Annotated in this window: 76 protein-coding genes and 4 pseudogenes (2 of these 80 only partly in view); 77 read left to right on the plus strand and 3 right to left on the minus strand. The window is 36.3% G+C overall.

Translation table 11 applies throughout. The features are described from left to right. On the minus strand, positions 1–283 hold the 5' portion of the coding sequence (locus Q0Y84_RS00330) for a hypothetical protein (RefSeq protein ID WP_297949618.1). The gene continues 71 nt to the left of window position 1, outside the view; the window shows 283 of its 354 coding nt (coding positions 1–283); its start codon is at positions 281–283; the stop codon falls past the left edge of the window. Positions 284–336: 53 nt separating this feature from the next. On the opposite strand from Q0Y84_RS00330, the gene Q0Y84_RS00335 reads away from it, so the two are divergent. From Q0Y84_RS00335 to Q0Y84_RS00410, 16 genes are all read left to right on the plus strand, one after another. Further along, on the plus strand, positions 337–636 hold the full coding sequence (locus Q0Y84_RS00335) for a hypothetical protein (RefSeq protein WP_297949620.1): 300 nt from the start codon (positions 337–339) through the stop codon (positions 634–636). After that, entirely contained in the window at positions 626–781 is a 156-nt protein-coding gene (locus tag Q0Y84_RS00340) for a hypothetical protein (RefSeq protein WP_297949622.1), read from the plus strand. Before Q0Y84_RS00335 ends, Q0Y84_RS00340 begins: the two co-directional genes overlap by 11 nt. Before the next feature lie 10 nt (positions 782–791). Further along, positions 792–920: a hypothetical protein gene (locus Q0Y84_RS00345; RefSeq protein ID WP_297949624.1), complete on the plus strand. Its 129-nt coding sequence runs from the start codon at positions 792–794 to the stop codon at positions 918–920. Between the two features lie 366 nt (positions 921–1286). Further along, entirely contained in the window at positions 1287–1778 is a 492-nt protein-coding gene (locus tag Q0Y84_RS00350; protein WP_297949626.1) for a siphovirus Gp157 family protein, read from the plus strand. Next, the gene (locus tag Q0Y84_RS00355; RefSeq protein ID WP_297949628.1) at positions 1778–2161 is read left to right on the plus strand and encodes a hypothetical protein; all 384 of its coding nucleotides are present in this window, start codon (positions 1778–1780) and stop codon (positions 2159–2161) included. Before Q0Y84_RS00350 ends, Q0Y84_RS00355 begins: the two co-directional genes overlap by 1 nt. Next, positions 2158–2382, plus strand: a complete 225-nt coding sequence (locus Q0Y84_RS00360) for a hypothetical protein (RefSeq protein WP_297949629.1) — start codon at positions 2158–2160, stop codon at positions 2380–2382. The genes Q0Y84_RS00355 and Q0Y84_RS00360 overlap by 4 nt, the downstream gene beginning before the upstream one ends. A 2-nt stretch (positions 2383–2384) precedes the next feature. After that, complete coding sequence (locus Q0Y84_RS00365) at positions 2385–2534, plus strand: hypothetical protein (protein WP_297949631.1); 150 nt, start codon at positions 2385–2387, stop codon at positions 2532–2534. Then, the gene (locus Q0Y84_RS00370; protein ID WP_297949633.1) at positions 2503–3771 is read left to right on the plus strand and encodes a DEAD/DEAH box helicase; all 1269 of its coding nucleotides are present in this window, start codon (positions 2503–2505) and stop codon (positions 3769–3771) included. The genes Q0Y84_RS00365 and Q0Y84_RS00370 overlap by 32 nt, the downstream gene beginning before the upstream one ends. Beyond that, positions 3771–4106, plus strand: a complete 336-nt coding sequence (locus Q0Y84_RS00375) for a hypothetical protein (protein WP_297949635.1) — start codon at positions 3771–3773, stop codon at positions 4104–4106. Before Q0Y84_RS00370 ends, Q0Y84_RS00375 begins: the two co-directional genes overlap by 1 nt. Then, the gene (locus Q0Y84_RS00380; protein ID WP_297949637.1) at positions 4103–4303 is read left to right on the plus strand and encodes a sporulation protein Cse60; all 201 of its coding nucleotides are present in this window, start codon (positions 4103–4105) and stop codon (positions 4301–4303) included. Before Q0Y84_RS00375 ends, Q0Y84_RS00380 begins: the two co-directional genes overlap by 4 nt. Then, positions 4300–5022 (plus strand): AAA family ATPase, encoded by a 723-nt coding sequence (locus tag Q0Y84_RS00385; protein ID WP_297949639.1) that lies wholly within the window; start codon positions 4300–4302, stop codon positions 5020–5022. The genes Q0Y84_RS00380 and Q0Y84_RS00385 overlap by 4 nt, the downstream gene beginning before the upstream one ends. A 2-nt stretch (positions 5023–5024) precedes the next feature. Next, on the plus strand, positions 5025–5615 hold the full coding sequence (locus Q0Y84_RS00390) for a DUF669 domain-containing protein (protein ID WP_297949642.1): 591 nt from the start codon (positions 5025–5027) through the stop codon (positions 5613–5615). Between the two features lie 17 nt (positions 5616–5632). Further along, positions 5633–5935 carry a hypothetical protein gene (locus Q0Y84_RS00395; RefSeq protein WP_297949644.1) on the plus strand — a complete coding sequence of 101 codons (303 nt, stop codon included), beginning with the start codon at positions 5633–5635 and terminating at the stop codon, positions 5933–5935. A 2-nt stretch (positions 5936–5937) separates the two neighbouring features. Next, complete coding sequence (locus Q0Y84_RS00400; RefSeq protein ID WP_297949646.1) at positions 5938–6738, plus strand: bifunctional DNA primase/polymerase; 801 nt, start codon at positions 5938–5940, stop codon at positions 6736–6738. After that, the gene (locus Q0Y84_RS00405; RefSeq protein WP_297949649.1) at positions 6731–8044 is read left to right on the plus strand and encodes a virulence-associated E family protein; all 1314 of its coding nucleotides are present in this window, start codon (positions 6731–6733) and stop codon (positions 8042–8044) included. The genes Q0Y84_RS00400 and Q0Y84_RS00405 overlap by 8 nt, the downstream gene beginning before the upstream one ends. 242 nt (positions 8045–8286) lie before the next feature. Then, the gene (locus Q0Y84_RS00410; RefSeq protein WP_297949651.1) at positions 8287–8502 is read left to right on the plus strand and encodes a hypothetical protein; all 216 of its coding nucleotides are present in this window, start codon (positions 8287–8289) and stop codon (positions 8500–8502) included. A gap of 153 nt (positions 8503–8655) precedes the next feature. Here the strand turns inward: Q0Y84_RS00410 and Q0Y84_RS00415 are convergent, their stop codons facing one another. Next, positions 8656–9111, minus strand: a complete 456-nt coding sequence (locus Q0Y84_RS00415) for a hypothetical protein (protein WP_297949653.1) — start codon at positions 9109–9111, stop codon at positions 8656–8658. A 60-nt stretch (positions 9112–9171) separates the two neighbouring features. On the opposite strand from Q0Y84_RS00415, the gene Q0Y84_RS00420 reads away from it, so the two are divergent. The 31 genes and pseudogenes from Q0Y84_RS00420 to Q0Y84_RS00570 all read left to right on the plus strand — a co-directional run bounded on the left by Q0Y84_RS00420 (position 9172) and on the right by Q0Y84_RS00570 (position 34097). Further along, positions 9172–9450, plus strand: a complete 279-nt coding sequence (locus Q0Y84_RS00420; RefSeq protein WP_297949655.1) for a nucleotide modification associated domain-containing protein — start codon at positions 9172–9174, stop codon at positions 9448–9450. After that, positions 9437–9724, plus strand: coding sequence for a hypothetical protein (locus Q0Y84_RS00425; protein ID WP_297949657.1), 288 nt, complete (start codon positions 9437–9439; stop codon positions 9722–9724). Before Q0Y84_RS00420 ends, Q0Y84_RS00425 begins: the two co-directional genes overlap by 14 nt. Further along, positions 9721–9936, plus strand: coding sequence for a hypothetical protein (locus Q0Y84_RS00430; protein ID WP_297949659.1), 216 nt, complete (start codon positions 9721–9723; stop codon positions 9934–9936). The genes Q0Y84_RS00425 and Q0Y84_RS00430 overlap by 4 nt, the downstream gene beginning before the upstream one ends. A 349-nt stretch (positions 9937–10285) precedes the next feature. Then, a complete protein-coding gene (locus tag Q0Y84_RS00435) occupies positions 10286–10477 on the plus strand; it encodes a hypothetical protein (RefSeq protein ID WP_297949661.1) in 192 nt (63 codons plus the stop codon). Continuing rightward, positions 10478–10819 carry a VRR-NUC domain-containing protein gene (locus tag Q0Y84_RS00440; protein ID WP_297949663.1) on the plus strand — a complete coding sequence of 114 codons (342 nt, stop codon included), beginning with the start codon at positions 10478–10480 and terminating at the stop codon, positions 10817–10819. It abuts the gene before it with no gap. Next, on the plus strand, positions 10812–11345 hold the full coding sequence (locus Q0Y84_RS00445) for a hypothetical protein (RefSeq protein ID WP_297949665.1): 534 nt from the start codon (positions 10812–10814) through the stop codon (positions 11343–11345). The genes Q0Y84_RS00440 and Q0Y84_RS00445 overlap by 8 nt, the downstream gene beginning before the upstream one ends. A 117-nt stretch (positions 11346–11462) precedes the next feature. After that, complete coding sequence (locus tag Q0Y84_RS00450; protein ID WP_297949667.1) at positions 11463–11903, plus strand: ArpU family phage packaging/lysis transcriptional regulator; 441 nt, start codon at positions 11463–11465, stop codon at positions 11901–11903. A gap of 910 nt (positions 11904–12813) precedes the next feature. Further along, on the plus strand, positions 12814–13422 hold the full coding sequence (locus Q0Y84_RS00455; protein ID WP_297949669.1) for a DUF4145 domain-containing protein: 609 nt from the start codon (positions 12814–12816) through the stop codon (positions 13420–13422). Positions 13423–13483: 61 nt separating this feature from the next. After that, complete coding sequence (locus Q0Y84_RS00460) at positions 13484–13981, plus strand: phBC6A51 family helix-turn-helix protein (RefSeq protein WP_297949671.1); 498 nt, start codon at positions 13484–13486, stop codon at positions 13979–13981. Further along, positions 13968–15197 (plus strand): annotated as a pseudogene (locus Q0Y84_RS00465) (PBSX family phage terminase large subunit). Before Q0Y84_RS00460 ends, Q0Y84_RS00465 begins: the two are co-directional and overlap by 14 nt. Then, positions 15188–16657 (plus strand): phage portal protein, encoded by a 1470-nt coding sequence (locus Q0Y84_RS00470; RefSeq protein ID WP_297949673.1) that lies wholly within the window; start codon positions 15188–15190, stop codon positions 16655–16657. Before Q0Y84_RS00465 ends, Q0Y84_RS00470 begins: the two are co-directional and overlap by 10 nt. A 2-nt stretch (positions 16658–16659) precedes the next feature. Further along, the gene (locus Q0Y84_RS00475; protein WP_297949675.1) at positions 16660–18375 is read left to right on the plus strand and encodes a minor capsid protein; all 1716 of its coding nucleotides are present in this window, start codon (positions 16660–16662) and stop codon (positions 18373–18375) included. After that, positions 18357–18548, plus strand: a complete 192-nt coding sequence (locus tag Q0Y84_RS00480; RefSeq protein ID WP_297949677.1) for a hypothetical protein — start codon at positions 18357–18359, stop codon at positions 18546–18548. The genes Q0Y84_RS00475 and Q0Y84_RS00480 overlap by 19 nt, the downstream gene beginning before the upstream one ends. 333 nt (positions 18549–18881) lie before the next feature. Beyond that, positions 18882–19481 carry a phage scaffolding protein gene (locus tag Q0Y84_RS00485; RefSeq protein ID WP_297949679.1) on the plus strand — a complete coding sequence of 200 codons (600 nt, stop codon included), beginning with the start codon at positions 18882–18884 and terminating at the stop codon, positions 19479–19481. A 16-nt stretch (positions 19482–19497) separates the two neighbouring features. Beyond that, positions 19498–20541, plus strand: a complete 1044-nt coding sequence (locus tag Q0Y84_RS00490; protein WP_297949681.1) for a hypothetical protein — start codon at positions 19498–19500, stop codon at positions 20539–20541. Positions 20542–20556: 15 nt separating this feature from the next. Then, the gene (locus tag Q0Y84_RS00495; protein WP_297949683.1) at positions 20557–20949 is read left to right on the plus strand and encodes a hypothetical protein; all 393 of its coding nucleotides are present in this window, start codon (positions 20557–20559) and stop codon (positions 20947–20949) included. Then, a complete protein-coding gene (locus tag Q0Y84_RS00500; RefSeq protein ID WP_297949685.1) occupies positions 20946–21308 on the plus strand; it encodes a hypothetical protein in 363 nt (120 codons plus the stop codon). Before Q0Y84_RS00495 ends, Q0Y84_RS00500 begins: the two co-directional genes overlap by 4 nt. Beyond that, complete coding sequence (locus Q0Y84_RS00505) at positions 21305–21703, plus strand: HK97 gp10 family phage protein (RefSeq protein WP_297949687.1); 399 nt, start codon at positions 21305–21307, stop codon at positions 21701–21703. The genes Q0Y84_RS00500 and Q0Y84_RS00505 overlap by 4 nt, the downstream gene beginning before the upstream one ends. Next, a complete protein-coding gene (locus tag Q0Y84_RS00510) occupies positions 21703–22119 on the plus strand; it encodes a DUF6838 family protein (protein ID WP_297949689.1) in 417 nt (138 codons plus the stop codon). The genes Q0Y84_RS00505 and Q0Y84_RS00510 overlap by 1 nt, the downstream gene beginning before the upstream one ends. Then, entirely contained in the window at positions 22100–22273 is a 174-nt protein-coding gene (locus Q0Y84_RS00515) for a hypothetical protein (RefSeq protein WP_297949691.1), read from the plus strand. The genes Q0Y84_RS00510 and Q0Y84_RS00515 overlap by 20 nt, the downstream gene beginning before the upstream one ends. Further along, a complete protein-coding gene (locus tag Q0Y84_RS00520) occupies positions 22274–23629 on the plus strand; it encodes a phage tail sheath family protein (RefSeq protein ID WP_297949693.1) in 1356 nt (451 codons plus the stop codon). 16 nt (positions 23630–23645) lie between these two features. After that, positions 23646–24146 carry a phage tail tube protein gene (locus tag Q0Y84_RS00525; protein ID WP_297949695.1) on the plus strand — a complete coding sequence of 167 codons (501 nt, stop codon included), beginning with the start codon at positions 23646–23648 and terminating at the stop codon, positions 24144–24146. 24 nt (positions 24147–24170) lie between these two features. Beyond that, entirely contained in the window at positions 24171–24587 is a 417-nt protein-coding gene (locus Q0Y84_RS00530) for a hypothetical protein (protein WP_297949697.1), read from the plus strand. A 251-nt stretch (positions 24588–24838) separates the two neighbouring features. Further along, positions 24839–27997: a tape measure protein gene (locus Q0Y84_RS00535; protein WP_297949699.1), complete on the plus strand. Its 3159-nt coding sequence runs from the start codon at positions 24839–24841 to the stop codon at positions 27995–27997. Position 27998: 1 nt separating this feature from the next. Beyond that, entirely contained in the window at positions 27999–28688 is a 690-nt protein-coding gene (locus Q0Y84_RS00540) for a hypothetical protein (RefSeq protein ID WP_297949701.1), read from the plus strand. Further along, positions 28685–29773 (plus strand): hypothetical protein, encoded by a 1089-nt coding sequence (locus tag Q0Y84_RS00545; protein WP_297949702.1) that lies wholly within the window; start codon positions 28685–28687, stop codon positions 29771–29773. Before Q0Y84_RS00540 ends, Q0Y84_RS00545 begins: the two co-directional genes overlap by 4 nt. Then, positions 29746–30147, plus strand: a complete 402-nt coding sequence (locus Q0Y84_RS00550; protein WP_297949704.1) for a DUF2577 domain-containing protein — start codon at positions 29746–29748, stop codon at positions 30145–30147. The genes Q0Y84_RS00545 and Q0Y84_RS00550 overlap by 28 nt, the downstream gene beginning before the upstream one ends. Beyond that, positions 30137–30580: a DUF2634 domain-containing protein gene (locus Q0Y84_RS00555; protein ID WP_297949706.1), complete on the plus strand. Its 444-nt coding sequence runs from the start codon at positions 30137–30139 to the stop codon at positions 30578–30580. Before Q0Y84_RS00550 ends, Q0Y84_RS00555 begins: the two co-directional genes overlap by 11 nt. After that, positions 30570–31718, plus strand: coding sequence for a baseplate J/gp47 family protein (locus tag Q0Y84_RS00560; protein ID WP_297949708.1), 1149 nt, complete (start codon positions 30570–30572; stop codon positions 31716–31718). The genes Q0Y84_RS00555 and Q0Y84_RS00560 overlap by 11 nt, the downstream gene beginning before the upstream one ends. Further along, positions 31711–32370 carry a putative phage tail protein gene (locus Q0Y84_RS00565; RefSeq protein ID WP_297949710.1) on the plus strand — a complete coding sequence of 220 codons (660 nt, stop codon included), beginning with the start codon at positions 31711–31713 and terminating at the stop codon, positions 32368–32370. The genes Q0Y84_RS00560 and Q0Y84_RS00565 overlap by 8 nt, the downstream gene beginning before the upstream one ends. Then, entirely contained in the window at positions 32370–34097 is a 1728-nt protein-coding gene (locus Q0Y84_RS00570; RefSeq protein WP_297949712.1) for a hypothetical protein, read from the plus strand. Before Q0Y84_RS00565 ends, Q0Y84_RS00570 begins: the two co-directional genes overlap by 1 nt. 184 nt (positions 34098–34281) lie before the next feature. Here Q0Y84_RS00570 and Q0Y84_RS00575 read toward each other — a convergent pair whose 3' ends face one another. Then, positions 34282–34383 carry a type I toxin-antitoxin system Fst family toxin gene (locus tag Q0Y84_RS00575; RefSeq protein WP_297949714.1) on the minus strand — a complete coding sequence of 34 codons (102 nt, stop codon included), beginning with the start codon at positions 34381–34383 and terminating at the stop codon, positions 34282–34284. Between the two features lie 101 nt (positions 34384–34484). Between Q0Y84_RS00575 and Q0Y84_RS00580 the strand changes: the two genes are divergently transcribed. From Q0Y84_RS00580 to Q0Y84_RS12295, 30 genes and pseudogenes are all read left to right on the plus strand, one after another. Next, positions 34485–34946: a hypothetical protein gene (locus Q0Y84_RS00580; protein ID WP_297949716.1), complete on the plus strand. Its 462-nt coding sequence runs from the start codon at positions 34485–34487 to the stop codon at positions 34944–34946. Beyond that, positions 34900–35271, plus strand: coding sequence for a hypothetical protein (locus Q0Y84_RS00585; protein WP_297949717.1), 372 nt, complete (start codon positions 34900–34902; stop codon positions 35269–35271). Before Q0Y84_RS00580 ends, Q0Y84_RS00585 begins: the two co-directional genes overlap by 47 nt. Beyond that, on the plus strand, positions 35265–35687 hold the full coding sequence (locus Q0Y84_RS00590; RefSeq protein ID WP_297949719.1) for a hypothetical protein: 423 nt from the start codon (positions 35265–35267) through the stop codon (positions 35685–35687). Before Q0Y84_RS00585 ends, Q0Y84_RS00590 begins: the two co-directional genes overlap by 7 nt. An 85-nt stretch (positions 35688–35772) precedes the next feature. Beyond that, the gene (locus Q0Y84_RS00595; RefSeq protein WP_297949721.1) at positions 35773–36267 is read left to right on the plus strand and encodes a hypothetical protein; all 495 of its coding nucleotides are present in this window, start codon (positions 35773–35775) and stop codon (positions 36265–36267) included. Then, on the plus strand, positions 36267–36467 hold the full coding sequence (locus Q0Y84_RS00600) for an XkdX family protein (RefSeq protein ID WP_297949723.1): 201 nt from the start codon (positions 36267–36269) through the stop codon (positions 36465–36467). Before Q0Y84_RS00595 ends, Q0Y84_RS00600 begins: the two co-directional genes overlap by 1 nt. Continuing rightward, a complete protein-coding gene (locus Q0Y84_RS00605; RefSeq protein ID WP_297949725.1) occupies positions 36439–36903 on the plus strand; it encodes a hypothetical protein in 465 nt (154 codons plus the stop codon). Before Q0Y84_RS00600 ends, Q0Y84_RS00605 begins: the two co-directional genes overlap by 29 nt. 66 nt (positions 36904–36969) lie before the next feature. Further along, entirely contained in the window at positions 36970–37155 is a 186-nt protein-coding gene (locus Q0Y84_RS00610; protein WP_297949727.1) for a hypothetical protein, read from the plus strand. After that, positions 37148–37513 carry a phage holin gene (locus Q0Y84_RS00615; RefSeq protein WP_297949728.1) on the plus strand — a complete coding sequence of 122 codons (366 nt, stop codon included), beginning with the start codon at positions 37148–37150 and terminating at the stop codon, positions 37511–37513. Before Q0Y84_RS00610 ends, Q0Y84_RS00615 begins: the two co-directional genes overlap by 8 nt. Continuing rightward, positions 37497–38339: a GH25 family lysozyme gene (locus tag Q0Y84_RS00620; protein ID WP_297949730.1), complete on the plus strand. Its 843-nt coding sequence runs from the start codon at positions 37497–37499 to the stop codon at positions 38337–38339. The genes Q0Y84_RS00615 and Q0Y84_RS00620 overlap by 17 nt, the downstream gene beginning before the upstream one ends. A 209-nt stretch (positions 38340–38548) precedes the next feature. Next, positions 38549–38842 carry a hypothetical protein gene (locus tag Q0Y84_RS00625; RefSeq protein ID WP_297949731.1) on the plus strand — a complete coding sequence of 98 codons (294 nt, stop codon included), beginning with the start codon at positions 38549–38551 and terminating at the stop codon, positions 38840–38842. A 216-nt stretch (positions 38843–39058) separates the two neighbouring features. Next, complete coding sequence (locus Q0Y84_RS00630) at positions 39059–40294, plus strand: GH25 family lysozyme (RefSeq protein ID WP_297949733.1); 1236 nt, start codon at positions 39059–39061, stop codon at positions 40292–40294. A gap of 155 nt (positions 40295–40449) precedes the next feature. Continuing rightward, the gene (locus Q0Y84_RS00635) at positions 40450–41328 is read left to right on the plus strand and encodes an alpha/beta fold hydrolase (protein ID WP_297949926.1); all 879 of its coding nucleotides are present in this window, start codon (positions 40450–40452) and stop codon (positions 41326–41328) included. Further along, positions 41325–43115: pseudogene (locus tag Q0Y84_RS00640) on the plus strand (DUF2207 domain-containing protein). Before Q0Y84_RS00635 ends, Q0Y84_RS00640 begins: the two are co-directional and overlap by 4 nt. A 162-nt stretch (positions 43116–43277) precedes the next feature. After that, a pseudogene (locus Q0Y84_RS00645) lies at positions 43278–44180 on the plus strand (endonuclease). Positions 44181–44232: 52 nt separating this feature from the next. After that, positions 44233–44412: a 2-hydroxymuconate tautomerase gene (locus Q0Y84_RS00650; protein WP_297949735.1), complete on the plus strand. Its 180-nt coding sequence runs from the start codon at positions 44233–44235 to the stop codon at positions 44410–44412. 8 nt (positions 44413–44420) lie between these two features. Continuing rightward, positions 44421–44813: a hypothetical protein gene (locus Q0Y84_RS00655; protein ID WP_297949737.1), complete on the plus strand. Its 393-nt coding sequence runs from the start codon at positions 44421–44423 to the stop codon at positions 44811–44813. A gap of 221 nt (positions 44814–45034) precedes the next feature. Beyond that, complete coding sequence (locus Q0Y84_RS00660; RefSeq protein ID WP_297949739.1) at positions 45035–45331, plus strand: PD-(D/E)XK nuclease family transposase; 297 nt, start codon at positions 45035–45037, stop codon at positions 45329–45331. Positions 45332–45439: 108 nt separating this feature from the next. After that, a complete protein-coding gene (locus tag Q0Y84_RS00665) occupies positions 45440–45748 on the plus strand; it encodes a hypothetical protein (RefSeq protein WP_297949741.1) in 309 nt (102 codons plus the stop codon). Between the two features lie 297 nt (positions 45749–46045). Further along, positions 46046–48604 carry a YSIRK-type signal peptide-containing protein gene (locus Q0Y84_RS00670; protein ID WP_297949743.1) on the plus strand — a complete coding sequence of 853 codons (2559 nt, stop codon included), beginning with the start codon at positions 46046–46048 and terminating at the stop codon, positions 48602–48604. Positions 48605–49023: 419 nt separating this feature from the next. Beyond that, entirely contained in the window at positions 49024–49137 is a 114-nt protein-coding gene (locus tag Q0Y84_RS00675; protein WP_297949928.1) for a YSIRK-type signal peptide-containing protein, read from the plus strand. After that, entirely contained in the window at positions 49104–49814 is a 711-nt protein-coding gene (locus Q0Y84_RS00680; RefSeq protein WP_297949745.1) for a pectate lyase-like adhesive domain-containing protein, read from the plus strand. The genes Q0Y84_RS00675 and Q0Y84_RS00680 overlap by 34 nt, the downstream gene beginning before the upstream one ends. After that, on the plus strand, positions 49777–50307 hold the full coding sequence (locus Q0Y84_RS00685) for a hypothetical protein (RefSeq protein ID WP_297949748.1): 531 nt from the start codon (positions 49777–49779) through the stop codon (positions 50305–50307). The genes Q0Y84_RS00680 and Q0Y84_RS00685 overlap by 38 nt, the downstream gene beginning before the upstream one ends. Then, entirely contained in the window at positions 50223–51251 is a 1029-nt protein-coding gene (locus tag Q0Y84_RS00690) for a hypothetical protein (protein ID WP_297949749.1), read from the plus strand. Before Q0Y84_RS00685 ends, Q0Y84_RS00690 begins: the two co-directional genes overlap by 85 nt. After that, entirely contained in the window at positions 51241–51558 is a 318-nt protein-coding gene (locus tag Q0Y84_RS00695; RefSeq protein WP_297949751.1) for a hypothetical protein, read from the plus strand. Before Q0Y84_RS00690 ends, Q0Y84_RS00695 begins: the two co-directional genes overlap by 11 nt. Then, on the plus strand, positions 51522–51749 hold the full coding sequence (locus Q0Y84_RS00700) for a hypothetical protein (protein ID WP_297949753.1): 228 nt from the start codon (positions 51522–51524) through the stop codon (positions 51747–51749). The genes Q0Y84_RS00695 and Q0Y84_RS00700 overlap by 37 nt, the downstream gene beginning before the upstream one ends. Beyond that, complete coding sequence (locus tag Q0Y84_RS00705; protein WP_297949755.1) at positions 51742–51960, plus strand: Rib/alpha-like domain-containing protein; 219 nt, start codon at positions 51742–51744, stop codon at positions 51958–51960. The genes Q0Y84_RS00700 and Q0Y84_RS00705 overlap by 8 nt, the downstream gene beginning before the upstream one ends. 95 nt (positions 51961–52055) lie before the next feature. After that, positions 52056–52433: a Rib/alpha-like domain-containing protein gene (locus Q0Y84_RS00710; RefSeq protein WP_297949757.1), complete on the plus strand. Its 378-nt coding sequence runs from the start codon at positions 52056–52058 to the stop codon at positions 52431–52433. After that, positions 52414–53349, plus strand: a complete 936-nt coding sequence (locus tag Q0Y84_RS00715; protein ID WP_297949759.1) for a Rib/alpha-like domain-containing protein — start codon at positions 52414–52416, stop codon at positions 53347–53349. Before Q0Y84_RS00710 ends, Q0Y84_RS00715 begins: the two co-directional genes overlap by 20 nt. Before the next feature lie 177 nt (positions 53350–53526). After that, a complete protein-coding gene (locus Q0Y84_RS00720) occupies positions 53527–53688 on the plus strand; it encodes a hypothetical protein (RefSeq protein WP_297949760.1) in 162 nt (53 codons plus the stop codon). A gap of 374 nt (positions 53689–54062) precedes the next feature. Then, a pseudogene (locus tag Q0Y84_RS12295) lies at positions 54063–54147 on the plus strand (hypothetical protein); its annotated part runs 107 nt beyond the window's last position; the annotation flags it as partial.

Raw genomic sequence — 54147 nt, forward strand, 5'->3', positions numbered from 1 at the left:
CAATTATAGGCACTAGAACACTTCTAAGAAGAAATTTTCTAAATTGTTCATGTCGTTCTTGAAAATAATGCTCACCTTCCGGTGATAGAGAATAATTAAAATCAACCATATTAGTTATGTGATTCTTAACTTTATTTACTGGATAAATTTGAACTAATCCTTTATCTACAAGATCTTTGATCAAATAAGGGTCTTTAGTAATTATAGGATCATTATGATTTATCGACTTATATTTGGCTAACTTCTTTAAAAGAACGCGTTCAGCGCGTATGGTTTCAATCATATTAATGCCTTCTTTCTCAAAATTCATTTTATCAAATGTTAGGAGTGATCAACATGCAACTAGCAATTGAAGATTCCTCATTAGAACAAGTAGTTGATCTAATTATGAAGAAACGTGGTTATGTTCCAGAAAATCAAATAGTAGGAAAAACAATCAGTATTGATGAATTTGCTAAGAAATATGCTAAGCCACACGGTTCAGCATGGGTAAAAAGAAATATTCTTTACCCATTTAAGCCGGATTGGTGTAGCAATATTCATCCAGGCAGAGGCGGTAAGATGACAATCTTTGAATATCCAGCTGCTATTTGGATGAATGAACATAGAAAGGAAATTGATTGGAATGCAAAATAAGAATTTTTATCGTGAATTTAATAAGCCAATTCGAAAGAATAACCTAGACGATAAAACTTTAAAAGTGTTTATCGGAGTAATGATCTTAGCAGCAAGTTTGCTAAGCTACGGCTTCTGGGGCGCGATCATTGAATGGCTTAGTTAGGAGAGAATAAATGGAACAGTCAGTAAAAGTAAGAATTGATTCATCTGATTTAGATGTACTTTATAACGAACTTACTAAATGTACACAAGCTGCTAAAGAATTAGAACAGATTTTAGAAAACATGAATAAAAAAGACTAAGTGCTAATGCACTCAGTCTCAAATTTAAAGTTTGACGTTTATAGTTGAATGACAATTTGGACAAATATTTTTACCAATTTTAACTTTGATATCTTTACCACAGTTATCACATTTGTAATCAAAATCGGTTGTTTCTAATTGCCCTAGAATGTCAGCCATAACGTCTTTATGGAGATCAACTATATTAATCACCTCCCCGTTTAAGGGATAACTTAATTTTAGCAAAAAAGGACTAATAAACATGAAGCTAAGTAAAGAAACACAAGAAAAGTTGTGGGCAATCACGCCAATGGTTACCACAATTTATGACTTAATTAAAAAGAGATCTAACCGCGCTAACGATTAGACCATAGTAAGGTAAATATCATGAATGTATTTGAACTAAATTCCGCCGTGGCAAAAATCAAGGAAAAAGCAGAATCAGGTGAAATTGAACCTGAAACTTTAGCCGACACATTAGAGTCTCTTGAAGATGCTAGAAATGAAAAGCTTGATTCTGTAGCCAATTGGATTAATGAAGATGAATCTAAAATTGATTGGTTAGATAAAAAGATTAAGCAATTGACTAAGCTAAAAAAACATTATCAAACACAGAGTGCCAATTTAAGCAAGTTCTTAAAAATTGCTATTGAAAGTAGTGGTCATGAATCTATCCAAACCAATAAGTTTAATTTTAAATTGGGGCGGCTATCTTATCGAACGGTTGTACCAGATGTGAATAAAATTCCGATCGATTATGTTACATATCCAGATCCTAAACCACAAGCCAACAAAAAGAAAATCAAAGAAGACCTTCAAAAAGGTAAAGATGTACCAGGTGCATATCTTGAAAGATCTAGAAAGGTAGTTATTGAATAATGTTTACAGTTTCAATTGATATTACAGAAGCTATGAAGGGCTTTAGCAAGTTTGCAGAACAAGGCGATATGACTCACGCAATGGATGAAATCATGATTATTTGTAAAAAAACAACAATGCCACCACGGGACGTGCTTAAGCAAATTAAGTTTGCTGCTAAGAAAAATGGTATTGATACTGATTACAAAATGGCTAGTCGAATTTTAGGCAAGCTTGAGCAAGAACACGATCGCTACTTACGTAAATCTGAAGTTATCGAAAATGCTGTAGAAGACATCAAAATTGGACTTAATGAAATCAGCCATTCTGGTAATCCAGTTTGGATTAAGAATTTTATTAAAGCCATCAAGCTAGATTTAAAAGAAATTGAAGATGTTTTATGAGAATTAACATAAAGGCATTGCCTAAAGAAAAGCTATTACACCTATTTGATGTAGCTGCTAGGAGTAAAAATGAAGTTTTAGCAGGTCGAGTAGTCAATGAATTAGCCGACAGAAATCATATCAGCATTGAAGACCAGATTAGAAAACTGGGACAAAAGGCAAGCGATGAAAAGAATTTAGCCAGTTTTCAAATGGCAAGTAAGTTATGGGAGGTGGTTTAGAGATGTTCGAACTACGACCATATCAAAATGACTTAATTACCAAAATCGTTGACTCAATGCGAAATCATCATCGAGTTATCGTTGTTCAGTCTCCTCCCTCGAACTGGCAAAACCATAGTCATGGCAGAAATTGCCAGAAGAACAACAACTAATAATAATCGTGTGATGTTCCTGATTCATCGTAAGGAAGTCTTACAGCAGGCTGTAAAAACTTTTGATAAACAGGGGGTAAATCCAGATTTATTAACTGCCGGTATGGTTCAAACATTAACACGTAGAGTAGATAAACTACCAATACCTAGCGTGATTCTAGTCGATGAAGCTCACCACGCTTTAGCTAAAAGCTATCAAAGAATTTTAAATAAATTCCCTAAAGCTATAGTTTTGCTTTTCACAGCCACTCCGCACCGAACAGGGCGAGTGCAGCTAGATCAGATTGCAGACGATATTATTTTAGGTCAATCGATTCATAAACTGACCGAGCAGGGATTTTTAGCACCGTTTAGGTACTTTCAACCGCCTGGCGATTTTGACAGCAAGCTATTAAAACGCGGCAGCACTGGAGATTTTACTAACGAATCCATGCAGGAAGCCATGTCTACCAAAATTTTTGGGCATATCGTTAAGCAATACAAAAGAATTGTTAACGGGATGCAAGCTGTCGTTTATACCTATTCAATTGATTCAGCTATTAAGATAGCCGCTGAATTTAATTCTGAAGGAATTTCTGCGGTTGAGGTAGATGGTACAACGCCGAAAGAAAAACGCACTGTAGCTGTCCGAAAATTTCGAGATCAAGAAATTAAGATACTGGTTAACGTAAATTTATTCACTGAAGGAGTAGATTTGCCAAATGTGGACTGTGTTATTATGGCACGCCCCACAGCATCACTTGCATTGTACTTACAGTTTTCTATGAGATGTTTAAATCCGCGTGAAGGCAAAACAGCCATCATTATTGATCATGCTAATAACTTTAAGTCGTTTGGTTATCCTGATGATGACCGCGACTGGAAACAAGCGATTAAATCAGGAAAACAGAAAAGTAAGACTTTACTGAAAGATCCTGGTATGTCAATCGTTACTTGTGATTACTGTTTTGCGGTAGTGAAAGCTAGTGAAGTTAAAGATGGCAAGTGTCCTATCTGTGGCAAGCCCATTAAAGTACATGAAGCGAAACCATTCAGCGATGTTGATTTAGTTGAAGCAACTAAAGCTAGGAAGCAGTTAGTTAAAAAGATATTACACGACACTGTTTATCAAAACGTGATTAATAAAAAGGTTAATGAATTGCACACCATGGCTGAACTTCAAGCTTATGCAAAAATACATGGATATAAGCCAGGTTGGGCATGGCATATGGCTAAGAAGAGAGGGTTGATTAAATAATGAAAGTAAAAGAATTTGAAAAGCAGATAAATCAATTAACTACTTTAAATGATCTTAGATTTAGGGTAGAAGAAAAAAACAAAACTGAAACTACGGCAGACTTAGATGATAGTGGTTTCTTGAAATTACAAAATGTCTATCAAGGAGAAATTATTGTTTATATTTGTGTCAAAGATTCAGAGGAAGTGCTATTAAAGATAGTTCCACCAAACGATAAAGTTAAGCAATGGTACTTAGATAATGAAAGTTCTAATTGTCTATTTGATGTAACTTCATTACCTATCTACATTAACATTCTTAAATTAGCACTCAAATTTTTGGAGGATAAAAAATGAAAGTAAAAATTCTATCTCGTATGGGTGAAGATGACCCTGAAGTGTTTGAAAATCAAATTAATAAATTTATTAAAGATAAAGAAGTAATAGACATTAAATATCAAACCGCCCTCGCTATTGCAGCAAGTGATCAAATAGGATCAACAGGGGAATTTGATGAAAATGTATTAATTATGTACGAGGAGAATAAAAAATGATTACATTTCCTGAAGATAAACCAAGAAAACCAAAAAAAGAACCACATTACTTTTTTATCTATGGTTTGCCAATGAGCGGAAAAACTTTCTTTGCAAGTTATTTTCCACATGCATTAGACCTTAATACAGATAACAATGCTAAACAAAGCAGGGTACCGTTTATGTCACTAGTGACAGATGAAAACGACAAACCGGTTAAAGATGTGATTGGCAGAATGGACGAAATTCTTAAAAGAATACCACAAACCTCTTTTAAAACAATCATTATCGACACGATCGAAGATGTGGTAGATGCTTTTACAAAACAAGTTACTGAAGAAGCTGGTGAAAAATATATCACTGATGGAAAACTTGCATATGGCAAAGGAACAGGAATGGTTAAAAAGCTAATAAGTGACTTAGTTCTTGAATTAAAAGCAATGCAAGTAAATGTGATTTGGATTAGCAGAGAAATTGAACAAAGTGACATCGCTAATGGGACTACTAAAATTGTGCCTGCTTTGAAACCACAATATTACAACATTATAGCCGGTAACTGTGATCTAGTTATTAGAACTCAAAAGTTAGGTCCGAACACCTATTACAGAAGCGCTGAAGAAAAACGGAGTAATTATACTCCAGAAGATATAACCGATTCGACAATTAGGCAGTTACTTGAATCTTGCCACGGTATGTTCCCACCACAAACTAAGAATGAAGAAAAGAAGGAGACTAAATAATTATGAGTATGACAGACATTTTAAAGAATTTAAACAACGGTGATTTTGACCCAAACAAGGGAAAGGTTGAAGAAAACAACGCTATTCCTGATGGAACTTATAACGTTTCAATGAGTTCAGTAACTCATGGAGTTTGGAAAAATTCAAATACAGACTATATCCGTTTTGATATGACTATTCTTGATGGTAAAGAAGCTGGTCGAATTGAATTTATCACTCCAACACTTGCGCAAAAAACATCTAAGGGTAAACCTATGCCTGATTTTGTTTTAAGCCGCTCAATTCAAACAATTAAGATTATTGGAGCGATGGTTGGTTATGCTGTGCCAGATGATCCATTCATTACTGCAATGACTAATGAAACTGAAGCATATGAAGAACTAAAAAATGGTTTTCTTCCTTACGTTGGTAAGACTCTTCAATTGACGATTAAGAGCAGTCCTAACAAGAAAGATCCAGATAGACCATACCGTAATTATGATTTTGCTAAGTTAGAACAACCTAAGATTGCTGCGGTTGATGCTAAAGATGATCCATTTGCGGCTGCTAAGGATCCTGAAGAAATTACTGATAAAGATTTACCATTCGATTAAAGAAAAGAGTGTTAACTATGAACATCAAATATCTAAAAACAGAAGTTTTAGCCGTTTTAGGCTCTAAAGTTTACCCATTATATGTAACAGCAGATGTTGATGAAATTACTGATGACTTGCAATTTTCTCATAGAGAAGACTTCTTAACTTTTGAAACTGCAATTAAGAAAAGCCATGGTCAAGGTCTCTGGTATCCAGGCTGTGGTGAAGAACCGTTTTGGAGTAACTGGACTGTTAAAAAGAATGCTATTAAGTCATATGTGAGCTTACCAGAGCCTAAGGTAAGCGTTGATTATGGCTATGATCCAGAGAGGTTTTAAAAATGCATCCAAATTTAGTAAATTACGCGCTTAACTATGCTAGTCACGGTTTTTCAGTAATTCCGATTGGCACAGATAAGCGCCCGTTAATCAAGTTTGCGGATAAGCCGCCCTTGACGGGCGATGAAATCAAAAGAATATGGCAAAAATATCCGACAGCTAACATCGCTTTGAAAACAGATAAATTCTTTGTGATTGATGTAGACCGACATGAAGGTGATGGCATGGAGTCAATCAAGGCTTTAAATCACGATGAATGGTTTAAAGATACACTTATGGAGCGCACCGCACATGATGGTTTTCACTTTTTCTTTACTAAGCCTAAAAATGTTGCAGTTCAACAAAATATTGGTTTCTTACCTAATGTGGACTTGAAAGCCCACGAAAATAATTATGTTGTTGTTGCTCCATCTGTACTAGGTGATAAATCTTATCAATGGCTTAACAGCGAGCCAATGAAAGAACCGCCTAAAAAATTACTTGAATTAATTCTTGAAAAGCAAAAAGAAACCATACCTGTTGATGATGATTTAAAGGGTGCTTACATTGCTAAAGATAAAACAGCTACAGCACAATTATTTGAAAAAATTATTAATGGTTTAGGTGAAACCGGTGGAAGAAATAATGCTTTAGCTAGCTTTATGGGTGGCTTATTATTCCGTGGTGTTGATCCTAACAAAGCTTATCAATTAGCTGTTATTGCAAATAACAATACTAAAGACAAGTTAAGCGATGATGAAGTTTATAAGACATGCGAAAGCATGTTAGACAAAGAATTGAGGCGAAGAAATATAGATGACTAAAATGAAAACTTTGCCAGCTGAAAAAGTTGATAAGGTGAATAAAGACAACAAAAAGCCAAAACTAAATTTTGATTTAACTGATAAAGATACAATCAAAACTACTAGTACCAAAAATGTTGCATTAATTTTACAGCATGATCCAAATTTAAAGGGAATCCTTAAATTTAATCGTTTTACTGATGAAATTGATGTGGTTAAGCCAGTAACTTTAGATTTGACTAAGCAAGGTATTCCTAAAATTGTGTTAAAAAAGGGCCAGCTTAATGATGGCATCGTAAATGATATTGTGCTTTATGTTTCGGTTAGCCCTGAATACAAAACGACATTTAAGCCGAACTTAGTTAGTCAAGTAATCGATTCTGTAGCACGGGCTAATTCATATAATCCGGTGATTGATTATTTTGAAAAATGTTTAGCTAAATGGGACAAGAAACCACGGCTTGATGATTTTTTACAAAAATATCTTGGTGCTGATGAGTCTGAAGCTACTAAACTGACTGTAAGGTTATGGTTTATGGGGGCCGTGGCTAAGGGCTACAATCCGCTAACTAAATTTGATTATGTTCTTGATCTTGTTGGTGGTCAGGGGATTGGTAAAACAACACTTTTACGAGAAATTGCCCCTTGTGGTTTTTATACAGACCAGTTTAATTCATTCACTGATAAAGATGATAAGGCAGAACTAAAAAATGCTTTGATTGTTAATGATGATGAAATGACTGCTTCAAACCGCTCAAGCTTTGAAGTAGTTAAAAAATTCATTACTGAACAAGTTTTTAGATACCGTCCTTCATATGGTAAGTACATCATGACTTTTAATAAAGGTTTTGTGATGGCTCGTACTACTAATGAAGTACAGCACTTAAAGGACAAGTCTGGTGACAGACGATTTCTTTCAATCAAGTGCGATGAAAAACGTCAAAGAGTGCATCCTGTTGAAGGATTGAAGCAAGAAGAAATTGATCAAGTTTGGGGTGAAGCTGTTTATCTTTGGAAACACACTAAAGATCCGTTCAAGCTTTCACCTAAACAAGAAGCTATCTTAGCAGACAACCGGCAACAATTTTTAGCAACCTCTGAAGTTGAAGATGAAATTAAAGTTTTACTTGATGGACAATTCAAAGATAGAAAATTCATTTCTAATCAAGAAATGCGACAAGCTTTATTAATTGGACTTGGTAGAGAAGTCAAAAGCAAAGACATCAAGACTATGCGTTATGTAATGAGTCATATGGGTTTTGAAGTTGGTGCTAGTGGTTATGATCCAATTTCTAAGAAATCTTCAAGAGGATTCAAAAAAATGTGATGTTTGTGATGAAAGTGTGATGCCCTTCAGCCTTACTCTCTCTAAGAGTTATATAAAATACATCACATATCACAGTAATAAATAAAATAAGTAAATAACTATTAATAATATATATAGTACCCGTGTATTATTAATAGTTTACAAAAGAGTGTGATGAGTGTGAGAAATGTTGAAGATGTTGCTATATCAACGTTTATTAACATCACGGTGACATCACATTCATCACAGTATGGAGGTAAAAAATGAATTTCGAAATTAAATTAATTGATGGCAGTAGCTATATAACATTTTTATCTAAGGAAGATATCCAAAAAGATCAAAGTGCTATTGAAACATTTTTTAGTATTTATAGTAGAGTTAATGGCATTTATTTTTTAACAACGGGAGGTTATGAAATGTTCGTTCCATTTACTAGCATTGCTTCAATACGATGCTTAGAAAAGTATAAGGAGTATTAGTTTGTAATGAAACGCAGAATTAGAAAGAAAAAATTATGAAAGTAATTTGTTTCTTAATTGTACTGATTTCAGCACTAATATTTTTGAAAATTAACGCAAATAAAAAGTTATTACCACAATGTTTTTATACAACTTGGGTAATAACAATTCTAATTATTTTAGCCTGTTTTTATTGGCTTGTTCTAACCAAATAGGTGCCTTGCGAGTAATTTTATCTGCTAATTCTCGTACTTGATCAACATCATTACCAGAAAAACCAGCGTTACTATCATTAACAATTTTAATAGCATCAATAACTATCTTTTGATCAGATGGATTCAATAATACTAGCAGTTTGGCTCCGGCTTTAGCAGTACTTTTCTTATCATTTTCATTCAAGGTAATAGCCGCAGCATTTATTGAATAAATAAAATCACTAATGATATCAATTTGCTTTTCATATTGTTGAGTTAATTCAGATTCTTGCATTTGTTTAGATTTAAATTCTAAATCTTGCTTTTGCTTTCTTAATGCAAAATTATTATTTAACCAAGCTGTTAAAACGGGCGAAGCTAATGCACAAATGGCAATAATAGCTGAAATTAATGCAGTAATAGTTGAAATATTCATTTAGAATCACCTCCTAATTTACGAGATGATTCTAGTTTAACAAACAGAAAGGATAATTAAATGGGCAATAATTTTAAAACATATACCGATAAACTAGCAGATATCTTGCAAGCTAAAAATCAAGCTTACGGTGATTCTTTCACTAAATCCTTAGATGAAGATGGTTTGCTAGTCTTAAAAATTCGATTAGGTGATAAATTTAATCGAATTAGTTCACTAATTAAACGTGATGAACTTAAAGAAAATGATGAAAGCTTAGAAGATACGCTGTTAGATTTAGCAGGATACAGCATTTTAGGATTGAAATATCTTAAGGAGCATGAAAATGAAGGTAATTGATAATAGAAAATATATTGAAAATGATACATATAAAATCGGAGATGTTCTGCTTTGCAAAAATAGAAATTCAACAGGATTTAGTTTGTATATGCTTTCACATGCAACTAGTCTCAATTATGTAGTTCCTGTGATTCTCCATAATCCAAATAATAATGCTATTTGGAGTTCTAGGACCTTTGATTCAGTTGAATCAGCAGTGAATGCTTTGAAATCAATTTATACAACAGTTACTAAAGTTAATGCACATATTGTGATCGATGATTGGGAGGCATGAAAATAAATAACGAACAAGCAAGATGTCCATACTGCAGGGGCGTTAAAAGAATTCGTAATGATTTAGTTCATTACACTAAAAGAAGAATTATACAGATTAAGCATGGTAATCAGTTGTATGCTAAATTTATTTACCCTAATAGAGAAGATGAAGTAATGGCATATATAAGGTTTTGTCCTATGTGTGGTCGTAATTTAATGGAGGAAAAATAATGCACGGTAAAATCATTTAATTTAAAGCAGAAATCGATAATTTCAAGGTTAAGAATGGCTTAGTAACTGTAAATTTAACAGCAGATACTAAGGATATTGTTTTAGATCAGTTAAGTGAAGTATCTTCAGGTCCTGTAATGGTAAACCTTGAAGCTAGTCAAACCGAACTAATTTCGGAGAATCAAAATGCTGATCATTAGTTGGTGGTTTATCGTTTTGATCGTGAATTGTTTGTTTTACGATTTAATCAAAAACGCTAAAGAAGATATGACACAAAGTTGGCTAAGTGTAGGCTTAACAATAATCGATTTTACTTTAATTCTAGTTTTATTTTTGAAAGGTATTTAACATGAAATTACTTAGATATGAAGACCCTGAAACTTTAATTCATACTTATGGATTAGCTAACAATAAATTCTTTGAAGGCAAAGATTCAAAATATATTTTTGTTGTAAAAGAAAATGCTACTATTACTGATCTCTTGTATAAGAAACATGATATTGAACATTTAGGGATGCAATTCGATCGAGTGGTGATGTAAATGGTTATATCGGAGCATGAAATTCAGAAGCAGATTATGGTGGCTCTATCTCAACATAAGTGTTCTGTATTTCGTACGAATGTTGGTAAAGTTCAAACAATTGATCATCGCTGGTTTGACACGGGCTTGCCTCAAGGATTCCCTGATTTAATGGGTTATCGCTGGGTTGATAATCAATTCTTTTGCATTGAGGTTAAATCAAAAACAGGTAAACCGCGTCCTGATCAAATTAGATTTCATGAATTTCTTCAATCACATAACGTAATTCATGGTATTGCACGATCTGTTCAGGATGCACTAATGATAGTTGATGGTGGATTAGTAGGTTATGGTTATGAATAAATATCAAGAAATATTAACCTTATTAAATAATATCGAATCTAGATACGGCTCTATTGTAAATTGCCCTGAAGATGATCCAGATTATTTAAGGATTCGTGAGTTTTATCCTTCAACAGGTCATGGCAGCAGTATTGATGATTTTGAATATCGAATCTATAAGCTTGCACATGAAGGTTACACGGCTAGTGAAATAGTAAGGCTAGTTAATGGTAATGATGGTGATATTTATAATTTCATCAAGCGACATAGAGTGAGATTAAAAAAAGTTTTTAAGTATCAGATTACTACTCCAAGCGGTGAAAAATATTACGTAACTAATTTGGTTCAATTTATTAAATCTTATTTTAAATATCCGCCTTATCAAAGTAATAGACTACAGTATCTTAAAACGCACGGATTTAAGGTCTCTCAAGGCAAGTATCACTGGAAATTTATCCGCAATGGTTCTTATTACTTGCCACCTTACTTAGATAAACCAGCTGTTAAAAATGGCATAAATTCTTACATTTATGAGGAGGATTGTTAATGGAATTGTTAGTAGATGCATTTACTTATGATCGATTTGTCGAATACTGTAAAGATAAAGGCGTTCCGGTATCAATTGCCGCAACTGAAGCACTAAGAAAATTTATGGAGTGATTATGTGGAGTTAGTACCTAAAGTTGATGCTGTTCAAACCTATAAAAACGTGAGTAACTTCTTTAAAGATGATTTAGAAAAAATAGTTCTTATGGGTGGTAGTCGAATGGTTGATTTATCGTCACCTAGTTTTGAAGAAAATTATGGCTCAAGTGAAGCTAATAGCATTGAAACTAAGTTAATCAATGGTTTAGATGCACAGAACGTTGTTAAATCTGTTCATGATGCCTTATATCATGGCGTAGATCCTGTTTCTCAAAGAATATTAATAGGCCTATACATTAAGCGTCAAAGATGGGTTGACATTCAGCCGCTAGTTTACAGAGAACATACATCGTTTGCTACTTACAGAAAAAGAGCATTACTTACTTTTGCCTATTCTTTTGAAGGATGGCAGATAAAAAATCATTGTGACAAAGTTATAAGATTACTAGCGTACACTTGACGGAACTTGAACGAACGTACAGTGTACGGATTAAGTACGTACTCTGTACGGAGTGAAATCACGTTAATATAGTATTGTCGAAAAATTAAGAAATACTTCTTAAGACAAAACAACAGGCTGATCTCGTGTGAGAATTTTAAACTTATTCGTTTTTTCTTTTGACATCTGATCTGCAGTACACGCAGGCGGGTTGAAGTCCCGCATCAGCCGTAGTGACGTTAGCAAGCGTCGTTAAATAAATTGCACCTTCGTTTAAATTTATAGGAGCACATGAAAACCTAAACGGTAAAATGACACGTCCGACTTAAAGTTACGGTGGTGCTGGTGAAAGTCCAGCCTTGTGCATAGCTTGCGACGACCCTCCCGCTGAGCGGTTAATGAGGCGAGCGAGCGCGTAAACATTGCGAACCATCTGCCGGATGGTTCTCCTAATCGGTCTTATATCAATTGTTTATTTTCATAATATAAACTGCCTTGGTTGTGTTCGTGGTATACACGTGAGTTCGAATCTCACACCGATTATAGTAGGATACAGCTAGCCAATGGTGAGCTAGGCATATGGTAGTCACTGTGTGAGAATTAAATGCCCAATGTTTCTCTTATCGGTTCGATTCCGATGTGTCCTATCTGGCTGCTAGTACTAGAGTTTCTTTAAACTCCTTCGCGCTAGTTAGCAAGTGGAAACATACAGCGTCAATGCGGCGTGTTTGATGCTTCTGCAAAATTCTTAATACGGATTAAGGAACCTAGTAGTTTAATTAGAAAAAACGGTAGCAACTAAGCTAGTAATGATGGTGCAAGTCCATCCTGGGTTTTACTGTCAATTATGGCAGGATAATTTTATTCATCTCAATTAAGTCTGGTAGTTTTTGCCAGGCTTTTTTATAATTGGTTTTGAGGTGAATAGAATATGAATACATTTAAAGAAGAATTTGAAAATAAAAAACTTTCATGGGAAGAAAACGATATGGTTGATGTTGATTACACATGTGGCTACTGTGGAGCATATGTTTCTAGTGATAAAGGAATGCCGTTAATTTATACTGATTTTCGTGGTGATCAAACGATATATAGAGGTGCAGGCGTTTATATTTGTACTAATTGCCGCATGCCTACTTTTATGTATAAAAATATCCAAGTTCCAGGTAACAGATATGGTTCACCAGTTAAAGATGTTCCTGTAAATGTAAATGACGTTTATGAAGAAGCTAGAAGCTGTTATGCCGCTAATGCTTATACTGGAACGGTTTTATTGTGTAGAAAATTATTGATGCATGTTGCTGTTGACTTAGGGGCAAATGAAAATCTTCGATTTATTGATTATGTTAATTACTTGAATGAGCATCATTTTGTGAGTGTAAAAAGTGATGAATGGATTGATCAAATTCGGAGATATGGTAATGAAGCAACACATGAGATTGAAGTTAATACTATGCAAGATGCACAAATGATTTTGAAGTTCTGTGAAATGCTTTTAAAGATGAATTATGAATATCCTTCAATAGCAAATAATGATTAATTAATTAAGTCGGTTTAACCGGCTTTTTATTTTACTCAAAATAAGGTGGTGGTGAGATGGTGTGAAGAAAGTTCATAAAAGTTCAGATTTAGGGACTTTTTTAAAATTAACTAAGAAGCGTCAAAAAGCTATTGTGATGCTATATGAGGACAAAGAAACTATTGGTGAAATTGCCCAAAAACTGAACATTACTGATAGAGCTATTTATAAGTGGAAAAAAGATCCTGCCTTTATTCAAGCTCAAAATGAATATGCTATTCACGTGCTTAATTCCGCTTTGCCAGATTCGATTAGAGAATTGATGAAATTAGTTCAAAACAGTAAATCAGACATGGTTAAACTTCAGGCTATTCAAACCGTACTTAAACATGCTAACCTTCTTTCGGATAACTCAACACCGGAACTCGATAAAGCTAAAATTCGCAAGGCTAATGCCGATGCAAGAGTGGCTGAAGCTAGAGCTAAAGCTATGGAAGATAACGGTGCAGATGTGGAATTGCTGCTTGATAAGATGATGGATACTTTAGCTAAGGAGGATTTAAAGCATGGCTCTAAATGATGTTCTAACTCCTAAACAAGCTGAAGTTCTTCATACTTATTTGACAGTCCCATTTAAGATGATGATTAATGTGGGTGCTGTTCGTGCTGGTAAAACTTACATAGATAATATCTTGCTTATGTATGAGTTGCGGCGTGTTGCTAATTTAGCAAAGAAACGAAATGACAAGCACCCACAATTCATTTTAGCTGGTGCTAGTTCGGGTTCGATTTATAACAATATTATTGCTGAATTATCGCGGCAATTTGGTTTAGATTTAAGACCAGATAAGCACAACCATTATCATTTGTTCGGCGTTGACATTGTTCCAGTTTATACAGCTTCAATAGCTGGCTTATCTGGCGCACGTGGTTTTACTTCATACGGTGCTTATGTCAATGAAACGACTTTAGCTAATCGTGAAGTTTTCAATGAAATTCGTAACCGTTGTTCTATGGAAGGTTCACATATCATTTGTGATAGTAACCCTGACATTCCTACTCACTGGCTAAAAACGGATTTTATTGATAATAAAAATCCTGAAGCTGGTATTATCTCTTACACTTTTACGATTGATGATAATACCTTCTTAGATCCAGGTTATGTAACATCACTTAAAGCATCAACACCTAAAGGCATGTTTTATGACCGTGCAATTAACGGTTTATGGGTTACGGGTGATGGTATTGTTTATCAAGATTTTGATAAAGACACAATGGTAATTGATGATGATCAGGTTCCTGAAAATCTAGAATATTATTGTGGTGTTGACTGGGGCTTTGAGCACCCTAATCCGATTATTCTACTTGGTGATAGTCCTGACGGCACTACGTACATGTTAAGAGATTATACGAAGCAACATAAATTTATTAATTACTGGGTAAAGATTGCACAGAATTTACAAGATGAATTCGGTCGCAATCTTATTTTTTACGCTGATTCAGCAAGACCAGATAACGTAAATGAATTCCAATTCAATGGCATTAACTGTATCAATGCTAATAAGAACGTTTTACCTGGAATTGAATGTGTTGCTAGAAAAATGCGTGAAGGCAAGTTCAAGATAGCTGCTTCATGCGCTTAAGGGATTATGAATGAAATTTATCAATATGCCTGGGATCCAAATACTGGAATGCCGATGAAAGAAAATGAAAACAGACATAACGACCGCTTAGATGCGCTCAGATATGGAATCTATTCAAGAAATGCGAAAGGGGGCTATATTCCTTGGAATTAAAAGATATTCAAAAGATCATTCAAGATACTGCTGGCGAGCGTACTAAGCATATTAATTCTTATGATGAAGCTTTACGATATTATGAAAACGAGAATGACATTACTCGCAATACGGGTGGAAAGTCTAAGATGAACAAAGATGGTAAAGAAGAACCTTTGCGGCATGCTGATAATCGAATTAGTTCAAATTACTATCAATTGCTTGTTGATCAAGAGGCTGGTTACGTTGCAACACAACCACCACAGATTGATGTGGGCAATACTCGTGATAATGATGCTGTCAATGATGTTCTAGGTGATGATTTTGCATTAAAGATTAATAACCTTGTTGTTGATACGTCTAATGGTGGTAGAGGTTGGCTTCATTATTGGATTGATAAAGATGGTATGTTTCGCTATGGGATTGTACCTCCTAATCAAGTTACGCCGATTTACTCGACTAGTTTAGATAATAAATTGCTTGGTGTACTACGATCATACAAACAATTAGATGATGATACTGGTGAATATTTTATTGTTCATGAATTCTGGAATGATAAAGAAGCGTTATTCTTTAAAGAAGTTTCGGTTAATCCATTTATGATTGAACCATATGCGATTATTCCTGTCTTTGATAGTACAGCTGGTTATTCAATGGGAACTAGTGATCACATTACACATGATTTTGGGCGTGTTCCTTTCATTGGCTTTCAAAAGAACAAATTATGTTTGCCTGAGTTACATAAAGTCAAAGGCTTAATTGATGCTTATGATGATGTTTATAATGGCTTCTTAAATGATGTTGACGATATTCAGCAAGTAATTTTAGTGCTTAAGAATTATGGCGGCACCAATTTAGACACTTTCATGAAAGAATTGAAAGAAAAGAAAGCTGTTAGGTTTAATAATGTTGGTAACGGTGATCAATCAGGCATTGATACACTACAGATTGAAATTCCCGTTGAAGCTCGTAATTCGATTCTTCAAATGACCAAGAACGATATTTTCCTTCAAGGTCAAGGCGTTGACCCTGCTAACTTTCAAAGCTCCAATGCTTCAGGCGTTGCAATTAAGATGCTTTACTCACATCTTGAACTAAAAGCCAGCAACACAGAGGCTTACTTTAGAAGATCAATTAGTGAGCTAGTCCGGGCAATTATGCGATATCTTAACTTATCTGATGCTGATGGTCGAACCATTACACAAACATGGACTAGAACTAAAGTTGAAGATGACTTATCACAAGCACAAATGGTTTCAACTGTAGCCAACTTTTCAAGTAAAGAAGCAATTGCTAAGGCAAATCCAATTGTTGATGATTGGCAACAAGAACTTAAGTGGCAGAAAAAGGATATTCAGGATAGCGACGGTTTTAGGTCCTCACAGCAGTTTAATGATCCAGATGAACAGTTAGACGATGAAGACGATAAAACCGCTCCAGATAAGCGAGAGCAGGCAAAACAAAAGCCTGATGATGAATAGCCATGAATTCACAAGAATACTGGCGTAGACGTGTACTTTATGCTAAACAACAAGAACTTGATTCTGCTGCTGATTATGAAGATGCGATGCGATCCAGGCTAAAAGATCTGCAGAACGAGATTAGCAAAGAAGCTAACGTGTTTGTGTCTCGCTATGCTGAAACAAATGAAATTAGTAAAGAAGCTGCTACAAAGATTCTTAGTTCAATCGATTCTGCTAAGTGGAGCATGACACTTGAGGAATTCAAGGCTAAGGCTAAAACAGGTGGTTATGAAAAAGAACTTGATAGCGAGTACTTTAAATCTCGGATTGCTAGACTACAGAGTTTACATGACCAGCTTGCTGATTTTGCTTCTAAATATGCTGACAGTGAAACTGATAGAATGGCTGTGGCTTTAGCTAAGCGATACAATGACACATACTTACTTGAAAACTATAATAAGTATCTTGTAGTTGGTGGTCTTGATATTGATTTAGCCCACTTCAACGAACAGCAACTAAAAGATATTGTTTACCAGCCGTGGCAGGGCAGTAATTTCAGTAAGCGTATCTGGAAAAACTATACTAAGGTTATGCCTGATGTGCTTACTGATGTTCTATTGCGTAGTACTTTAATGGGGTACAGTTGGCAGAGAACACAGCGAATGCTTGAAGATCGGTTTGTTGGTATTGAAAATAAAAATCTGCACCGTTTAATTATTACTGAAATGGGACATGCTGCAGAACAAGCAACAGCTAAGTTCTATGAAGATAGTAGAATTGACCAATATCAGTATCTTGCTACATTAGAATCACATACCTGCGATGTTTGCGCTCATTTAGATGAGCGTATTTTTTCTGTCAAAGATAAAGTAATTGGTTTGAATTATCCGTTAATTCATCCATACTGTAGATGCACGACTTGTGCGTATATGAAAGATTTACCTAATATTACAAGTCGTTGGAGTCGTGATTCTAGCACTGGAAAAGGTAAATGGGTTAAAGATCAACCGTATAGCCAATGGGCTAGAAAAAATGGGCAGAGACCATATTCATTTGATGAATGGAAGAAATTAGAAGGTATTAAGCCTTTAAGCACGTTATTACTTAAAACTAATGAAATAAGTAGTGAATTAGGGAGAAGCAGGTATAGTAAACATCTGTTAACTGATGCATACCATAAAGGAAATAATGATGTAGATCTAACTTATATTTCATCAGATGAATACAAAGAAAAATTTAATAAATTATCTAATAATAAGAAACTTAATTCACAACTTTATAAATATGCTAAAGCTATATTGACTAACAGAGATGCTACTGATCATGAGGATAGTTATATTTTTGATAAAACAGGAACTATGGTAGATCAAACTATTAGTAAGAAAGACGAATATTTACAAGTTTCGGTTCCAGATGAAGTTTTGAAGAAGATTCATGATAATTATGCTCCATGGACATTAGTCGGTTTACATAATCATCCAACTAATATCGGTCCTAGTGGTAGTGATTATGCTGTAGCTAACAGTAGAAGATATGATTTTGGTGTAATCGTTACTCACGACGGTGAAGTTTATAAATATAGTTTTAAGAATGAAAATCATGTTCTTTCATATGCTATAGATAAAACAATTGATAACATCCGAAAAAGCCATTATAATTGGGATGAAGATGAAATTATAAAAGAAACCATGAAAAAACTGAAAGGAATGGGATTAAAATGCGAAAAAATGAAATAAAGGCTTATGTAGATAATATGATTACTAAACCATCTACTGATGCTACAGGTATGACAGCATTTGAAAAAACTTTCAGTGAAGAAGAGTGGGATTACTTTATGAAACTTTTGTGGGAAAAGCAACGACTATACGAAGAAGGAAAGATTACAGTTCCGGAACCTTTAGTCGGATAATTTATTTAAATAATTACGATTAAGAGAATCACAAACGTGGTTCTCTTTTTGTTTGGTGAAATTATGCATAATCTATGGAATAAAATACACTATAGTGAGTGGTTTACAATTGCATTGCAAGTCTTACTTGTAGTGATTGTTTTTGTAGTACTTTCAGTTATAGGAACTCTAATAAATGTGTGGTTTGTTCATTTTATGAAAGATACTTTTGGAATTAATGTTTATTGGACATTACATTAATAATTGTTTGACCTGAGTAAGTCGTAAAAACTGCTCTTTTTGTATGCCTTGTGAGAGGTGAACTCGTATAAAACACGTGAAAGGATTGGAAAAATGAAAAGAGAAAAGTTAAAAAGTTTAGGTTTAAGCGATGAACAGATTAAGGCTGTCATGGATATCAACGGTGTTGATATTGAAAAAGCTAAATCTAATGTTGATCAATTAACTGAGGAAAATAAATCTCTTAAGGAACAGATGGCTAGCCGTGATAAAGACCTTAAGAAGCTTCAAGATCAAGTAAAAGATAATGAAGACTTATCTAATCAGTTTAAAGATTTACAAAAGAAATATAAGACAGATACTCAAGCTCTTAATGAGAAAGTTGAAACTGTCAAGCTTAACAGTGCTATTGATCAAGTTTTATCTGCTAATAAGGTTCGTAATAACAAAGCCATTAGAGGTTTATTGAATAGTGATGAAATCAAGTTTGATAAAGATGGTAATTTAACTGGTTTAGATGATCAAATTAAGAGCTTGAAGAAATCAGACCCTTATTTGTTTGATGGCGGTCAAAAAACTGATTATGAACCAACAAATGGTAAAGAACCTAAAGTAGATAAGAAACTTAATGATATGTCTTTAGTTGAACGCATTGAACTTAAACAGTCAGATCCTGATGCTTATGAAAACTTAGTAAAGCAATCAGGATTTTAGAAAGGAATTTTAAAAGATGGCAATTACAAAGAAAGAAGATTTATTTGATCCTGAAGTACTTGCGCCAATGGTACAAAATACTTATCAAAAGGCGATGGTATTTATGCCTTTAGCTGATGTTGACCGAACATTAACAGGCAATCCAGGTGATACTTTAACTGTTCCAACGTGGGGACACATTGGAGAAGCTCAAGATGTAGCTGAAGGTGAACAAATTCCAGTTGATAAGCTTGGACAAGGCTATGTAAAGGCTACTGTATCTAAGTTTGGTAAGGGTGTTTCATTTACTGATGAAGCTGATTTAGTTAGCTTAGGTGATACAGTTCAACAAGCTACCCAGCAAATTGGTGAAGTTATTGCACAAAGAGCCGATTCTAAGATTATGGATGTAGCATTAGCTGTTAAGAATAATATGACTGTAACTCCTGATGTAGATGGTATTGATGCGTTAGAATCATTCTTTGATACCGATGTTAAGAATCCAGCTTATACAATTATTTGTTCTCCTACAACTCAATTGAAGTTTAATAAGGCAGTTCGTGAATATACTAAGGGCTCTGATACTGGTGCACAATTAGCAATTACTGGAGCTGAAGTAACTGCTTTAGGTGCTTCAATCTACCGTACTAAGAAGATGCCTGATGATAAGCTTGTTGTAGTTCTTTCAACTGATCAAGATATTGCTTACTCACAAGAATTGCAAAAAAAAATGAAGTCAGGTGATTTATCTGATAAGGATATTAAGGCTCTTAACTCTGGTCGTGCATTCAAGTGGTTTGTGAAGCGTGATACTTTGATTGAACCTGATCGCGATAAGGGTAAGCAAATTAACACTATTTATGGTACTCAAATTGCTGCACCTTATGTACAAAACCCATCAAAGGTATTGGTTGCAACACTTGGTAAAGAAATTATTTTACCTAAAATTAATACTGAGGATTCTGATGCTAAGCCAACTAGTGACAGTACTGTTGAGCAAATTAAAGCCTACTTAGACTCAAAGGGTATTGATTACACTGGTAAGACTAAGAAGGAAGACCTATTAGCATTGGTAAAGTAGTAAGAGGTGATACCCATGCTTACACATGAACGCTTTGATGACCTACTTGAGCAAGTACAGCAGCTACTACCTAAGCGTGAAAATGATACTGATGGCAGATATAAAACAATTACGGTATATGCATTAAACAAAACCATTCAAGATGTGGCTAACTTCTGTAATATTCCAATTGATGAATTGCCTGAAGAACTTGATTACACGCTTGTTGCTATGACTGTTCAAGTAGTCAAAACACATGGTTGGTTAGATCCTGAAAATGACAGCTCAAATGTTCAATCTCTTAATGAAGGAGATACTAGTGTAACCTTTAAGTCTATAACAAGCATTTTTAGCGAGTTACAGGCTGTAAATCCGATTACGGACAATTACACTAATATTCTTTATAACTTCAGGAGGTTACCAGAATGAGCCTGTTTGAGGGGCTAAAGCAAGTAGTACCAAGATTGTGGTTTGATAAAGCGACTATTCAAGGAACCAAGAAAGTGGTTAAAAATCATGTAACTAATAACGTTCCGATTACAATTGTTGAAAATGAGCCTTGCAAAGTTATCCTTAAGGGGCAATCTGCAGGCACACAAACCATCTTTGGTACTGATAAGTACGATGCAAAACTATTAATTAGAAACGGTATCAACATTCCAGCTGGTGCCGTTATTTTGGTTACTGATCAGAATGGTAATGTCACCAAGTATAAGCGTTCGAGTATGGGTTACACCGGATATTACAGTCACCAAGAATTAGCAATGATTCGAGATGAAAAAGCATGAGCCTGGGTGAAGTTGATGATGCAGAATTTCAAGCGTGGGCTAACCGTGTAAAAGGCAAAATTCAATCTGATTCAATCAAAAAAGAATTAGGTGATAGTGCTAAACGAATTGGTGCTCAAGCTTTGAGACAATTTAAGGCTAATACACCGGTTGATACGGGTAATTTACGCCGTAGTTGGAATGCAGAAGGACCTTTTTATTCTGGCGGTTGGTCAATTAAGTTGGAAAACAATGCAGAATATGCTTCATATGTTGAAAATGGTCACCGTACTAGAGGCGGTAATAGTTGGGTAGCTGGTCAATTCTTTATGAAGAAATCAGCGCAACAAATTGAGGCTCAACTACCTGATTTAATTACACCTGGCTTGTGGGCTTTTAGGGACTTACTAGAATAATGAATTTAACACAATTAATAGTTGATGAATTAGCAAGGATTTTCCCGGATGCGACAATTTACACAGAGAATCAATCTAGTGGGTTTAAAGAGCCTAGCTTTTATGTGAGCAGAGTACCAGTGACACAGGTTAAGCCTGCTTTATTTGATATTCAGGAACGCACATATAGCTACCAGATTGTTTACTTTGCTAATCCAGAAAAACCAAATGCGGATATGGAGCGTGTGCAGGATTTATTAAGCGATAATTTTTTAACGCTTGGTGATCAAGCCACTGTTAAAAATCGTGAGTTTAAACCAGATACGGTTGAACACACGGTTATTTTTATGTTTGATGTTTGGCTTAGGATGTACAGAATTACTGATACAACTCCAATGGAAGGAGATATTAAATTTAATGGTCAAATCAAGGACTAAGGGTGCGCCAACTTATGGTAAGCAAGCTCTTATTACTAGCAAAATGTTTACACCGGTCGAGCGAGATATTTTAAAGCTCTCACTTGATGAAAATAAAACTTACACACTTGATGAGGTCAATAAAATTATTGCTGATTTTAAGGGAGGTATTTAGATGGCTGGAACGTGGAAAGCTCAAAATAAGCGCCGTCCAGGTGCTTATATTAATGTTAAAGGTAATCGTGTTTCATTAGACGATTCAACAATTGGACGGTTACTAATGGTAAGTAATACTGAATTAGGCTGGGGCAAATCGGGTGTAATTCCTGTAAGTAACCTTACTGATTTTAGAGCAGAACTTGGTTATAAAATTGATGATCCTAAATTAGTATCTTTAAAAGAAGCTCTTAAAGGTGCTGAAACGGTATTATTTGTAAATATTAATGAAGGTACTAAGGCAACTGGAACAGCAGAAACATCGCCTTGGGAATTTACTGCAAAGTATCCAGGTGCTAAAGGAAATGATATTAAAGTATCAATTGAATCAATGCCAGTTAAAGAAGGTGATCCAACTAGAGCAACAGTTACCACACTTTATGGCTCAAGTATCGTAGATCAAGAAATGATATCTGCTACTCAAATCGCTGAATTTACTGGTAATGCGTATATTGATGTCAAGCCTAGTGAAACAGTAACCAAATTGCCTACCGCACCAGTAACCATCAGTTTAACAGGTGGTGTTACTAAAACTTTAGCCGTTGAAGATTTAATGGATAAGGCTCTTGAGGATGAGAATTATGCTGTTGCAACAACAGCCGGTATGCCTACAGATTCTAATATTCACGCTTTACTTGTTGAGGGAATGAAAAGACTTAGAGAAAGCGAAGGTAGAAAAGTTAGAGCTGTAATTCCTGTAAGTAGTGATGCACCAGTTTACAACTATGAAGGTGTGTCTATGGTAGTTAATGGTTTTATTGAAGGTAATGGTACTAAAGTATCAACAACAAACGCCGCTGCATTTTTTGCTGGTATCTCTGCTAGTGCAGATGCTGGTACGGCTTTAACGTATTATGAAGTTTCAGATGCAATTGAAGCTAGTCCTAAATTGAGCAATGAACAAACTATTGATGCCTTGAATAAAGGTGAAATTGTATTTACTACTCGACCTGGTCAACATGTGGTAGTAGAGCAAGATATTAATTCACTTGTTAAATTTACTAGTGATAAGCCTAAATCATTTAGTAAAAACCGCGTGGTTAGAACTCTTGATGAAATTTGTACAAATACTACCCAAACCTTTGAAGGCAGTTTCTTAGGTAAAGTTGGTAATAATGCTAATGGTCGTGATTTGTTTAAGGCAAACCGAGTAAGTTATTTGCGTAATTTACAAGAACAAAATATTATTCAAAACTTTGATGAAGATGATATTAAGGTATCACCTGGTATTGATGGAGATGCAATTGTTGTTAATCTTGCTGTAACTCCAGTAGATGCCATGGAAAAGCTTTACATGACTATTACTGTGGATTAGGAAGGAGCTTGAATAGATGTCACAATTAGAAAGATTTATGAGTGGTAGAGATACCATTTCAACTAAGGCAGCTAAGCTTACTGTAACTATTAACGGTGAAGTTATCCCTATCATTGAATGTAATAAATTTACAGCTAAGCTCGAAAAGAACAAAGAAGATGTACAAGTACTTAACAACAATTGGAAAATGAAGAAAACCACCTCTGTTGAAGGTACTGGTACTCTTGGTGGTTATTGGATTAATTCAAATTGGATTAAATACGGTATTCCATTTACTCAAGAAAAAGGTGATTTGTACTTTCAGGCTACCTTGACAATTGAAGATCCTACTAGTTCAGCAGGTAAACAAATCGTTCAGTTCGATTATGTAAATCTTGATGATATTCCTATTGCTGATTTTGAAGCAGATGATGGGGTAATGGAATATGAAACTGATTTCACTTTTGAAGGTGTTCATTTAATTCAAGCTTTTAAAGGTGTAGATGCAACTGATCGAAATTACTTAAATCAATACTAAAATTATTAAAGGAGAATTACTATTATGGCTGAAAATTATAATATCGATGACTTCATTAATGTTGAAAGTCCAATTAAAGAAGAGCAGGTAAATTTTAAGCGATTCAAGTCCCCATTTAAGGTAAGATCCTTAACTGCAGATGAAGTAACTACACTAAGAAAGCAAGCTACTAAACCAGTACTTAATAAGAGAACTCATACTTATCAACCGGAAATGGATCAAAATAAGTTTAGTGATTTAGTTATGGCTGAAAGTGTAATTGTTCCAGATTTAAAGAATGAGAAGCTTCAAAAAGCTTATGGTGCAATTGGTGAGCCTGCTAAAGTTTTAGAGTTAATGTTATCAGCTGGTGAATATGTCACTCTTTCACAAAAGGTCATGGATATTTCAGGCTTAAATGGTGATTCTGCTGAAGATCTTAAGGAAGAAGCAAAAAACTAATTGAAAATTCAATTGGTGATTTCACTATTTATCACTATGTTTTGCAAGAATACCACTGGACGCCTAAGCAATGGGCGAATTTAAATAAACGTGAAAAGGCAATAGTTGCAGCATCAATTGAATTAAGAACGAAATTAGAAAAAGAAAAGGAAAAAGAAGCAAAGAGGAAGGCAAGGTCAAAACATATTTAATGTATGAAGAAGGCTTTTGCCTTCTTTTTTTGTATAGAGAAACTAGAAAGGAGGTAATCAATGGGAACAATTAGTACAACTATCAAGATCAATGATGCGTTTAGTAATCCGCTAGATAAGTTAGCTTCAGGCCTTTCAAAAGGTCAATCAGCTATGGGACGATTAAAAAACGCATTAAGTGGTAATGCTTTTGGTGATGCTCAAAAATCTTCAGATGGCTTTTTCAAGTCTATGGTTGGCGGTACTGTTGTTGGTGGTCTAATTAACAAAGGTATGGGACTGGCAAGTAATGGGGTACGTTCTATGCTTGATGAATTAGATGAAGCATCTACTTCATGGCAAACTTTTGAAGGCAATATGCATCAAATAGGACGTACACCAGCTCAAATCGAGAGTGCCAAAAAAGATATGCAGAAGTTTGCCCAAGAAACCATCTATAGTGCTTCGGACATGTCTAGTACTTATAGTCAACTAGCGGCGGTAGGCACCAAAGATGTTGGTAAGTTAGTTAAAGGCTTTGGTGGATTAGCTGCGGCAAGTAGTAATCCACAACAAGCCATGAAAACTTTAAGTGAGCAAGCCACGCAAATGGCTGCTAAGCCTAAAGTACAGTGGCAAGATTTTAAGCTAATGCTTGAACAAACTCCAGCGGGTATTTCTGCTGTCGCTAAATCAATGGGTGAAAGTACTCAGCAACTTATTAAAGATGTTCAAGATGGCAAAGTTAAAACACAAGATTTCTTAAATGCCGTTGCTAAAACAGGTACGAATGCTAATTTTAGTAAGATGGCTACGCAGTATAAAACTGTTGGTCAAGCTATGGATGGCTTGAAAGAAACTTTAGCTAATGGATTACAGCCACAGTTTCAAAAATTATCTAAGATCGGTATTAATGTTGTATCTGATATTACTGATCAATTGGGCAATATTAACTGGGGTGCAATAGGTGATGGCTTAGTTTCTGCAATCAACTATATTCAACCTGTTATAGAACGCTTAAAATTAGGTTTTTCTGATTTATTTGAAGGCTTTGCTAATTCTGGTGTTGGTGATTCTTTAGTAAATATGTTTCAAGATATTGCTGATGCTGTAATGGATCTTACTAATACTATGAATCAAGGAGATAGTGGAGGCAGTTTCTTTAAGCAACTTGGTAAATTAGCAGGTGGTGCTTTAAGTGGAGCTGCTAAAGCTATCTCTGGAATTGCACAAGCAATTGGCAAACTTGATCCTGATTCATTAATGACACTTGGAAGAGCGTTCATTATTTTGAAAGGTGGGATTAAAGGTATTGTACTTACTGCAATTGTAAAAGGACTACAACAACTTAATGAGTTAGATCCTGGTACAATTCAAAGTATTGCTAAGGCTATTACTATGCTTGCACTTGCTTTCACAGTTTTAAAAGCTGTTGGTAAAGGAATGGCATTTCTTAAAGGAATCAAAGATGCTTTTAGTAGTTTAGGTGGTATGAAAACTCCTAAAATGCAAATGCCTGAAGCTCCTAAAGCAGGTGGTATCCTTCAAAGCGCTGGTGCATTTATGAAATTAGGTGCCGCATTACTTATGGTAGGTGGTGCAGTTGTATTGGTAGCTGTAGGATTTAAATTAATTGCTGATGCAGCCACTCAACTAGCTTCAGGTGGTGGAGCTGCTATCGCCGTATTTTTCGGAATGATTGCGGCAATTACATTACTGGCTGTGCTCGTTAGGGTTTTAGGCCCTGCAATGATTGGTGCTAGTGTAGGCTTTTTAATGTTTGCGGCGGCATTGTTAATAATCGGTGCGGCTGTTTTTATTGCTAGTGCTGGTTTGGCTTTACTTGCTACGCAATTGCCTATCATTTCTCAATATGGAACTAGTGCCGCAGTTGGTTTGCTGGCTTTAGCTGGAGCCATGGCGGTATTCGGCTTAGCTGCTATTATTGGTGCAGTTGGTTTAGTTGCCTTAGGGGTAGCTTTAATGGTAGTAGCTGTAGGATTTACAATAGCTGCTGTAGGTGCCTTATTGCTAGGTGTTGCTCTAATGCTTGTAGGCGTGGGAGCACTGGTAGCTGCAGTCGGAATAATTTTACTAGGTGTAGGTTTAGCCTTAGTAGCTGCTTTTGCTATGGTAGCGGCTATAGGAGTTTTACTTTTAGGAGTAGGCTTAATGCTTGTGGCTGTATCAGCCATGGTAGGTGCAGTCAGCTTAATGCTAATGGCTGTAGCTTTAATGATGATCATGGTTACAGCAATGGTTGCTGCTGTTGGTATGATGCTTTTAGGTGTTGCTTTAATTATGGTAGGACCTATGGCAATGATAGCTGCAGTCGGCTTGATGTTAATGGGTGCCGCATTAATGCTTGTAGCCGCTGGAATTATGACGGTAGCTGCAGGTGCTATGATGTTGGCTGCTGCTTTAGTAGCTGTAGGCGCTGCAGCAATGATGATGGTTGCAATGTTTATAGCTGCATTTGCAATGCTAGTTAGTGCTGCCACATCTGCTATGTCAAATGTGGCTAATGCTGTTAGAAATGGTATTAATAATGCTGTTAATGCAGTGCGAAGCATGGCTAGTGCTATGGCTTCAGCTGGACGTGATTTAATCCAAGGTTTGATTAATGGTATCCAATCAATGATCGGTAGTGCTGTTGCTGCTGCTCGAAGTGCTGGTGAAAAGATTGCCGGTGCGATTAAAGGATTTTTTCATATTGGTTCCCCATCTCGTTTAATGCGTCAATATGGACGTTGGATTGATCAAGGCTTAATTAATGGTATTAATCGTGATGCTAATGGTGCTGTTGATGCCTCTGGTGTAATGGCTCAAGGAATTGCAGATAATGTAGAAGGCATTAATCCGTCAATTGGTTTTGATTTAAATTCTAATCCTGGCGATATTTTGGCTGATGGCTTTGATCGGGCTTTGCAATCAATTTATAGTGTAGCGGGTGCTATTTTTGGATTGAATGGTAGTAAGGCAAACATTGGCATAGCAGGTACTAACGGATTTCTTAATAGTTCTTTAGGTGCTAATTCAGTATCTTCTAATTCAATTACTCCAAATAGTTCTTTAAGTACTATTAATGGTGCAAATACTGATAACAGTCGTCAACTTAATATTGGCGAAGGTGCAATTGTAATTCAAAGCACTGGTAATGAAGGATATGATGCTGATAAATTACTAAAGGAATTAGAAGATAAGATTTTAGAAGCTGGGGATAAATCATTAGGAGGCTAATATGGTAAAAAAATTAGGTATTTATTTAACGGACCAAACCACTAATAAAACTATTCAATTACCTGTAAATCCTAAAGAATTTAAGTTGAAGTATGAAACAGATGATCATTCTGAGACTGTTACTAACTTAGGTGAAGTGAACTTAATAGGTAATTTAAAACTAACCAGCTTATCTATTGAAAGTGTTTTTCCATATGATAAACCACATTATTTGGCTTTAGCTGATCCGCTTACGCCTGATGATTACATAAAACAACTAAAATCAATACAAAGTAAAAAACATAAAGTACGACTGGTTATTTCGACAACTAAAGTAAGTATTTTGATGACTATTTCAGGTTTTGAATATGGTTATACAAATGCTTACATGGGTGATTATGCTTATACTTTAGAATTAAAACAATATCGTAAATTTAGTTACAAAAAAATAAACTCACCTAAAGCAAAAGGTAAAAAATCTGGTAAAACTAAAAAGCGTTCATCACCAGCTAAGAAAGTAAGTATTGGTTCAACTGTAAAGGTGAATGGGCGCTTACATGCTGATAGCTATGGCCGTGGTGCAGGACAATATGAAAAAAATGCTACACGTAAGATTTTATATATCTGTCCTGGTCGTAAATATCCAGTATGTGTAGGAATTGGTAAAACTGCCAGAGGATGGGTAAAAATGAGTGAGGTTAAAAAGGCATGATAGACTTTAGTTTGAATTTATATCGGCGTAGTACTCACTTTACCCATGCCAAGAAAAAAGCAAAATATGGTTTAGCTAAAGTAGCAAAAGATAATTCAATTAAATGGACTACTTATTTAAATTATTCAGCTGCAGAATTAGATTTTGATTTAGTTTATCCAGGTAAACCAATTATTCCGTATACAGGTGACATTATTTCTTTTACTTGGGATAAGCACAAATTATTTTATGGTTTTGTTTTTAAATACCAGGTTAAAGAAGATAATTCTGTATCTGTTAAATGTTTTGCTCCTAGTCGCTATTTGAAAAACAAAGATTCAATTGTATTTAAAACAGGTACTACATCTGATCGTTTTAATGAAGTATGTAAAAGAGCAGGAATTAAACATAAAATTGTTTCTGGTTCTAAACATAAGGTAGCTGCAGAGGTTTGTGATAGTAAAACTTATTTTGATATGATTAAATCTGCTATTGATAAAACAGAAACGGCTACAGATAAACACTATTTTATTTATGATAATTACCAAACAGTTGAATTGCGTAGAGTGCCGTATAAAAAACTTGATATTTATGTTGGTAGTAAATCTGGAATGACAGGTTTTACTTACGCTGTTGATATTGATCAAACTTATAACGTGATTCGAGTAGTTAAAAAGGATTCTAAGAAATCTCAAACTGTTACTGCTACTGCTAAAGGTAAGAAAACTACTAAAACAACTACAGGTGATGATCCTAAAAATACTAGTTTTAGTTATACCGATGCTAAAGGTCAAAGTATTAAGCAATGGGGTAGGTTACAAACTACTGTGAATGCTAAAGAAAAAGCTAATCAGGCACAAATGCTTCAACAAGCAAAGGATACTTTAAGACAAAAAAATCGAGCTAATAAAACGTTAACTATTACTTGTTTAGGTAACATCAATTTAATAGCAGGTAATGCGGTCACAATAAAAATTATCGATTTAAAGAAAAAAATTAGTAATTGTCCAATTATTAAAGCTGTCCATACTTTTGGTAGTGATTATAAATGTGATTTAACAATGAAAGCAGGTGAATCATGGCAGGAGAACGGCTCTATGAGTTAATTAAAGGACAACATATACCATCAAGTGAAAGATCAGATATAGTTTATGGTAAAGTGTTAAGTTCTAAACCTTTAAAAGTTCAACTATCTAATCAAATGGTATTAGATGAAAACTTTATTGTGTTAGGTAAACATATTGGTAAATTTAAACTACAAGGAAAATCTCATTTAAAAGGTAATGCGAATGTTACTTTTCATGGCCATAATCAAACTGCAGAAATTCACAATGCTAATATAAAATTTCCTAAAAAAGAATTTTATATTGAATTTGATAATTCACTTGAAAAAGGTGATAAAGTCACTATGATTCGTTGTGATGGTGGTCAAAAATTTTATCTTTTTGAAAGAGTAGGTGAAGATGGTTATGGATTCTGATGAATTGGACACAGGAGCATTGCTTGATGGTGCATATCTTGAGGAAGATACAGATGATGAAGAAGACCAAGAAGAGCCTACTTTAACCTTTAAAGTTGATCATGGTCGAATTAGATACAAAACCGATGAATTAGATGCAATGGTGCAGGCTGTTGACAAAATTCTTAGAACTGATCGTTTCGTTTATGCAATCTATGATGATCAATATGGTAATGATCTAAATGAGCTTATCGGTAAATCATTTGATTATGCTGAAACTGAAGTAGAAAGAATGATTGTTGAAGCGTTAACTGCAGATGAACGAGTAATTAATGTTGAAGTCGAAAAAATCTGGCGTATTGCTAAGGAGATTTTAGGTGTAAGTGGGACCTGTTACACGGTTTATGGTGATGTACCAATAGAAAGTGAGATGACACTAACTAATGAATCCTAATGAACTAGCACAAGAATTTGAACAGCAAGATTCTGATTATTGGCTTGATTTAATGCTTGATAGAGTACCTGAAGATATTGATAAGCGTGAAGGATCAATTATTTATGATGGTTTAGCTCCAGCCGCACAATTGATGGGAATGCAATCTTTATCAATGGCTAACATTATCAGGCAAACTTATATAAGAACTGCACAAGGTGAGTATCTTGATTATCGTGCAGCAGAACATGGAACTAACAGATATGAAGCAACTAGTGCAGAAGTTAAAGCAAAATTTCAAGATATTGATGGTAATCCAATTAATAATGTAAATATAGGTGATCGATTTTCTAGTATTGGCGAATCACCTATTTTTTATACAGTTACTAAAATTAATGAAGATTTAACTGGAGAACTTGTTGCTGATGAAAAGGGAACAGAGCCTAATTCGTATTTAGGTCAAATTTTACCTGTTACTCCAAATGATGAATTATCTTTTGCTGAAATTAAGGAAGTAACCATACCTGCTAGGGATGCTGAAAACGATGAACATTTAAGAGCAAGGATTCTTAATGCTAATAGCTGGATTGCTTACGGTGGTAATGTCTCAGATTATCTAGATATGATGAGTAAAATTCGTGAGGTCGGAGCAACACAGGTATATCCAACTTGGCAGGGACCAGGTACAGTCAAACTGGTAATTGTAGATAACGATTATAAGCCAGCCTCCAACACCTTAATTAAAAAGGTTAAGGAAGAAATTGATCCTGAAGATAAAACTACACAAGGATATGGGTTAGCCCCAATTGACCACCGGGTTACTGTAGTAGCTCCTGAATTGCTTAATGTAAATATTGAAGCAAACATCATTGTTGGTGCTGATACTAATCTAGAAACTGTAAAAAACAATATCAAGAAAACCTTAGAAGATTTTTTTAATAGTTTGCGTCAAACTTGGAGTAATATCGACTCTACTCAAGGACGTGGCTATTCAATGGTAGTTTATCGTTCTAAAATTCTTTCACGAATTATGATGGTTGAAGGTGTGGCTAATTCATCAATGCCCAAACTAAATGGCAAAGATGAAGATATAATGCTTACTTTTAATAATGATGTGTCACAACTACCTATGTTAGGTGAGGTAACGATTAATGGATAAAGATTATATCTTAAATTACATGCCTGACTACTACAATGGTGTGTATGAAATGGAGGAACTTCTAAAGGCTCAGGGTTTTGCTCTAAGTGAATTTGATGCCGAACAAGAACGAGTTCTTTTAAATCAATACATTATTAAAGCTGATGAAAAAGGGATTGCAGTTTTTGAAGATGAAGCAGGAATTAAACCAGATCCGAATGATGATCTAGAGACTCGTAGAAATCGAGTTTTATTACGTTTACTACCACCTAAGCCATTAACAGTAAAGTATTTAAATCACTTACTAAGCTTAATGAATTTGAAAGCCACAGTAGCAGTTGATCATCCTAAAAGACTAGCAGTAATTGAAGCAAAATCTTTAGATATTGATGCTCAAAAAATTAAAAGCATTAAGTACATGATGAATCTTTGCTTACCGGCTAATATGATTTATCAAATTAAGGTGGCATTATCTAGAGTTGATATTAATAACGAAATGTATCTAGGGTTTGCTCAAACTAGCGATACTTTCATTAAGATTCCTGCTAACACTGGACAGCTTAACTTTAGAAATGATTTGATCACTGATGTTTATATTGGTATAGGATATAACACAATTGTTGAAAGCAGTATTGGTTACAACATTGAACAAAAGAAAGGAGTAATTAAGTAGTGTCAAAATATAATAAAACGGTGTTAACACAAGCAGGAATAGATCTTGCTAAGCGTGCTAATGCCGGTCAAGCAAAATTTAAAGTTACCCGAGCGGTTACTTCAGCTGATGATTTCAGTGGTACCCCAGTTCAACAACTGGAGCGAATGACTGAAATACCCAACATCATGCAAAACGGCAAAATTTTAGACGCTGAGGAAGTTGAAAGTGATAACGCTGTAATTGGCGTATCATTAAGATTTACTAATGAAGGACTAACAAGCGGATATAAAATTAAAATCATTGGTTTATACGTTCAAGAGGACGGACAGACTAATGATTTTTTATATGCGGTAACTACGGCGGTTGAGCCTGAATATATGCCGGACTTTAATGACAATGTTCTGTATAGATTCAACACTCAACTTTACTTAGTAATTGGAAGAGCACAGAACGTCACTGTAGTTGTTGATGATGATACTGTGGTTTCGATTAAGAAGTTTAACGACTTTAAAAAGCAGATGGAGGACGCTTTAAAAATTAAAGCAGATCTATCTTCTCTTGATAACTTCTACACAAAAAAAGAAGTTAATGATCAAATCGAACAAGCCGGAAAGGTTAAAAAAGCTAGAATTAATGAAGGTGAAATTGTAGAGCCTGATGATCAAGGCGTTTTAAATTTACTGGTTGACGACGTTAAACTTAACGATTTTCCTACTGTCATAGCAGATTTAAACGATTTGACTACGGCTGGAATATACCGTTTTAGTAACCTTACAATTCCTGAAGCTCGGGCAATAAAAAATAATCCTGTGATAGCACCTATCAGTAAAGCCAGATCTTTTATTAAAGTTCTTGAAGACGTTGGAAATGTTGTTCAGGTTGTTGTAAATGTCGGTGACGGCTCTTACGTCTATGTTAGAGTTAAGATCAAAGCAACCTCGACCTGGACGAGTTGGAGTTGCTTGAATCCATCACAGATGAGAGATAACGACATTCAAAAACTTATTAATGATGAAATTACTAAATTAAATATTAATCAATATGCAACTAAAGAAGAACTTAATAATATTAGCAACAAAGTAGTTAATTCCGTTAATGGTGTAAAACCCGATTCAAACGGTAATACTACTATTGACACTGTAGATAACATTACTGTTACCACGGGCTTTGATTGGAATACAGCGACACCGACTAATGAAACACGAAAGTCAAATAATGTTTGGCTAGTAGATCAACAAGTTTTTTCGGGTGCCGTTGAACGAATGAATCAAAACCGTGATAATGCTAATGGGCGACTGTCTTTAGCTGGCGGCACAATGAATAAAGGCGCAACAATTAATTGGAACGGACAAGGCTCTACCAATTTACATGAAGGCAACATAGGTGGTTTGACTTGGACTGGTGGAACTGATTCGGTACAGTTATTTGCTGATAATGATGCTGATGACAATCTTGATCTAGTAGTTCAATTGGGTGATGATGGCTCAAATGGCGTGATTATTAGGAATGCTAGCGGTAATCAAGTAGCTAAAGTTGATGCTGCAGGTAATATTACTAGTCCAACTATTACAGCATTGCTTAAAGAAATTACTGACCTAAAAAACCGACTAGGTGAAGATGAAGGTAGAATTACTCACATTGAAAACAACTATGTAGAAGGTCGGAGATTCCCAGCCAGTCAAGAAGCACAAGCCCAAGCCTGGGAAAATGAAAAGCCGACCAGATTGGCTATGATTGAAAAGTAAGCAAAAAAAAGTAAGAAATTTTGTAAGCAAAAATAATAGATGGTATAATACGAGGTGCAACAAGTGAAATTGTGTAAAAAGTATATACTCAAAAAGCATTACCTGATCGCTACAAGAGGTAATGCTTTTTTTATCACTTAGTGCAACTAGCTAAGCGTTGAGGGTAGATTGTATGACGACTGTTTTAACGATCGTGATGCCGATCATCTAACCAGTGATCGAATAGTGCAAGCACTATACCCACAATAATTGGGGCTACAATCGCAGTGAAAATTGTGTTAAGCATATACTCACCTCCTTTCAGGAGGTACAGTCGTCAAAAAATATTATAGCAAAGTAAGACTCACATATGTGGGTCTTTTTTAGTACAAGAAAGAAGGTGAAAGCATGTTAGACCATATGATTTTTAATGCAAAAAAATGGTTTGAAATTTCAAACGATATGTCCGCTATTACAGCTAATAATAAAAACTATTATGCTTGTCCATCAAGATTTACTGTCATGGCAGAAACACCAATCAAAAATCCGAATACGGGTAATGGCTGGCGAGTATTAAATGACGCTGAGGTTACCTGTGTTGGGGCAGGCAAAGACGTTTATTTCTTTGACGGACAACTTGAAATTTACGCTGATAGTGATGCAAACAAGCATCCTTATAATGCAAATTACTCGTATTACTATTACACGGGGGTAGTTGAAAAAACAAATGTTAGAAACGTAATATGGGGGGTAAAACCCTTTTATTTGCTGTTATATCAATGGCTGCGCATGCTTTCACTTCACTTAAGAAAGGAGCGAAAGTATGCTAGATCATATTATTTTAAATCGCTTGAAATGGTGGAATGTTGACAGCAACGCTAATCAAGTGAAGCTAAATAATCAGCAATGGCTAAAATGCCCGAAAAGTTTTGTCTTTAAGAATTCGAGCGATTCACAAGAACAGATGAACGGGAATCCGTACACAACTTGTTATGGAATTGGATTTGGAGAAAAATACAATGCAGTCGCCCATGGAAAACTTTGCTTGCTTTATGATGACGGCTCGGGTTATCTTGCCCAAATTCCTTTAAATGACCCAAGTATCAAAAGTATAAATTGGGGGGGTAAACACCCACTAAGCCACTTGTATCAAATGTTTAAGGCTATCACCGGAAAGGTGGTGGCTGTATGCTAGGTCACATGAAGTTTAACCGAGAAAATTATTATCCAATTAATAGCAGTGATGTAACAGTCAATGCTAATGGCAAGACTTATCGTGAATACAAATATCAGACAATTACTAAAACTTTATCTGGTAATGATTTACAGGCTATATCTAACCACAATAATGATTTCTTTGTGGCTGATATTTCTACCTTAGATATGAACCGAAGAACAAGATTTACTTTTAGTAATGGTGATAGTTTTATTATCACTAATTACTTGATGCGTACCACAGCTGCAAGGAGCAGCTATTATGTTAATGCGACTAAAAATAATTACCAGATTAAATTCTATCCACTAGGAGATGTCATTGAAGCCTATTACTACAATGGCACCGACGATGTAAGCCAGCTTGACTGGGTAAAAATTGAAATTAATGTAGATTAGCACTCAATGAGTGCTTTTTTTATGCAAAAACAACCTAGCTCACGGGGCGTTCCCGTGGGCTTTTTTAATAGAAAGGAGCCACAAAATGGCTGAAAAAAATGAAACAAGTTTAAGTGTTGCAGATCAAGAAAAGGTATTGAAAGAACATTTTCCTACTTTAACGGGGTTTATTTATTACAGTGATCCTGATACTGTAGAAAAAATTTGGCATCATAAAGTAGTACCAACCTTCAACCACGAAGAAAAAGAATTGTTACCTTATATGCTACATGCTAAGAGACCTAGTGACGATTTGAAAGATGGTATTTGGAGCGTTTCAAGCCAAGATTGGGTTGAAAACTCAAAGGATGGGCAAGCTGAATTAATTGCCAAGCAAAATAAACAAATTCAATCCTTAACTGCCAATAACCAAGAAAAGCAAGAACAAATTGATAAATTACAAGAATCTATTTCTCAATCAAGTCAAACAACTTCTCAACTTGCTCAACAATTCAACTTATTTGGTACTCAAGTAACGCAATCACTTACTAAGGTGACAGAAGCAGTTAATAAGCTTACTGAAAAAGAAGGTGACAAGTAATGCTAGTTTTAAATCTTACTTTCACACCATTTGATATGAGCTTATGCTATAGCCAAACCAGAAATTTCTATAAGTGGGGCTGGGCTGGATATAGTAAGAAAGATTTGCGAAATCAAGTTAAAACTGGATTGTTACCAGCTGCTGAATATAAAAAGATTACAGGTGATGATTATGAAGAGCCTGCTAAATCTGCTAAGTAAAATTGCTGAACGCTTAAGCTATCATCCTGTTCACATTATCTTAGGCTTGGTCACTGGTGCCATTGGTATTTGTCTTATTTGGGATGACAATTATTATTTTTGGCCACCAGGTATGACCAGCTTTTTCAATTCGGATTGTATCGGCACTTGGGCACTGTTTACAGGGTTAGGGTTAATCTACGTAGCAGTGCAGAAAGTAATACCAAGTAACGCGAATATCATTTGGCTGTTGTCACAATGTGGTTTTGTTGGTGGTGAAACCTTTTTAGAATTTGCCCATGGAATTATCACACACAATGATCATATGATTACCTTTGCATTTGCAATGTTTGGCTATTTACTACTTACTTTTTGGGTTATTCGCACTAATGGTAAATTTGATCATAAGATAGCTAAAAGAATTGAAGAGCGTGATCGTAAACTAGAAAGAAGGTAGGTTACCATTGAGAAAGATTTAATCCTTATCATCACTTCAGGTGCTCTAGGGTCAATTCTTGCTACTTTGATTGGTGCCTATCAGGCTTACGTTAAGCGCAAAGATCAAAGAGAAAAGCGTGATACAGATGACTTCTACACACGTTGGATGAGTGCAGAGGATGAGGTAGACAGAGTAAGAGATGAAAATCGTGCCCTTAAAGATGAAATTGCACGATTGAAAATTAAAGAGAGGAAAAATAAAAATGGATAATATTTTTATTGATTTATCAGCGATAGTAATTGCTATCGCTTTTTCTTATGGGATTTTTTGGTATAAGAAGCATAAAACTGAAATTGATAAGAAGCGTGATGAAGGGGATGCCTTAGCATTTTCAGTTAATATGTTAGGTAAATTAGCTACTATGTTTGCTTATGATCTTAAAGACTCAAGCGAAAAAGGAGTCGCTAAGAAAAAAGAAGTAGCTAATAAAATCAAAGTTACTTTTGCAGATGCTAAACTACCAGTTCCTAGTGATGCTGCTATTTCTGGAGCAATTGAAAAAGCCGTAACTGCTATGAAGTTAGCTGATAGTGAAGAAAAGAGTGATACCAATGCTAAAAATGGTTGATGTTTATAGTGGTTCACCACGCTCATATGCTACTCAATCTGGTGTTGATGTAATCATGGTAAAGGCTACTCAAGGTACTAGCTACGTTAACCCCTACTGTGATACAGACTATCAAGCCGCTAAGAAAGCTGGAAAGCTTTTAGGTTTTTATCATTATTGCAGTGGTGAAAATCCAGAAGCAGAAGCTAAGTACTTTTATAAAAACACAAAGAATTATGTAGGCGAAGCTGTTCCTGCTGTTGACTGGGAAAGTAATCAAAATGCTAGTTGGGGTATTAAGAACTATGTAAGAAGATTTGTAGACGAATTTCATAAGCTGTCTGGCGTTTGGCCATTGATCTATGTACAAGCTTCTTCGTTAAATCAAGTTGCTAACTGTGCTAAAGATTGCGGTTTGTGGGTTGCTTCTTATCCATCAATGGACTGGAAAAGTTGGGCGGTGCCAAACATGCGTATAAACACATCACCATGGAGCACCTATACCATCTGGCAGTTTACTGGTGATAACATGGATAGAAATGTAGTTAACACCACTAAAGAAGGATGGAAGAAGTTAGCTGAAGGCAGTAGTAAACCAGCTGCCAAAAATAAATCTAGTTGGATTAAAAAGTCTGGTACGTTTGTATTAGGTCAGACTTTAAAAATTCACGAAAGCTCGCATATTGATTCGCCAGCCATCGCAAAGCTGCCTAAGGGATCAGTAATTAAGTACGATGCAACTCTACAAGGTCCTTTACGTCTATGGCTAAGACAACCACGGTCTAAGGGTTATGGTTATATTGTTGCTAAAGATAAGTATGGAAAATTACTAGGTAAATTGGAGTAAAAAAGAGCCACTCTGGAGATTAATTTCTCTAGAGTGGCTCTTTTTTTGTGTTGTTGCACAAATGATGCACAATATTAACTTAGGTATTGATATTTCGGGATTCGTGAGCTATTTCAATGCTCACCCGGATCATATAAGTTAGCTCGTAAGTGGAAACTTGCGAGTTTTTTTATGTAAAAATTATTAAAGCCAGAGAGACTGTTTACAGTATGTCAGTCAGATTTTTAAGACATGTAAATAATATTATGAAAATATCAAATATTGAAGAATATAAACTTGAAATAAATAATAAGGAACAAATAATTCAGGGGATTTATATTCTAGGTAAAGAAGTGTATCAACAGATTAGGTTTGTAGTTGAAATGGAACATTTGGAAGGCTGGAATTCAACTAGGAATGATATTCAATATCTTCTTGATACAGTTAAACATCCAAATCCCAAATTAGATGCTGAAATAGATAAGTTATTTGGGGACCGGGTTGATGAAAGATGGTTGTACTGACAAGAAGAAAAAATATGAATGTTTAGTGTCTTCATTTTTCTATTCATAATTTATTATTGTATAATACAAATAGATGTCAATTATTAACTTAATCTTACATTATTAGTGAACTTATTGACTAAAATAATGAACGAGCTTATCCTAAAATTGATTTCCAAAAATAGGATCGATAAGTGTGAACGACAACTATTTCTAATTTCATCGGAGGAATTTAGATTGACTACAACCAAGAAAATTATCATTAAATTAGCCTGTGCAACTGCTCTTGGGACCGCCAGCATTGCATTAACCCAAGTAAATGAACCACAAGTAACGGTTAATGCCGCAACTACATCAGTTGCTGCTCGTGCACTTGGGGTTGATGTTGCTAGTTACCAAAGTGCTGATTTATCAAGCCATGCACAAGCTGGATCACAATTTGCGATTGTTAAGGTTAGTGAAGGGACCTCTTACCGCAATCCGAAGGCTTCAAGCCAAATTTCAACTGCTTTATCAAATAATATGATGCCAATGGCTTATCACTTTGCTACTTTTAGCTCGAATTCAAGTGCTGCTGTAGCCGAAGCAAACTATGCGATTAAGGCAGCGCAAGCCTTTGGCTTACCTACGGGTTCATATATCGCTTGTGACTATGAAACTGGTCAAGGCAATAATATTTATGGTGGTAAAACACCAACTGCAAATGCAATTATTGCTTTTATGGACACTATTAAGTCTGCTGGCTATAAGCCACTTCTTTATGCAAGTTCATCAGTTTTGCAAAATAACATTGACACTAGCAGTGTAATTGCTAAGTATCCTAACTCTTTATGGGTTGCTTCATATGCAATTTCCGGTAGGATTGATAATCCAAACTTTAACTACTTCCCGTCTATGGATGGTGTTTCAATTTGGCAATTTACCGATAACTGGAAAGGCTTAAGCGTTGACGGGAACATTGCTGTTTTGCCATTATCAATTGACGGTAATGTAACTTCTAACAATGGTGCAATTTCACAAGCTCCAGCTACTAACAATACTAATTCTGCTAGCTCAACCAATAAAACCACTGCTTCATCTAGTCAAACAACCTCATCAGATAGTAACAAAGGTGTTGCAACGGCGGGCTATGTAATGAAGAAGTCTTACATTTACAACAAGAAGGGCGACCGCCAAGGTGGCTACTATGCAGCTTACACTAATATTACTCATTATGGAGTAGTAACTTTAGATAATGGTAAAACTGCCTTGAATATGGGTAACGGTCGCTACATTATGGCAAGCAATGTTTTAGGTAATTCCCGCGTAGTAAAACACAATGCTTATATTTACAGTAATAAAGGCTACCGGGCTAACTGGAGATTACTCAGAAAAGGTACGCCAATTAAGACTTACGGCTCTCGCATCCATATTAACGGCAAGAGCTACTACCGCATTGGTCGCAATATGTATGTGAAGGCCGCCAATTTTTAAATAAAAAATTTGTTTTTACAAGAAGGAATTAAGCTTGAAGGTTTAATTCCTTTTTTTGTGCTAATTTTTGTATAATTAATAGTATTCAGGAAACGCCTGAATACTATTAATAAGGATGTATTAAATTGAAAAAAAGAATTTTAACAATAATATTAATGGCGCTAACTTTGACGGGATGCACAATCCAGAACTCAGCGCCGAAAAAAGCCAAATCAACTGTTAAAACAGTTAAAGTAGTAAAGCATCGACAAAATAAGAAAAAGCAGGCTAAATATCAAGTGTCAGAGCAAGTATGGCGTATCCAACAAGATGGCGTTGATCTTTATGGTCATTTGTATTTACCACAAAACTTAGCAGGTAAGAAAAAGGCTGTTGTTTTGGCTCATGGTTTAGCCGGAAATTATCGTGATTTAGCTAATTATGCTAAAAATTTGGCTAGTCAAGGTTATGTTGCCTATGCTTTTGACTTTCCTGGTGGCGCTAAAAATGGTCAAAGTACTGGTGTAGCGCAAGAAAATATGTCGATTTTTACGGAAGAGCAAAATTTGCAAACAGTCTTGACCGCGGTTAGAAACAGACCAGATGTTGATCGCAATCAAGTATCTTTATTAGGTGAAAGCCAAGGTGGCGCAGTTGCCGCAATGTTAGCTGCTAAATCGCCTAAAGCAGTAAAATCACTAATTTTACTTTATCCAGCTTTCTCGATTACGGATTATGCTCAAGCTGCCTTTAAATCAGCAAAGCAAGTACCCGATAAAGTTAATTTATTTGGTTTTACGATCGGCCAAGCCTATTTTGCCAAATTATTCAAATATGATCTCTTGCAACAAGCTACCAAATATCACGGTCCGGTTTTAATTATGCACGGCACTAGCGATTTGATTATTCCAGATACTTATTCGATTAAGGCTAATAAGAAATTTAAGCATTCTAAGTTGTATTTGTTCAAAAATGTTGGGCATGATTTCAAAGGGAAGTACCAAACGCGGGCATTTAAGTTGATCGATGATTTTTTACAAAAGGATAAAGTATGAAAAAGAAGTATTATCTTGTGCCGTTATTGGGGTTATTGAGCTGTCTATTAATATTTTCGCAGCAGGTCAGAGCTGATGTAGATTATGATATTAATAATGTAGAAGCTACTGCACGCGTCAACAAAGATGGCTCGTTGACGATGTATCGCCAAGTTGATTATTCTTTTGATAGTGATGCGCGCGGTGTTTTTTATCGGCAAAATCTAAATGAGAAACAAAAGCTAAGCAATATTCAGGTCAAGGTTGATGGTAAGACTGCCGTTGCTTCGACTACAGGCAAGAACGATACTTATGAGTTGCAAAAGAACGGCAATTCTTACCGCTTCAAGGTTTATCACCGAATTAGAGAAGACGAGCGAGTTAAGGTTGAATATTCTTATATGATTCACAATGCAATTACTAACTATTGCGACACGGCCGAACTGAATTTCAAGATTATCGGTAATGGCTGGGATACCGATCTTGACTATGTGCGTGCTACTGTGATTTTCCCAGGTAGAGTTAAAGGACTAAAGGCTTGGGCGCATGGACCGCTGAGTGGTTATACGCAGGTTTTGCCTGGGGAGGGCAAGATTATTATGACTGCCGACGATGTGGCGGGTGATAGCGGTGTTGAAGTACATGCAATTTTTCCAACTGCAGTAACTAGTGCTAACAAAAACTTTGTTGATCAGGATAAAAAGCAAACAATTGAAAAACAGGAAGCTCAACTGGCAAGAGAAGCTAATAGGCGTCGCCAACGCTGACAGTGGCTGGGGTGGAGCTTAGTAATAGTTTCCGCTATTTCTGGTTTAGCTGTGTTGATTAGAGGATTTTTTGGTAAAAAGATTGGCGTTAAACCGAAAAAAGAGCGAGATTTAGGTCATAATTATGAAATTCCCACTGTTTCGCCAGTAGCAGCACAGATTTTAGATGAAGCAGATAAACCAAATGTGCAAGCATTTACCGCGTATTTAATGCAATTGGCAGGTAAGCATAAAATCAAGTTAGAACGCTATCAGACTAAACATTTGAAGCGGACGAATTACCGCATTACGTTGGAAGATGAGGCTGTGCTGAATGATCCATTACTCAAGTTCATTTTTGAAAAGATGGGTGATGGTCAGTCATTCACGACTAAGCAATTGCGCGATTATACTTCGAGAAAGTTGGGTAAGCAGTTTGATAAATGGCGTGATGATCAGTATAACCAGGTGCAGGACGCAGGTTTATTGCGTGAAAAATTGAAAAGACAGCGTAGCAAATCCCGTGGTAGCATGATTTTAGGACTAGTTGTCAGCGTGATTGCAGGAATTTTTGCGTTAATGACAGCAACAGAGGTGCCTAACGCTGTGGTAGGTTGCGGCGGAGTTTTAATCGTGTTGGAAATTGCGGCTTTCATTGTTGACAGTCGCCGAATCAGCATCTATACGCAAAAAGGTGCGTTGAAGACTGATCAAGTGCGCGGCTTTCGAAAGATGCTTGACGACATTGGTCGCTTCAAGATGAAGGATGTCGGTGACTTGATTCTGTGGGAAGATATTATGCCATACGCGGTTGCCTTTGGTTTGTCGAAAAAGGTGTTAAAGCAGCTCAAGATCGAATTTGCGGATGAGCTAGATGCTGCGCCAATTCTGCTTTACGGTGGCTTTTACAATAGTGGAAACGACAGTTTTGAGCATAGCTTCGAACGCAGCTTTTCATCGGGCGTGTCGGTTGGTTCATCATCAGTATCTGGCGGCTCCGGTGGCTTCTCTGGTGGATCGTCCGGTGGCTTTGGTGGCGGCAGTGGCGGCGGTGCGTTTTAGCGGAGCACAGTAAAAAAACATTTTCTACTAACTTAGAATTCAAATACTAAGTCCAAGTTTACGCTTGGGCTTTTTTTCATGTATCATAGCCTTTTGTAAGGAACAAGAATATATGAAAATTTCAAAACGCATCGGCATTGGTATTTTGAGCATAATCATTTTATGTTGGGTCATCTTCGGCATTTATTATGCCTACTTGGCTGCTATTATTACCGTATCCTCGACCATCAAAAACTGCAGGGAAAACGCGGCACGGCGATTTCTAAGAAGGCAGTGCTTACTTCGACTAATGGTGTGATCAAGACGATGAAAAAGCAGAACGCGGATTTTATGTTTTTCTAAGAAATAGATATCAATTCTACCCGTTCCTACCATGTTAATCAGGTTCAACGCATGGAAGAAGCTTTTCCTAATGAGAATCACGTTTTTGCCAGCAATTTTCACTCCGCTTACTTGGCGGTGCCGCTGAATAATCCGCATGGCACGGTGCGCTCAGGATTATTGAGCATGAGCAAGTATCACATGTCTAGTGCCGAGCGAAAAAATATCCGGTCTCAAGTGGCTCAATTGAAAAATTTGTCGACTTAGATCGTTGTTTTGTCGTGATGTGTTTTCCAGTAAAAAATGGTAAATTTTTGATGATGATTAATTCACACATGTCGTCCTATGATAAGGGTGGCAAGATGCGCAAGGCGCAGATGAAGCTGATTTCTTCTGTGATGGAGCATGAGTATCGGGCTGGCAATTATGTGATTGTTGGTGGCGATTTCAATCATGCGCTGGGTAAGGATATGATGACGCATTTCGAACATCAGGAGAAGATTCCGAGCTGGGTGTCGGTTCTGGATCAGGGGATGCTGCCAAAGGATTTTACTATGGTGAAAGCGACAAATCGAGAAAAAAGTATCCACAGTACGGGCGACAGACATGAAGTATGATCCGAAGATCAATTATATGACCATTTGTGATGGGTTTATTGTGTCAAAAAATGTGCGCGCAACAATCAGTACTGATTTTGAATTTGCAGATCATAATCCAGTGCGGCTGAATTTTGAATTGAAGTAGGGAAATGTATGGTTCTGTATTATAATAAAAGCAAAAACAGGAGGACGAAATTATGCCATTTGTACATATTGAATTGATCAAAGGCCGTTCAGACGAACAAATTACCAACTTAATGAAGGATGTCACTGAAGTAGTGCACAAAAACACCGGCGCACCTAAGGAACACATTCACGTAATTATCAACGAATTAGGTAAGCACACTTATGGCCAAGGTGGCGAGTGGAGAGCTTAGTTAACTTGATGATGAAAGACGACTCGAGTGTGAGTCGTCTTTTCTTTTTGACTAAGGCAGACGGTTTGACTAAAATTATAATTAATTTAAACGGAGTTCCCGACGGAACCGAGACTGACACATTACTTAATTTGGTCAGACTGATGAAAGATTTGCCGGTGAGCGACGATAGACTTTTTGATCAAGCGCGGGAGCGTATTAAATCAATGAACGCTGACCCAGAATGGAGGGACACGATTATGGACTTTGAAACCAGAATGTTAGAGCGTGAGCAAGCGGGTGAAAAGAAAGGATTGAAGAAGGGCGAAGAAAGAGGCCTAAAGAAAGGTCTTAAAACTGGCGTCCTTAATTTGATCGATTCTTTGAAAGATGTAGGTTGTACTAGCCAGCAAATTTTGTAACAACTCAAGCAAAAATATGGCAATGTCTACTCTGACAAGCAACTAGAAGAATTTTTGAAGCAAAGTTAGATTAATTTTCCGGGGGAGATGTCGCGCAAGCGACACTCTTTTTTCGTCTAAAAATAAATTTTCATTTTCCAAAAAATTTTGCCACTTTTTTGTGTAATAGATAATATTGGAGGGGTATTTTTGCTGAGAAAATACTAGAAATGAAGTAGAATTTGGGTAAGGAAAAACAAGAATATCCTTTGATCACTGACGACCTAGTCTTCGATCACGTAATGGGCAAGAAAGAAAACTGTATGGAATTGTTACGCCGTGCCTATCCCGAGTTAGACAGCAAAGATACTGAGGTGCTTACACAATATGACGGCAAGACGGCTTACAAAGCTGAGCACATCCGGCTCGATGTTTGGGCCAGGGATGACCAGGGCCGTGTGTTTGATTTCGAAATACGGCGAAAAAATGACGGAGACCTAGAACAGCGAATGCGATATTATATCGGCAATCTGATTTGATACACTTTGCAGTCGGAGCAAAATTATTCCGAACTTAAAAATGCATACGTAGTTTTTCTTTGTACGTTTGATTCATATTATCGAAACGAAAGCTGCTATGATTTTAAAATGTTTGACGAGAAGACTAGGTCGATTGAGATCAAAATTGGACTGCACGTCAAGATTCTCAATTCCAAAGAGATCCGAGACAGTGATGCACCGATCAACGATGTTTTGGATTACATGGAAGGCGATTCCAATCAAACGGATGATTACGTGAAGAAATTGCAAAAAGATCTTGAAAATTATGTTGGTAGCGGAAAGTGGGTGCAAGACATGGACAAGTACGACTACGAATTGAAGAAAGCTGCTGAAAAGGCAACCGAAAACAACACAGAAAAGAATGCTAGAAGCTTCATTGAATTTAATAAGAATTAAGGCAAGGATCTTCAAACTACGATTCATGATGCAATGGGCAGGTTTGGTTATGTGTTTAATCTCGATAAAATCACCAAATTAGCAACTGAAATTTATCAGTAAGACTGATTAAATAAGCTTTTCAGCAAAATATTCTCCTAAGATGTCGCAAATAGCGGCATCCTTTTTGATAGATTTGCTTTCATAGATAACAAATGTTATACTAACTGTAGCAACACAAAAGAGTGTGAGTAAGTAGAAGAAAAGGGAGTAAATGAAATGTTATCCAAAAACAATTTCCAAGAGCATTTACGTAAAATGAATGAGAAAAAAGAGCGTTTTTCAATTCGTAAATTTACGGTAGGTGCCGCTTCAGTATTGATCGGCTTCACTATTTTTGGCATGGCTAATGGTGCAACTGTTAAGGCTGACACTGCTGATGCTCAAACAACAGAAACACTAAAGGCACCAGGACAACAAACTCAGGGTGACCAGACGGCAGCTCAAGATAATAACAAGCCGTCAACTGCTACTTCACTAACTTCTGCAATTACGCAGGGTTCAGATAAGAAAAAACAAGCTTCAACTGATACTACACCTATAACACAAATGCCAACGGTTAAACCAACGAACAATCAAGCTGACACCAATAATACAGCTAAGCGTGAGGTAAGAACTAAGGCTCAGCAATCACCTGCAGCTGCGAAATCTACTGCACCTAAGCAATATACAGATACTGCTGAAGAAGAAATTTTTGTTTATGGTCCTGCAGATGCGCAAGATTCATCAAATGGTTATTACAAAACAGTAGAGAAGAAGAACATGACCGGTGTCAAGTCTGCTGGCGGCGATGTTGCGTGGGGTGAAGCCGGCTTTTCATCTAAGAATATTGATACTTTACTTAAATCTGGCGACTTTACTTATACAGCTACTGGAAAAAAAGGCCAAGATATTCCTTATCAAACTTGGTTAGATCAAGGTTATGTTCCTGTAATTACCCAAGTAATGACTGAGCACACAGAAGGAATGGCTTCAGAAGAAAGGGCTGCTAAGCTGAGAGACGAGTTAGACGAGATAGTTTCAAAGAACCGCTTAACATCTGATTTGCCAGCATACTCAATTTCTCAACCAATTAGTACTACGTATCGGATTGATTTTTATAAGGCAATTAAAGATTATCAAACTGAACGAGTAAACATCTATCTTCCAGGTCACGATAAAACTGATGGTAGCGCTGAATACAGTGCAGTTGTAGCTAGGAAAGACTTTACTGGCTATCAAGACGAGCAAGGAAATAAAGTATGGACAAGCGTAAAGTTTGATTCATTGAATTTAGCAGATCTTTTTAAGAATGCCAAGTTCTATAATAATAAGACAGGTTATCCAGAAAAATTGCCTGATTTGTCTAACTATTTCCCAGAAATCACGAGTGCTGAAACTACCTTTGATAGTACAGATAAGGCCCAAGCCACTGCTCTGTTCCAAAAATTGAATCAAGAGATTAAGCAAGATCCAACTAGTCAGACTTTGCCAGAATATACAGCAACGGCACCCGTAGGGACGATCTTTAACATTCACTTCAACGAATGGCAAAAGACTGGTCAAACTAAGACCTTTACTAGAACTGTGCGGACTTGGTACCAATATTATCTTAATGATAAAGAAGTTTACACTTACACTTATCGTCAAGGTGAAAATAGTCAAGTATTGCCAATTCAAGAGCAAGTCATCAAATTATCACTTGATGAATATAAGAATAAACAAGGGCAAACTGAATGGAGAATTAATAAGGATGCTTCTTCAGCAATGTCTGATTTAACAGCTGGAATTGTAACACCATATGTTGAAGGTTATAATTTTGGTATTCGTCGAACTTATGGCAAAGACATTGTCTCAGATGCAGCATTTGAGGATGCGTTGGCAGTTAATAATGGTAAGGAAGATGGTAAAGAGATTACCAAACTAGTTGGTCAAAGCTATGTTCCAGAAAAAGGCAATGAAGCAGCTTGGAAGAAGTTCAATAATGGAACTGAGATTACCAATCCAGGTTTAATTGACTCCAGTGCAGCATTTAGCAAGACTCCTGATCTCTTTGGCAATGGTCAATCTAATGAAATGATTGACATTGTATACTATGCAAATTTGCATAAGGTGACAGAGAAAATTATTGATCAAGATGCCAATGATGTTCTCTATGATTCTGCTAAGGCACCTAATGAAGCACTTTGGGTACCGAGTGATTGGACCTGGTTCGATCAAGCACCGCTTAAGTTACCCAAGGGCTATCATGAAGGCACTAAGCAAGGTAATCCTGTACCATACTTGAACTTTAAGACAGGACAATTTGTTGTAAACGGTAAGGTAGTTACCGGCGTTCAGTTGCAAATGGGGACACAGGACATTAACTATGTTTACTACGTTCAAAAAGATGCAACACCTACACCAAAGCCTGAACCTCAACCTGAGTCTCAACCAACACCAGAGGTTCAGCCAGAAACATCGGTAAAGCCAGAGCAACCAGCTGCACCAACTAATGATGACAAGCAAAATAATGGCTCAGTTTTGCCAGAAAAGGTAGATCATCACGATGGGCAAGAGAAGCACGAAGGACAAAACAAGAAACAAACTAATGTGAAAAATGTAACTCCACATGCTACAGCAGTTAAGAAGTCTACTCACAAAGTGAGTCAAGTTGAAAATAAAGCTGACAATCAAATTAAGTCAACTGCAGTTGTTTCAACTAATGCTAAGAAGACTGAAGCTCTACCACAAACTGGTGAAGAAAGTAAGTCTAGCTTGGGTATTGCAGGCTTAGTTCTTGCCACTCTTGCAGGTTTGCTTGGATTTGCTGGAACAGACAAGAAACGTAAGAATTAATCGAATTATTAGTCTAAAAATATAAAGAACAGGTAACGTGTAAAAAGCGCTGCCTGTTTTTGCATATAAGAAATTTTCTTGACTGATTTGTTATTATAATTTGTGAAGATAAATATAAATACAATAATGGTATATTTAAATTGTTGTATTGCAATTATTTAGTGCTCTAAAAATAGAATATCTCGCAATATGCGTAGTATCAGTTACTAGTGGTATGAATAACGCTTGTTTTATTTTGCTAACATGATAGGATTAATATGTACATAAAAGACAAGACTGATGTAGATATTAATTATTTTTTATAGAATGTGAAAACAAATGCGTTATTTAATAGCTTGCTTGTATCTAGATTAGTGATTATTTAGTAAGGGATGCTAAATATGTTGTCAAAGAACAATTTTAATGAACGTTTGCGCAAGATGGAACCTAAAACAGAACGCTTCTCCATCCGTAAATTTACGGTTGGCGCTGCGTCTGTTCTGATCGGCCCATATTTGGGATGGCAAATGGGCAGAGCGTTAAGGCTGATGTGAAAAATGATGCTACTGTGCGGACAAATGAGAGTAATAAAAACAGCACTGGTGTTACTAATAAAGCAGGCCAGTCTAAAGATAACGAGAAACAAAAAATCGAAGATGGGGAGGTACTAAATTCATCATCTACTAAAAAAGTTGAAAGTACTGTTATAGATAATAATTCTGAGACGTCTAAATCATCTGAAACACCAACTTCAACAACTAAGGCCAATAAGTCAAAAACTGAAACTGATTTAAAGAAAAATGATTCAGTTAGTCAGAAAGGCAGTAACACCGAGGCTTTTGTAGACAACGCTAGGACTACTCCAGATGTAAATTCAGATACTAAAAATAAAAAGGCTAACGAAACTACAACCGCAGCTGATAATGCAACTCTTGATAGTCTTGAAGCTAAATATGAAAAATTAGAAACTCAACTTGAAGCTGGCAAAATAAGCGAAGATGATGCACAAAAAGCCGCAGAAGAGTTGCAAAATGAAATGGCTCAACTTCCTGAAGCTGTTCAACTTAAAGCAGCCACTTTGGAAGATGTTGACACTAAGACGTCAAATACATCAGAGGTCAGCGATTGGTCAAGCTTTGTTAATGCATTAAATAATACAAATGTTAACGAAATTAAGTTGACTAGCAATATTGATGTCGTTAAACTTTGGCAAATATTCATTAAAGTTTAACAACAATAATCAAGACGCAGATCATCCAAATTGGGATATCACCTTTGACAATATCAATACTAATGCAGATACTTTTGACGGTCACCAATATAGTCCAATTTACTTTGGTAGTGCATGGGCTGGTGCTGGTGATAATGCGGCAGTAAGTGAAGAAAACCAAAAGAACATTAAGGTTACTTTCAATAATGTTAATGCCAATGTGACTGATCGTCCAATTATTAGTGGCTTTAAGACTAATTGGGCAGGTTCAGCTGATATTAATGGTGAAGCTTATACTTTAGTTCTTAAAGGAACTAATAACCTAACTAGCAATGGTTACACCGGTGGTTCTACCCCCCCACTGGTGATGATGGAAATGCTATTTCTGCAGGTTACATTACTGTTGAAGATGGCACTACTACCATTAATATGCCACAAACATCATCATATAACTTGCAATATGGTGGTGCTGCTGTTCGTACTGCGCAAGATGATGTTTCTGAAAATAATGTAATAAGCAAGTATTCAATGAACATCAAGGACGGTGCTACTTTAAACATTACTGGTGGCAAGGATGTTAAGGCTATTGTAACTACTAATGCGATTACCGGTACTGTTAATGTTGACGATAACTTAAACATGAATATGGGTGCTGGCCATTCAATTGCAGTACTTGCTGGTAATATGAATGTTGGCAAGACTGGCAACGTTGATATTATTACCGCTCAAGTTCAAACTGGCGGTAAATCGATTGGAACCTTTGATGGTGGTCAGTACGGTGTGCTTTCAATCGGTGTTGGCTATGCTGGCAACTTGACAAATACCGATTCCAACACTATCAACGACAATGGGTCAATTAAGGTTGTGCGTACTTCAACTGCTGATTCTATGAGCCCAATAATCTCAATGGGGTCAGGTGCTTCAGGTCTTTTGAAAGGAAACTTTACTGTTAAGGTAAATGAAGGAGCTACCTTAGACTTACAAGATTCTGAAGATCAAACTAATTTAAGGATGATTTATGTTTCAGGCTCAAGTGTTCCTTCCCACCTTAACTTTACTAATCCTGGATATGTGAACTTGCAATGTAATAATGATCTGCCAGAGAACGGTAGTGACTTAGTTTACCTTGAGGGTCAACCCAACGGTGTAACTATTACTCAATCTCCTATTGCTCAGGGGGATGAGGCAAATAAGTCAGAAACGCCAAGCTGGACCTGGATTGTAAAGAATGCAAGCTCCATGAACAACTGGGGTGACAATACAGGCTTCGGCTTTACTGCTGCCAGTAAAACTGCACCACAAAACGCAACTGGCGACCCTAAGTTCTTACATTCAAATGGATCTGTGATTATGGCTACCAGTCAATCAGGCTTAAATTCATTCCAATACAATGGTAGTCAAAAGGCTTCTAAGGATTCAGCTCAAGGCGTCATTACTACGTTTAGCAATGGGTTCTGAGTTATTAGATGATAAAACGGCGGTTACTGATGCTGATAAGTATCAACCTGAAACCCAAACTATTAAAGGTACTACAGATCAGAAGTTAAATGATTTAGTTGCCAAGGATGGTATTAAAGATTTAATTGAATTAGATGGTAGTAAGACTACTGATTTATCATCAATTTCTAGTGTTGCTTGGTACAGCTCAAATGATGATGCTAATGAATGGAATAAGAAGATGCTCGATCAAGACGGCAATTCGTTAGCACAACCAGCCCAACTGGTAACTTGGATACTACGGATAAGTCTGCATGGGCAAAGGTAACTTACCAAGATGGTTCAATTGACTTTGTGAATATTCCGTTGAACATTACTATTCCACTTGTCGCTCAAGATGTTAAAGTTTGGACTGATGCCACCACTACGCCAGGCGCAAAGGATGGTATTAAAAATACTGCTGACTTAGACAAGATCACCGATTCTGCTAAGCCGGACGCCAAGACAACTTATGCTTAGACTGATTCCTAATCAAGCTGCAAGCGACATTAAGACTCCAGGTAAGTACACCGAAAATATTACTGTAACTTATCCAGATGGTAGCCAAGATAATATCGATACTAATGTGTTTGCTGACGAAAAGCCAAAGACCACTACAATTGAGGCGCCTTCAGCAAGGATTCAGATGCATCTAAGATTACTAACACGGTTAACACTGCAGCTGATTTAACCTTAGGGGATGCAAAAACTAAGGCTGAAGGTACTGCAATTCATAATGTAGTAAGTTCACTTTCAGATCCAGCTTCTTTAGTTGATATCGCTAATTTGACTAAGGATAATAATTCTGAGGTTTCTAATGTAACTTGGAAAGATGATCAGACTCCTTCCGTTGCAACAACTGGTAAGCGAAATACGACTGCAACAATTCACTTTATTGATGGTTCAACACTTGATGTACCAGTTTCGTATACAGTTACTGCTAGTCAAGCTGACAATTGTCAACCAATTACCAAGCAAGTTTCAACTGACAAGAGTACTACTCCAGATGCTCCAAGTGCTGTAACTAACAAGGACACTGATAAGGTTGATCCCGATGTAACCAAGTTGCCAGCAAGTACTAAGCTTGAATGGAATGATCCTGACAAGATTGGCGACGACGTTAAGACTCCAGGTAAGAAGACTGATGAAAACTTACCCAGATGATTCTAGCGAAGTTGTAAAGACTGATATTGTTGTTAACAATCCACCTGTCGTAACTACGCTTACAACTGGTAAAGGTACTAAAGTACCAAATCCAACTTCTGCAATTATGAACTTGAATAATGGTGGTAAGGATCCGGTTGACGGCTATCCATTTAAGGTAACTTGGACTAAGGAGCCGGATATTTCTACCAAGGGTCCTCATAAAGGTAGCGTTGAAGTTGAATACCCAGATGGTACGAAAAAGACGGAGATAGTTACTGTTAACGTAACTGATGGCTTCAAAGCTCCAGACGGAGTAACTATTACAGTTGATGAAAAGACTGGTAAGGCTTCTGCTACTATAACTAAGGATGCTCCACTTGGTACATTCAGTGTTCCAGTTGAAGTAACTTATAAGGACGGCACTACGGGCACAACCAATGTTCCAGTTAGCGTAACTGGCGAGGAACACAATAAGAATGGTGAAGATATTTACTATGGTGATCAAACGATGACCAAGTTTATTAAGACACCATTTGATGTTCACAAGACTACTGGCGATGCTAGTGTTGATGCTCAGAACTTCCTATACAGTTTAATTGAAAGATATGATTGGGATAGAGCAACTGGCAAGTACAATAAGACTGCTACTTACACTTTGAGTGCTGATGGTAAGACTTATGTAAGCGACAAGGATAGTAGCGATACGATTGATGCTGCTAATATTCAATTAGCATGGCAAGATAACTACAAGTTAAACACTAATGCTGATAACTTTAAGTCTAAGACTGGTGACACTTTAGTTGATAGTGGTGAAGAAATAACTGGCTCAGATGACGGCATTTCAGGCAACTCTAAGTACCGTTACAATGTCAAAATTACGGACTACAATACTTTGAACAAGTTAGGCTTGGCATGGGATGGCTACAACTCATGATCTAACGTTTACTTCAACTTCCGCGGTGCAACTGGTAAGCAAAATATTTCAGTTAACTACAAGAGTAATGTTCCAACTACTGCAGATGCCATCAAGACTTACCTTGATAGAGATAGTATTAGCGGCAAGACTTGCAAGAACGGCAACGTAACTAAGGATGTTTGGGCTGAGAACGGGATGCCAGGCACTAATGGCAAGTTTGATGCAGATCACATGAGTGGCACGGCTGAATTTACTTTTGATAACGGCACTAAGTTTGATGTTCCGATAACTTTCAAGACTGGTAGTCATGGTTCAACTTCAGATAGTAAGGAAAATGACGACACTAATCTTATGTAACTCATAACATTAAATATAATGTTACTGGTGTAACCGACAAGGATGGCAAAGCTGTTGAAACACCTAAGACAGCAACTCAAACAGTTCATTATGTTCGTGACGGTTACCACAACGTTGATGTTACTGGTAATGATACAAGTGATGTAACTTGTAACGACTGGAAGCTTGCTGACGGCAAGAATGCCGAGTTCCCAGAATTTGACCAAATTGCTTCATTCACTGGCTACACCCCATCAATTGCTAAGGTTGAAAATGTCGATGTTGTAGTTTCTAAGGATGGTATGCCAGAGAATGGTACTGATGTTACTGTAACTTACACTAAGAATGGCAATATTCCAGTTGATGCTGACGATACTAACCCAGCATAGAAGACTATTACTCGTACAGTAACCTTTACTGGTGTCCCAGATGGTCAAAGAGATGCTTATAAGGGTCAAACTCAAGAAGTCAAGTTTACCC

This window comes from uncultured Lactobacillus sp. (assembly GCF_947367125.1).
Classification (GTDB): Bacteria; Bacillota; Bacilli; order Lactobacillales; family Lactobacillaceae; genus Lactobacillus.

Bases quoted from the DNA above. Each gene is read 5' to 3' on its own strand.
- Q0Y84_RS00335 (WP_297949620.1), top strand. From the start codon at position 337: ATGCAACTAGCAATTGAAGATTCCTCATTAGAACAAGTAGTTGATCTA.
- Q0Y84_RS00340 (WP_297949622.1), top strand. From the start codon at position 626: ATGCAAAATAAGAATTTTTATCGTGAATTTAATAAGCCAATTCGAAAG.
- Q0Y84_RS00345 (WP_297949624.1), top strand. From the start codon at position 792: ATGGAACAGTCAGTAAAAGTAAGAATTGATTCATCTGATTTAGATGTA.
- Q0Y84_RS00350 (WP_297949626.1), top strand. From the start codon at position 1,287: ATGAATGTATTTGAACTAAATTCCGCCGTGGCAAAAATCAAGGAAAAA.
- Q0Y84_RS00355 (WP_297949628.1), top strand. From the start codon at position 1,778: ATGTTTACAGTTTCAATTGATATTACAGAAGCTATGAAGGGCTTTAGC.
- Q0Y84_RS00360 (WP_297949629.1), top strand. From the start codon at position 2,158: ATGAGAATTAACATAAAGGCATTGCCTAAAGAAAAGCTATTACACCTA.
- Q0Y84_RS00365 (WP_297949631.1), top strand. From the start codon at position 2,385: ATGTTCGAACTACGACCATATCAAAATGACTTAATTACCAAAATCGTT.
- Q0Y84_RS00370 (WP_297949633.1), top strand. From the start codon at position 2,503: ATGGCAGAAATTGCCAGAAGAACAACAACTAATAATAATCGTGTGATG.
- Q0Y84_RS00375 (WP_297949635.1), top strand. From the start codon at position 3,771: ATGAAAGTAAAAGAATTTGAAAAGCAGATAAATCAATTAACTACTTTA.
- Q0Y84_RS00380 (WP_297949637.1), top strand. From the start codon at position 4,103: ATGAAAGTAAAAATTCTATCTCGTATGGGTGAAGATGACCCTGAAGTG.
- Q0Y84_RS00385 (WP_297949639.1), top strand. From the start codon at position 4,300: ATGATTACATTTCCTGAAGATAAACCAAGAAAACCAAAAAAAGAACCA.
- Q0Y84_RS00390 (WP_297949642.1), top strand. From the start codon at position 5,025: ATGAGTATGACAGACATTTTAAAGAATTTAAACAACGGTGATTTTGAC.
- Q0Y84_RS00395 (WP_297949644.1), top strand. From the start codon at position 5,633: ATGAACATCAAATATCTAAAAACAGAAGTTTTAGCCGTTTTAGGCTCT.
- Q0Y84_RS00400 (WP_297949646.1), top strand. From the start codon at position 5,938: ATGCATCCAAATTTAGTAAATTACGCGCTTAACTATGCTAGTCACGGT.
- Q0Y84_RS00405 (WP_297949649.1), top strand. From the start codon at position 6,731: ATGACTAAAATGAAAACTTTGCCAGCTGAAAAAGTTGATAAGGTGAAT.
- Q0Y84_RS00410 (WP_297949651.1), top strand. From the start codon at position 8,287: ATGAATTTCGAAATTAAATTAATTGATGGCAGTAGCTATATAACATTT.
- Q0Y84_RS00415 (WP_297949653.1), bottom strand. From the start codon at position 9,111: ATGAATATTTCAACTATTACTGCATTAATTTCAGCTATTATTGCCATT.
- Q0Y84_RS00420 (WP_297949655.1), top strand. From the start codon at position 9,172: ATGGGCAATAATTTTAAAACATATACCGATAAACTAGCAGATATCTTG.
- Q0Y84_RS00425 (WP_297949657.1), top strand. From the start codon at position 9,437: ATGAAGGTAATTGATAATAGAAAATATATTGAAAATGATACATATAAA.
- Q0Y84_RS00430 (WP_297949659.1), top strand. From the start codon at position 9,721: ATGAAAATAAATAACGAACAAGCAAGATGTCCATACTGCAGGGGCGTT.
- Q0Y84_RS00435 (WP_297949661.1), top strand. From the start codon at position 10,286: ATGAAATTACTTAGATATGAAGACCCTGAAACTTTAATTCATACTTAT.
- Q0Y84_RS00440 (WP_297949663.1), top strand. From the start codon at position 10,478: ATGGTTATATCGGAGCATGAAATTCAGAAGCAGATTATGGTGGCTCTA.
- Q0Y84_RS00445 (WP_297949665.1), top strand. From the start codon at position 10,812: ATGAATAAATATCAAGAAATATTAACCTTATTAAATAATATCGAATCT.
- Q0Y84_RS00455 (WP_297949669.1), top strand. From the start codon at position 12,814: ATGAATACATTTAAAGAAGAATTTGAAAATAAAAAACTTTCATGGGAA.
- Q0Y84_RS00475 (WP_297949675.1), top strand. From the start codon at position 16,660: ATGAATTCACAAGAATACTGGCGTAGACGTGTACTTTATGCTAAACAA.
- Q0Y84_RS00480 (WP_297949677.1), top strand. From the start codon at position 18,357: ATGCGAAAAAATGAAATAAAGGCTTATGTAGATAATATGATTACTAAA.
- Q0Y84_RS00485 (WP_297949679.1), top strand. From the start codon at position 18,882: ATGAAAAGAGAAAAGTTAAAAAGTTTAGGTTTAAGCGATGAACAGATT.
- Q0Y84_RS00490 (WP_297949681.1), top strand. From the start codon at position 19,498: ATGGCAATTACAAAGAAAGAAGATTTATTTGATCCTGAAGTACTTGCG.
- Q0Y84_RS00495 (WP_297949683.1), top strand. From the start codon at position 20,557: ATGCTTACACATGAACGCTTTGATGACCTACTTGAGCAAGTACAGCAG.
- Q0Y84_RS00500 (WP_297949685.1), top strand. From the start codon at position 20,946: ATGAGCCTGTTTGAGGGGCTAAAGCAAGTAGTACCAAGATTGTGGTTT.
- Q0Y84_RS00505 (WP_297949687.1), top strand. From the start codon at position 21,305: ATGAGCCTGGGTGAAGTTGATGATGCAGAATTTCAAGCGTGGGCTAAC.
- Q0Y84_RS00510 (WP_297949689.1), top strand. From the start codon at position 21,703: ATGAATTTAACACAATTAATAGTTGATGAATTAGCAAGGATTTTCCCG.
- Q0Y84_RS00515 (WP_297949691.1), top strand. From the start codon at position 22,100: ATGGTCAAATCAAGGACTAAGGGTGCGCCAACTTATGGTAAGCAAGCT.
- Q0Y84_RS00520 (WP_297949693.1), top strand. From the start codon at position 22,274: ATGGCTGGAACGTGGAAAGCTCAAAATAAGCGCCGTCCAGGTGCTTAT.
- Q0Y84_RS00525 (WP_297949695.1), top strand. From the start codon at position 23,646: ATGTCACAATTAGAAAGATTTATGAGTGGTAGAGATACCATTTCAACT.
- Q0Y84_RS00530 (WP_297949697.1), top strand. From the start codon at position 24,171: ATGGCTGAAAATTATAATATCGATGACTTCATTAATGTTGAAAGTCCA.
- Q0Y84_RS00535 (WP_297949699.1), top strand. From the start codon at position 24,839: ATGGGAACAATTAGTACAACTATCAAGATCAATGATGCGTTTAGTAAT.
- Q0Y84_RS00540 (WP_297949701.1), top strand. From the start codon at position 27,999: ATGGTAAAAAAATTAGGTATTTATTTAACGGACCAAACCACTAATAAA.
- Q0Y84_RS00545 (WP_297949702.1), top strand. From the start codon at position 28,685: ATGATAGACTTTAGTTTGAATTTATATCGGCGTAGTACTCACTTTACC.
- Q0Y84_RS00550 (WP_297949704.1), top strand. From the start codon at position 29,746: ATGGCAGGAGAACGGCTCTATGAGTTAATTAAAGGACAACATATACCA.
- Q0Y84_RS00555 (WP_297949706.1), top strand. From the start codon at position 30,137: ATGGATTCTGATGAATTGGACACAGGAGCATTGCTTGATGGTGCATAT.
- Q0Y84_RS00560 (WP_297949708.1), top strand. From the start codon at position 30,570: ATGAATCCTAATGAACTAGCACAAGAATTTGAACAGCAAGATTCTGAT.
- Q0Y84_RS00565 (WP_297949710.1), top strand. From the start codon at position 31,711: ATGGATAAAGATTATATCTTAAATTACATGCCTGACTACTACAATGGT.
- Q0Y84_RS00575 (WP_297949714.1), bottom strand. From the start codon at position 34,383: ATGCTTAACACAATTTTCACTGCGATTGTAGCCCCAATTATTGTGGGT.
- Q0Y84_RS00580 (WP_297949716.1), top strand. From the start codon at position 34,485: ATGTTAGACCATATGATTTTTAATGCAAAAAAATGGTTTGAAATTTCA.
- Q0Y84_RS00585 (WP_297949717.1), top strand. From the start codon at position 34,900: ATGCTAGATCATATTATTTTAAATCGCTTGAAATGGTGGAATGTTGAC.
- Q0Y84_RS00590 (WP_297949719.1), top strand. From the start codon at position 35,265: ATGCTAGGTCACATGAAGTTTAACCGAGAAAATTATTATCCAATTAAT.
- Q0Y84_RS00595 (WP_297949721.1), top strand. From the start codon at position 35,773: ATGGCTGAAAAAAATGAAACAAGTTTAAGTGTTGCAGATCAAGAAAAG.
- Q0Y84_RS00600 (WP_297949723.1), top strand. From the start codon at position 36,267: ATGCTAGTTTTAAATCTTACTTTCACACCATTTGATATGAGCTTATGC.
- Q0Y84_RS00605 (WP_297949725.1), top strand. From the start codon at position 36,439: ATGAAGAGCCTGCTAAATCTGCTAAGTAAAATTGCTGAACGCTTAAGC.
- Q0Y84_RS00615 (WP_297949728.1), top strand. From the start codon at position 37,148: ATGGATAATATTTTTATTGATTTATCAGCGATAGTAATTGCTATCGCT.
- Q0Y84_RS00620 (WP_297949730.1), top strand. From the start codon at position 37,497: ATGCTAAAAATGGTTGATGTTTATAGTGGTTCACCACGCTCATATGCT.
- Q0Y84_RS00625 (WP_297949731.1), top strand. From the start codon at position 38,549: ATGTCAGTCAGATTTTTAAGACATGTAAATAATATTATGAAAATATCA.
- Q0Y84_RS00635 (WP_297949926.1), top strand. From the start codon at position 40,450: ATGGCGCTAACTTTGACGGGATGCACAATCCAGAACTCAGCGCCGAAA.
- Q0Y84_RS00650 (WP_297949735.1), top strand. From the start codon at position 44,233: ATGCCATTTGTACATATTGAATTGATCAAAGGCCGTTCAGACGAACAA.
- Q0Y84_RS00655 (WP_297949737.1), top strand. From the start codon at position 44,421: ATGATGAAAGACGACTCGAGTGTGAGTCGTCTTTTCTTTTTGACTAAG.
- Q0Y84_RS00665 (WP_297949741.1), top strand. From the start codon at position 45,440: ATGTTTGACGAGAAGACTAGGTCGATTGAGATCAAAATTGGACTGCAC.
- Q0Y84_RS00670 (WP_297949743.1), top strand. From the start codon at position 46,046: ATGAATGAGAAAAAAGAGCGTTTTTCAATTCGTAAATTTACGGTAGGT.
- Q0Y84_RS00675 (WP_297949928.1), top strand. From the start codon at position 49,024: ATGGAACCTAAAACAGAACGCTTCTCCATCCGTAAATTTACGGTTGGC.
- Q0Y84_RS00680 (WP_297949745.1), top strand. From the start codon at position 49,104: ATGGCAAATGGGCAGAGCGTTAAGGCTGATGTGAAAAATGATGCTACT.
- Q0Y84_RS00685 (WP_297949748.1), top strand. From the start codon at position 49,777: ATGTCGTTAAACTTTGGCAAATATTCATTAAAGTTTAACAACAATAAT.
- Q0Y84_RS00690 (WP_297949749.1), top strand. From the start codon at position 50,223: ATGCCACAAACATCATCATATAACTTGCAATATGGTGGTGCTGCTGTT.
- Q0Y84_RS00695 (WP_297949751.1), top strand. From the start codon at position 51,241: ATGGGTTCTGAGTTATTAGATGATAAAACGGCGGTTACTGATGCTGAT.
- Q0Y84_RS00705 (WP_297949755.1), top strand. From the start codon at position 51,742: ATGCTTAGACTGATTCCTAATCAAGCTGCAAGCGACATTAAGACTCCA.
- Q0Y84_RS00715 (WP_297949759.1), top strand. From the start codon at position 52,414: ATGAAAACTTACCCAGATGATTCTAGCGAAGTTGTAAAGACTGATATT.
- Q0Y84_RS00720 (WP_297949760.1), top strand. From the start codon at position 53,527: ATGCCAGGCACTAATGGCAAGTTTGATGCAGATCACATGAGTGGCACG.